The 56484-nt window shown below is 68.3% G+C and carries 53 protein-coding genes and 7 pseudogenes (2 of these 60 running past the window's edge); 20 read left to right on the top strand and 40 right to left on the bottom strand.

What is annotated here, in order from left to right:
• The 4 genes from ACIRA5_RS46620 to ACIRA5_RS46605 form a co-directional block, all read right to left on the bottom strand.
• Window positions 1-362, bottom strand: partial view of a nitroreductase family protein gene (locus ACIRA5_RS46620; protein ID WP_403702562.1) — the 5' portion only. Its footprint begins 286 nt before the window's first position; the window shows 362 of its 648 coding nt (coding positions 1-362); the start codon lies at window positions 360-362; its stop codon lies off the left edge, out of view.
• A 60-nt stretch (window positions 363-422) separates the two neighbouring features.
• Window positions 423-1247 (bottom strand): isocitrate lyase/phosphoenolpyruvate mutase family protein, encoded by an 825-nt coding sequence (locus ACIRA5_RS46615; RefSeq protein WP_403702559.1) that lies wholly within the window; start codon window positions 1245-1247, stop codon window positions 423-425.
• 141 nt (window positions 1248-1388) lie between these two features.
• The gene (locus tag ACIRA5_RS46610; RefSeq protein ID WP_403702557.1) at window positions 1389-1541 is read right to left on the bottom strand and encodes a hypothetical protein; all 153 of its coding nucleotides are present in this window, start codon (window positions 1539-1541) and stop codon (window positions 1389-1391) included.
• 243 nt (window positions 1542-1784) lie between these two features.
• On the bottom strand, window positions 1785-2243 hold the full coding sequence (locus ACIRA5_RS46605) for a carboxymuconolactone decarboxylase family protein (protein ID WP_403702554.1): 459 nt from the start codon (window positions 2241-2243) through the stop codon (window positions 1785-1787).
• A gap of 672 nt (window positions 2244-2915) precedes the next feature.
• Here ACIRA5_RS46605 and ACIRA5_RS46600 point away from each other — a divergent pair.
• The 3 genes from ACIRA5_RS46600 to ACIRA5_RS46590 all read left to right on the top strand — a co-directional run bounded on the left by ACIRA5_RS46600 (window position 2916) and on the right by ACIRA5_RS46590 (window position 4202).
• The gene (locus ACIRA5_RS46600) at window positions 2916-3287 is read left to right on the top strand and encodes a Rid family hydrolase (RefSeq protein WP_403702552.1); all 372 of its coding nucleotides are present in this window, start codon (window positions 2916-2918) and stop codon (window positions 3285-3287) included.
• 32 nt (window positions 3288-3319) lie between these two features.
• Window positions 3320-3937 (top strand): TetR/AcrR family transcriptional regulator, encoded by a 618-nt coding sequence (locus ACIRA5_RS46595; protein ID WP_403702549.1) that lies wholly within the window; start codon window positions 3320-3322, stop codon window positions 3935-3937.
• Between the two features lie 112 nt (window positions 3938-4049).
• Complete coding sequence (locus ACIRA5_RS46590; RefSeq protein WP_403702546.1) at window positions 4050-4202, top strand: Ada metal-binding domain-containing protein; 153 nt, start codon at window positions 4050-4052, stop codon at window positions 4200-4202.
• A 486-nt stretch (window positions 4203-4688) separates the two neighbouring features.
• On the opposite strand, the gene ACIRA5_RS46585 is transcribed toward ACIRA5_RS46590, so the two are convergent.
• The 7 genes and pseudogenes from ACIRA5_RS46585 to ACIRA5_RS46555 form a co-directional block, all read right to left on the bottom strand.
• Window positions 4689-5246, bottom strand: coding sequence for an MmcQ/YjbR family DNA-binding protein (locus ACIRA5_RS46585; protein ID WP_403702543.1), 558 nt, complete (start codon window positions 5244-5246; stop codon window positions 4689-4691).
• Window positions 5247-5254: 8 nt separating this feature from the next.
• Window positions 5255-5638 (bottom strand): MmcQ/YjbR family DNA-binding protein, encoded by a 384-nt coding sequence (locus ACIRA5_RS46580; protein WP_266639843.1) that lies wholly within the window; start codon window positions 5636-5638, stop codon window positions 5255-5257.
• 737 nt (window positions 5639-6375) lie between these two features.
• Window positions 6376-7089, bottom strand: coding sequence for a sigma-70 family RNA polymerase sigma factor (locus ACIRA5_RS46575; protein ID WP_403702541.1), 714 nt, complete (start codon window positions 7087-7089; stop codon window positions 6376-6378).
• A gap of 248 nt (window positions 7090-7337) precedes the next feature.
• Window positions 7338-7661: a sigma factor-like helix-turn-helix DNA-binding protein gene (locus ACIRA5_RS46570; protein ID WP_403702539.1), complete on the bottom strand. Its 324-nt coding sequence runs from the start codon at window positions 7659-7661 to the stop codon at window positions 7338-7340.
• A 56-nt stretch (window positions 7662-7717) separates the two neighbouring features.
• Window positions 7718-8692 carry an NB-ARC domain-containing protein gene (locus ACIRA5_RS46565; protein WP_403702536.1) on the bottom strand — a complete coding sequence of 325 codons (975 nt, stop codon included), beginning with the start codon at window positions 8690-8692 and terminating at the stop codon, window positions 7718-7720.
• A gap of 200 nt (window positions 8693-8892) precedes the next feature.
• Window positions 8893-9567 (bottom strand): annotated as a pseudogene (locus ACIRA5_RS46560) (BTAD domain-containing putative transcriptional regulator); the annotation flags it as partial.
• A 334-nt stretch (window positions 9568-9901) separates the two neighbouring features.
• Entirely contained in the window at window positions 9902-10597 is a 696-nt protein-coding gene (locus tag ACIRA5_RS46555; protein WP_403702533.1) for a TetR/AcrR family transcriptional regulator, read from the bottom strand.
• Window positions 10598-10781: 184 nt separating this feature from the next.
• Here ACIRA5_RS46555 and ACIRA5_RS46550 point away from each other — a divergent pair.
• Both ACIRA5_RS46550 and ACIRA5_RS46545 read left to right on the top strand, forming a co-directional pair.
• Window positions 10782-10994 (top strand): annotated as a pseudogene (locus ACIRA5_RS46550) (hypothetical protein); the annotation flags it as partial.
• A gap of 65 nt (window positions 10995-11059) precedes the next feature.
• Window positions 11060-11779: an IS6 family transposase gene (locus tag ACIRA5_RS46545; RefSeq protein WP_403702530.1), complete on the top strand. Its 720-nt coding sequence runs from the start codon at window positions 11060-11062 to the stop codon at window positions 11777-11779.
• Between the two features lie 42 nt (window positions 11780-11821).
• Here ACIRA5_RS46545 and ACIRA5_RS46540 read toward each other — a convergent pair whose 3' ends face one another.
• Window positions 11822-12664: a serine/threonine-protein kinase gene (locus tag ACIRA5_RS46540; protein WP_403702528.1), complete on the bottom strand. Its 843-nt coding sequence runs from the start codon at window positions 12662-12664 to the stop codon at window positions 11822-11824.
• Window positions 12665-12803: 139 nt separating this feature from the next.
• Entirely contained in the window at window positions 12804-13331 is a 528-nt protein-coding gene (locus ACIRA5_RS46535; RefSeq protein WP_403702525.1) for a hypothetical protein, read from the bottom strand.
• A gap of 181 nt (window positions 13332-13512) precedes the next feature.
• Between ACIRA5_RS46535 and ACIRA5_RS46530 the strand changes: the two genes are divergently transcribed.
• From ACIRA5_RS46530 to ACIRA5_RS46520, 3 genes are all read left to right on the top strand, one after another.
• Window positions 13513-14073 carry a winged helix-turn-helix domain-containing protein gene (locus ACIRA5_RS46530; RefSeq protein WP_403702625.1) on the top strand — a complete coding sequence of 187 codons (561 nt, stop codon included), beginning with the start codon at window positions 13513-13515 and terminating at the stop codon, window positions 14071-14073.
• 8 nt (window positions 14074-14081) lie between these two features.
• Entirely contained in the window at window positions 14082-14387 is a 306-nt protein-coding gene (locus ACIRA5_RS46525; RefSeq protein ID WP_403702522.1) for a transposase, read from the top strand.
• 77 nt (window positions 14388-14464) lie between these two features.
• The gene (locus ACIRA5_RS46520) at window positions 14465-15100 is read left to right on the top strand and encodes an SMI1/KNR4 family protein (RefSeq protein WP_403702519.1); all 636 of its coding nucleotides are present in this window, start codon (window positions 14465-14467) and stop codon (window positions 15098-15100) included.
• Window positions 15101-15428: 328 nt separating this feature from the next.
• Here the strand turns inward: ACIRA5_RS46520 and ACIRA5_RS46515 are convergent, their stop codons facing one another.
• From ACIRA5_RS46515 to ACIRA5_RS46420, 20 genes are all read right to left on the bottom strand, one after another.
• Window positions 15429-15941 carry an SRPBCC family protein gene (locus tag ACIRA5_RS46515; protein WP_403702516.1) on the bottom strand — a complete coding sequence of 171 codons (513 nt, stop codon included), beginning with the start codon at window positions 15939-15941 and terminating at the stop codon, window positions 15429-15431.
• Between the two features lie 89 nt (window positions 15942-16030).
• Window positions 16031-16693 (bottom strand): 4'-phosphopantetheinyl transferase, encoded by a 663-nt coding sequence (locus ACIRA5_RS46510; RefSeq protein WP_403702513.1) that lies wholly within the window; start codon window positions 16691-16693, stop codon window positions 16031-16033.
• An 88-nt stretch (window positions 16694-16781) separates the two neighbouring features.
• Window positions 16782-18554 (bottom strand): biotin carboxylase N-terminal domain-containing protein, encoded by a 1773-nt coding sequence (locus ACIRA5_RS46505; RefSeq protein WP_403702623.1) that lies wholly within the window; start codon window positions 18552-18554, stop codon window positions 16782-16784.
• Window positions 18555-18767: 213 nt separating this feature from the next.
• Entirely contained in the window at window positions 18768-18998 is a 231-nt protein-coding gene (locus ACIRA5_RS46500; RefSeq protein WP_403702510.1) for an acyl-CoA carboxylase subunit epsilon, read from the bottom strand.
• A 30-nt stretch (window positions 18999-19028) separates the two neighbouring features.
• On the bottom strand, window positions 19029-20573 hold the full coding sequence (locus ACIRA5_RS46495; protein ID WP_403702507.1) for an acyl-CoA carboxylase subunit beta: 1545 nt from the start codon (window positions 20571-20573) through the stop codon (window positions 19029-19031).
• Between the two features lie 84 nt (window positions 20574-20657).
• Entirely contained in the window at window positions 20658-21623 is a 966-nt protein-coding gene (locus ACIRA5_RS46490) for an ACP S-malonyltransferase (protein ID WP_403702504.1), read from the bottom strand.
• Window positions 21624-21689: 66 nt separating this feature from the next.
• Window positions 21690-22256: a 3-hydroxyacyl-ACP dehydratase FabZ family protein gene (locus ACIRA5_RS46485; RefSeq protein WP_403702501.1), complete on the bottom strand. Its 567-nt coding sequence runs from the start codon at window positions 22254-22256 to the stop codon at window positions 21690-21692.
• Window positions 22253-22657 carry a hypothetical protein gene (locus ACIRA5_RS46480; protein WP_266651358.1) on the bottom strand — a complete coding sequence of 135 codons (405 nt, stop codon included), beginning with the start codon at window positions 22655-22657 and terminating at the stop codon, window positions 22253-22255. Before ACIRA5_RS46480 ends, ACIRA5_RS46485 begins: the two co-directional genes overlap by 4 nt.
• A 3-nt stretch (window positions 22658-22660) precedes the next feature.
• Window positions 22661-23371, bottom strand: coding sequence for an SDR family oxidoreductase (locus tag ACIRA5_RS46475; protein ID WP_403702498.1), 711 nt, complete (start codon window positions 23369-23371; stop codon window positions 22661-22663).
• Entirely contained in the window at window positions 23368-24060 is a 693-nt protein-coding gene (locus ACIRA5_RS46470; RefSeq protein ID WP_403702495.1) for an HAD-IA family hydrolase, read from the bottom strand. The genes ACIRA5_RS46475 and ACIRA5_RS46470 overlap by 4 nt, the downstream gene beginning before the upstream one ends.
• A complete protein-coding gene (locus ACIRA5_RS46465; protein WP_403702492.1) occupies window positions 24057-25004 on the bottom strand; it encodes an AfsA-related hotdog domain-containing protein in 948 nt (315 codons plus the stop codon). The genes ACIRA5_RS46470 and ACIRA5_RS46465 overlap by 4 nt, the downstream gene beginning before the upstream one ends.
• Window positions 25001-26101, bottom strand: coding sequence for a beta-ketoacyl synthase N-terminal-like domain-containing protein (locus ACIRA5_RS46460; RefSeq protein ID WP_403702489.1), 1101 nt, complete (start codon window positions 26099-26101; stop codon window positions 25001-25003). Before ACIRA5_RS46460 ends, ACIRA5_RS46465 begins: the two co-directional genes overlap by 4 nt.
• Window positions 26098-27351 (bottom strand): beta-ketoacyl-[acyl-carrier-protein] synthase family protein, encoded by a 1254-nt coding sequence (locus tag ACIRA5_RS46455; protein WP_403702486.1) that lies wholly within the window; start codon window positions 27349-27351, stop codon window positions 26098-26100. The genes ACIRA5_RS46460 and ACIRA5_RS46455 overlap by 4 nt, the downstream gene beginning before the upstream one ends.
• Window positions 27348-27626 carry an acyl carrier protein gene (locus tag ACIRA5_RS46450; RefSeq protein ID WP_266651362.1) on the bottom strand — a complete coding sequence of 93 codons (279 nt, stop codon included), beginning with the start codon at window positions 27624-27626 and terminating at the stop codon, window positions 27348-27350. The genes ACIRA5_RS46455 and ACIRA5_RS46450 overlap by 4 nt, the downstream gene beginning before the upstream one ends.
• 68 nt (window positions 27627-27694) lie before the next feature.
• On the bottom strand, window positions 27695-28888 hold the full coding sequence (locus ACIRA5_RS46445; protein WP_403702483.1) for an FAD-dependent monooxygenase: 1194 nt from the start codon (window positions 28886-28888) through the stop codon (window positions 27695-27697).
• Complete coding sequence (locus tag ACIRA5_RS46440) at window positions 28882-29919, bottom strand: ketoacyl-ACP synthase III family protein (protein ID WP_403702480.1); 1038 nt, start codon at window positions 29917-29919, stop codon at window positions 28882-28884. Before ACIRA5_RS46440 ends, ACIRA5_RS46445 begins: the two co-directional genes overlap by 7 nt.
• Window positions 29920-29935: 16 nt before the next feature.
• Window positions 29936-31360 carry an MFS transporter gene (locus ACIRA5_RS46435; RefSeq protein WP_266651364.1) on the bottom strand — a complete coding sequence of 475 codons (1425 nt, stop codon included), beginning with the start codon at window positions 31358-31360 and terminating at the stop codon, window positions 29936-29938.
• Window positions 31361-31473: 113 nt separating this feature from the next.
• Window positions 31474-32679: a serine hydrolase domain-containing protein gene (locus ACIRA5_RS46430; RefSeq protein WP_099923619.1), complete on the bottom strand. Its 1206-nt coding sequence runs from the start codon at window positions 32677-32679 to the stop codon at window positions 31474-31476.
• 53 nt (window positions 32680-32732) lie between these two features.
• The gene (locus tag ACIRA5_RS46425; RefSeq protein ID WP_403702476.1) at window positions 32733-33191 is read right to left on the bottom strand and encodes an acyl-CoA thioesterase; all 459 of its coding nucleotides are present in this window, start codon (window positions 33189-33191) and stop codon (window positions 32733-32735) included.
• 464 nt (window positions 33192-33655) lie between these two features.
• Window positions 33656-34348, bottom strand: a complete 693-nt coding sequence (locus ACIRA5_RS46420) for a ScbR family autoregulator-binding transcription factor (protein ID WP_403702473.1) — start codon at window positions 34346-34348, stop codon at window positions 33656-33658.
• A gap of 153 nt (window positions 34349-34501) precedes the next feature.
• Here ACIRA5_RS46420 and ACIRA5_RS46415 point away from each other — a divergent pair, with 153 nt between their 5' ends.
• Entirely contained in the window at window positions 34502-35512 is a 1011-nt protein-coding gene (locus tag ACIRA5_RS46415; RefSeq protein WP_403702470.1) for a ScbA/BarX family gamma-butyrolactone biosynthesis protein, read from the top strand.
• A 256-nt stretch (window positions 35513-35768) separates the two neighbouring features.
• On the opposite strand, the gene ACIRA5_RS46410 is transcribed toward ACIRA5_RS46415, so the two are convergent.
• Window positions 35769-36419 carry a ScbR family autoregulator-binding transcription factor gene (locus ACIRA5_RS46410; RefSeq protein WP_403702466.1) on the bottom strand — a complete coding sequence of 217 codons (651 nt, stop codon included), beginning with the start codon at window positions 36417-36419 and terminating at the stop codon, window positions 35769-35771.
• 372 nt (window positions 36420-36791) lie between these two features.
• Here ACIRA5_RS46410 and ACIRA5_RS46405 point away from each other — a divergent pair, with 372 nt between their 5' ends.
• Entirely contained in the window at window positions 36792-37565 is a 774-nt protein-coding gene (locus ACIRA5_RS46405; protein WP_403702463.1) for an AfsA-related hotdog domain-containing protein, read from the top strand.
• A gap of 11 nt (window positions 37566-37576) precedes the next feature.
• Here the strand turns inward: ACIRA5_RS46405 and ACIRA5_RS46400 are convergent, their stop codons facing one another.
• Window positions 37577-38167: a TetR/AcrR family transcriptional regulator gene (locus tag ACIRA5_RS46400; protein WP_266651367.1), complete on the bottom strand. Its 591-nt coding sequence runs from the start codon at window positions 38165-38167 to the stop codon at window positions 37577-37579.
• A 140-nt stretch (window positions 38168-38307) separates the two neighbouring features.
• Between ACIRA5_RS46400 and ACIRA5_RS46395 the strand changes: the two genes are divergently transcribed.
• Together ACIRA5_RS46395 and ACIRA5_RS46390 are read left to right on the top strand one after the other, a co-directional pair.
• Window positions 38308-39399 carry an acyl-CoA dehydrogenase family protein gene (locus tag ACIRA5_RS46395; RefSeq protein WP_403702460.1) on the top strand — a complete coding sequence of 364 codons (1092 nt, stop codon included), beginning with the start codon at window positions 38308-38310 and terminating at the stop codon, window positions 39397-39399.
• A complete protein-coding gene (locus ACIRA5_RS46390) occupies window positions 39396-40154 on the top strand; it encodes an HAD-IB family hydrolase (RefSeq protein WP_403702457.1) in 759 nt (252 codons plus the stop codon). The genes ACIRA5_RS46395 and ACIRA5_RS46390 overlap by 4 nt, the downstream gene beginning before the upstream one ends.
• A gap of 312 nt (window positions 40155-40466) precedes the next feature.
• Here the strand turns inward: ACIRA5_RS46390 and ACIRA5_RS46385 are convergent, their stop codons facing one another.
• Window positions 40467-41702 carry an IS701 family transposase gene (locus ACIRA5_RS46385; RefSeq protein ID WP_403702620.1) on the bottom strand — a complete coding sequence of 412 codons (1236 nt, stop codon included), beginning with the start codon at window positions 41700-41702 and terminating at the stop codon, window positions 40467-40469.
• Window positions 41703-41997: 295 nt separating this feature from the next.
• Between ACIRA5_RS46385 and ACIRA5_RS46380 the strand changes: the two genes are divergently transcribed.
• The 4 genes and pseudogenes from ACIRA5_RS46380 to ACIRA5_RS46365 form a co-directional block, all read left to right on the top strand.
• Window positions 41998-42528: a hypothetical protein gene (locus ACIRA5_RS46380; protein WP_403702455.1), complete on the top strand. Its 531-nt coding sequence runs from the start codon at window positions 41998-42000 to the stop codon at window positions 42526-42528.
• A 262-nt stretch (window positions 42529-42790) separates the two neighbouring features.
• On the top strand, window positions 42791-44029 hold the full coding sequence (locus ACIRA5_RS46375; RefSeq protein WP_403702617.1) for an IS701 family transposase: 1239 nt from the start codon (window positions 42791-42793) through the stop codon (window positions 44027-44029).
• A 247-nt stretch (window positions 44030-44276) separates the two neighbouring features.
• A complete protein-coding gene (locus ACIRA5_RS46370; RefSeq protein WP_403702452.1) occupies window positions 44277-45368 on the top strand; it encodes an integrase core domain-containing protein in 1092 nt (363 codons plus the stop codon).
• 29 nt (window positions 45369-45397) lie between these two features.
• Window positions 45398-47276 (top strand): annotated as a pseudogene (locus tag ACIRA5_RS46365) (Tn3 family transposase); the annotation flags it as partial.
• A 66-nt stretch (window positions 47277-47342) separates the two neighbouring features.
• Here the strand turns inward: ACIRA5_RS46365 and ACIRA5_RS46360 are convergent.
• A complete protein-coding gene (locus tag ACIRA5_RS46360) occupies window positions 47343-47771 on the bottom strand; it encodes an Lrp/AsnC family transcriptional regulator (RefSeq protein WP_403702449.1) in 429 nt (142 codons plus the stop codon).
• A gap of 68 nt (window positions 47772-47839) precedes the next feature.
• On the opposite strand from ACIRA5_RS46360, the gene ACIRA5_RS46355 reads away from it, so the two are divergent.
• From ACIRA5_RS46355 to ACIRA5_RS46345, 3 genes are all read left to right on the top strand, one after another.
• Entirely contained in the window at window positions 47840-48457 is a 618-nt protein-coding gene (locus ACIRA5_RS46355; RefSeq protein WP_403702446.1) for a LysE family transporter, read from the top strand.
• Window positions 48458-48882: 425 nt separating this feature from the next.
• On the top strand, window positions 48883-49704 hold the full coding sequence (locus ACIRA5_RS46350) for a recombinase family protein (RefSeq protein ID WP_403702443.1): 822 nt from the start codon (window positions 48883-48885) through the stop codon (window positions 49702-49704).
• A 347-nt stretch (window positions 49705-50051) separates the two neighbouring features.
• The gene (locus tag ACIRA5_RS46345; protein WP_403702614.1) at window positions 50052-54122 is read left to right on the top strand and encodes a beta-galactosidase; all 4071 of its coding nucleotides are present in this window, start codon (window positions 50052-50054) and stop codon (window positions 54120-54122) included.
• An 84-nt stretch (window positions 54123-54206) separates the two neighbouring features.
• Here the strand turns inward: ACIRA5_RS46345 and ACIRA5_RS46340 are convergent.
• The 3 pseudogenes from ACIRA5_RS46340 to ACIRA5_RS46330 form a co-directional block, all read right to left on the bottom strand.
• Window positions 54207-54688, bottom strand: a pseudogene (locus tag ACIRA5_RS46340) (Sir2 family NAD-dependent protein deacetylase); the annotation flags it as partial.
• Between the two features lie 74 nt (window positions 54689-54762).
• Window positions 54763-55958 (bottom strand): annotated as a pseudogene (locus tag ACIRA5_RS46335) (RNA-guided endonuclease InsQ/TnpB family protein).
• Between the two features lie 223 nt (window positions 55959-56181).
• Window positions 56182-56391, bottom strand: a pseudogene (locus ACIRA5_RS46330) (hypothetical protein); the annotation flags it as partial.
• Window positions 56392-56439: 48 nt separating this feature from the next.
• Here ACIRA5_RS46330 and ACIRA5_RS46325 point away from each other — a divergent pair.
• Window positions 56440-56484, top strand: a pseudogene (locus ACIRA5_RS46325) (helix-turn-helix domain-containing protein) (its annotated part continues 246 nt past the right edge of the window); the annotation flags it as partial.

Raw genomic sequence — 56484 nt, 5'->3', positions numbered from 1 at the left:
CGAGTCATGAACTCCCACAGCTCGTGCTTTGCCCGGTCGGCGAACCGCCCGTCGGCCCTCTCCTTGGTGAACACCGCATCGAAGTGGCTGTCGGGAAGATCCGCCCTGGTGGTGAGGATGACGGTGTGTGAGGCGTTCAGGATCTTCTCGCTGTTGTCCTGGAATCGTTCGCCCAGGTTGGCCGCCAGCCGCTCCTTGCCTTCGGGCGTGGCGAGGACGTAGAAGTGGTTGGGCTGTACGTTCGTCGACGACGGTGTCGAGCGCAGGAACCTCAGCAGCTGCTGAAGTGTCTCCTCCGGGATGGTCTTGCTGGCGTCGAAGTACCTGGTGAGGTGCTTGTTCATGAGCTTGTCGAGGTCCATGTCAACCTGCCTTCTTCTTGTAATCATTGGGTGCGGAGCCAGTGATTCGTAGGGTTTGGGTTAGTTCCTGCCGCGGGCAAGCAGTTCGTTGACGCGCGCGAAGCTCATACCTGTCGTTGCCGAGGCGAGGTCGCCTGCGAGGAGCGCCTTCGTGGCCTGTTCGAGTGCGCCCATCGCGTTGGTGTAGAGCAACGGACCCAAGCTGATGCGCTTGACCCCGGCTTGCTGCAGTTCAGCGACGGTCAGCACCTTGTCCGACGGAGACACCAGGACGTTGACCGGTGTCGGGGCGACCGCGGTGACGATCGCGACGAGTGCGTCGAGGTCGGGTGGGAACGGCGCGTAGACCACATCCGCGCCGACCTCAGCGAAGGCCGTCAGACGCCGAATGGTGTCGTCAAGGTCGGGCCGTCCCTGGATGAAGTTGTCGGTGCGGCCGGTAACGACGATGCGCCCCTTGGAAGCGTCGACGGCGCTACGTACGCGATTGACTGCTTCGTCGAAGTCGCGGATCGGTTGATCGGGATTGCCCGAGGTGTCCTCTATCCCGATACCGGCCAGGCCAGACTCCACGGCGGCCTCAACGGTCGCGGCGACTTCTTCAGGCGTGTCGCCGTAACCGTCCTCGAAGTCTCCGTTGACGGGCAGCCCGGTGAGGCGGCCGAGCAGCCGCGCATGCTCAAGGTGCTCTTCGCGGGTGACTTCGTGACGCCCGTCGAGGCGGCCGAGCGTGGCGGCGATCGCCGCAGACGATGTCGCGATCGCCTCGAAGCCGGCATCGGCCAGCATCAGCGCCGAGAGGCCGTCCCATGCGTTCGGCATGACGAGGCCACCGTCGCGGGTGTGCAGCGCCATGAATTTCTCATAGAGTTCGGAGCCCGGCATGTCGAGCCTTTCCTGAATGATCGTTGAGTCAGTGAGGGGTCTGCCGACTAGGTGCGCGGGCCGCGTCGAGGGTTCCGGCGATCAACCGGTGGGTGGGGTGTTGTTGGCGGCGGCGTGGAGCTTCTTAAAGCCGCCCCAGCCTCAACAGACGAGATGACGCGCGATGAGTCCGTCGACGATGTCCGTGGACTCGACGAGGCGGGTCTGTTCGCCCGTCGGTGTCTGGCGTGGGTACTCCCAGGTCAACTGATGCCTGTCGTTGAGGTAGGTCCCGGTACGCCACCCAGTTCTCAAAGGCTCCTTCGCGGCGACGGGCGGCGAAGAAGACACGGATCGACTCGCGGCCCTGGACCACGGCAGAGCCCATGTCTCCCGACGGAAGCACGGCGGTGGGTGTTTCGATGACCCCGTCTGAGGCGTAGAGGTTGGCGATCTTGTCCGCCTAATGGGCCAGCACGACTTCGTGCCGAGCGCGGAACCCATGCTCGGTCGCGCTCTCGCGCGCCGCGTCGGGCGCCGTCGGCTCCGGGTGCGGGTTCACTGGGCCACGGTCGTATCGACCGAGCCGACGGTGGGAATGTCGAGGTCGGTCTGGTTGACGTTGTTGATGAAGTTGGTGAGCAGGAATTGCACTGCCACCGCGACGATCGCCAGGATCTGCGGGTCGGTGTACCCGGCGCCTCGCACACCCGCGAGCTCGGCGTCGCTGACCTGGCCGCGGCTGTCGACCACCCGTTGCGCGAAGCGAGCGGCCGCGGCGCGTTTGGGATCGACCGAGCTCCCGACGCTGCCGAGCTCGATGTCGTCGGCTGACATGCCGCCGAATTCGGTCGCGACGTAGGTGTGGATCGCCAGGCAGTAACTGCAGCCGTTGGCTTGCGACACGGCCAGCGCGATGCCGTGCCGGGTCTTCGCATCCAGAACCCGGCTCAAGGTGCCTTGCAGAGTCGTGACGACCTCGAGAACGGTCGGGTTCGACGCGATGGTCTTGAACATGTTCGGGACGAAGCCGAGCTGCGCACCAACGTTGTCGAGTATTCGCTGCGTGCCGGCGGGTACATCCTCTAGAGGGGGAACGTTCAGTCGTGACACAGCCAATCGACCTCCGGTCGGGTGTGAGTGGTTGTCGTCGAGCCCAAGTCGGGCTCGTGGTGCTTCAGAGCTCCGCCGCAGGCCTTACCTGCGCTGGCCGCAACCTGGCCGGTGGCGTCGGTTGCACCGGGCGCCTGGTGACATGCATTGCGAGGGCCGACTCCGTCGGCGCCGAGTTCCGGATCTCTTCGCAACCCGGACACCGTGCAAGAAGGACTATACAGACCACAATCTTCTACGCAACCCCTCCCCCGGGCGGGCCGAGTCGGCCACGCTGGATGCAAGCGGGTCAATGCCGCATCGGATCGGTAAATCTGCAGTTCAAGGCCCTATCAAGGCTACGCCGTGAGCCATTCGACCGGTCGGAACGAGCGAGTTCAAGCCGCCTTGAGCCAGGCCAGTCCAGCGTGATCGATTGATTTTTGATGGACGATTTGGTCCACTCTTACGTGAGGATGGAGGATGGACTGAAACGAACGCAAGATCTCTCGGATCTGCCTGCGCCTCCGCCTCGCGTCGATCTACGAGGAGGTTTTCGCTGATACGACCGCCGCAACACAGTTCATCGACGCCAGGGTGTCGCGCCACATCGGCACCTACTCCGATGCGGTCGCGATCCCGGTCGGCGCCACGCAGGTCGTCCTGCCCGGCACCCTGGGGTTGCGGCCGGACGGAACCCGGCCGGAAGATTCCGCCGAGGAGGCCCGGCAAGCCTCGGACAACGTGTGCGAGGCGCTGCGGTGCGCGGGCGCCGAACTGGGCGACGTCGTTCAGGTCCGGTCCTGGCTCACAGACCCCGCCGACATCGGTGCGTACGTGAAGGTTCGCAAGGACGTCATCTCTCACCGACCGGCCTATATGCTCGCAGTGGTGCGACAACTGATCCGGCCCAGTCTCCGCCTGGAGATCGAGGGCACCGCGGTTGTGACGCACTCGGCGGCCGAGTAGCACGAGTGAGTAACATGCCCGAGGGAGACACCGTGCCCGGAACCAGTGGTACACGCCGCACGCCACGCGGCCTGGAGACCCGTTCACGGATCGTTGATTCGGCAGCCAAGCTGTTCTATGTCAAGGGCGTCAACGCCACCACCCTCGATGACGTCCGGCTGGCCAGCAGCACCAGTAAGTCCCAGTTGTACAACCACTTCGAGGACAAACACGCGCTGATCCACGCCGTGATCGACGTGCAGTCGCAGTTCGTCCTCGCCCGCGAGGAACAGCGCCTGCGGGGCGTGAAGACCCTCACCGGTCTGCGCCGCTGGCGTGACGCCCTGGTCCAGGCCAACTCACTGCAGGACGGCTCGTACGGGTGCGCGCTGGGCGCGATGTCGATTGAGCTGTCCGACAACGATGAGCAGTCCCGCCAAGCGCTCAACGCATCATTCGATGCCTGGCGGCGGATACTCGTCGAAACGCTGACCCGGCTCCGCGTCCTCGGCGTACTCGCCGAGGACGCGGACCCACAACGCTTGGGTACTGGTCTGCTGGCTGCTCTGCAGGGTGGTTACGTGCTTGCACAAAACGCTCACAGCTCCGAGCCGATGGCCATCGCGCTGGACATGGCCCTGGACCACATCGAATCCCTCGCTCGCAGCTGAGCCCACGTTCGCAGCTCCACGAGCGCGTTCGTTCCACGACACACTTCTCAGGCGGCCGCTGCCTTTTGAGGCCAGTTGGGCATGCCTGCTCGACCCAAGAACACGGCGGACCATGCACACCGTCTTCGGCACCTGCTATCAGGCGGTCACAGACAAGGACCGACGCTCCGACGGCCAGTTCGTCACCGCGGTTCACACCACTGGCATCTATTGCCGGCCTTCCTTCCCGGCCCGGCTGCCACATGCCGAAAACGTGTCCTTCTGAACCGCCCGGGACACCAACTACAACCCCCCGAAACGACAACGCTGGCATCAAGCAGTTCACGCGGGGACAGCGCAACCAGCATCTGGAGGGGCACCTCGACGGCCCCTTCCGCGTCACCGATCAGCACACCGCTCTCCGGTGCGATCAGCTCGTAGCCGAGATGCGGTATTCGGGGCGTCCTGCTTGAGACCAAGCTTCTCCTGGTGCCAGCGGCCGCCCCAGGACGGGGTGTTGAAGGTGGGCCGGGTACGGAACGGCTGGGCCGCCAGGTTCCGGCGAAGCACTGGTCCGGACAGCCCCGCGGGTGCAGCGAGGTCCTGGCAATCGATCCAGCAGTCGATGCGGTTGGCCAAGGAGTCGAGGTTGCCCGCGGTTCCAGCGGCGACCGCAGCCTCCGCGCACCGCTTGGGTGTGTCCATGTACCAGAGCACGTCGTGGGGGGCCAGGGCGGCGCCGGGCCCGAAAACGAGGGCCACTGCGTCGGACCTATGTTCCGGCACAGGCAGCTCGTCGAAGAGGTCGGCAAGGGTGTCTTCGGCGAACCGGTCGAAGCCGGGTCGTCGGCGAGCTCGGTGGACCCTGTGGCTCGAGGATCCGCGGCCACGGGGCGAGGTGGGCCCGGAGATCGGTTGCCGAGGCGGCGAGGCCGCGCGCCTCCAGCGCCGAGTTCAGCAACTTGACGGCCGCAGACCAATCCAGGGCGGCAGGTCCGTCGATGGCGAGGGTGATCGGCCTATCGGAAAGCATGGCGACCAGGGCGCTCCACCCCGGGGTGGCTACTCCGCCAAGTGCTGGGTAACGAAGGTTTGGTTGGTAGGCCCGGGTGATCGATGGGTGTTCGTGCTGCAGCAGCCGCCCGTACTCCGGTTCTGTCTTGAGGGTGACGATGCGTTCGTCCGGGTCGTCCGTGACAATCAGGAAGACCTTGCCCGCCACCTTGTAGACGTCCAGCTGCTCGGTGAACGGGCGCCCGTGGCTGACCCCGGGCAGCGCCAGTACTGTGTCGCGCGCTCTGTTCTGGAGCTTCTCGCCACTGATGGGCATGACGAAGGTCAGGCGCGGCGGCCGTAGGTGTGCGGATCCACGGGCTGCTCGGACTTGGGAAGCCCGCCGACCACGAGACGGTAGGAGTCGATCACGAGCTCCTTCACCAGCTTCTCGTCGATGGTGCCCCCGCCTTCCACCGTGATCCAGTGCCTCTTGTTCATGTGATAGCCGGGGGTAATGTCTGCGTGTTGCTCACGCAGGGCTGCGGCGTCGTCCGGATCAGCTTTCAGGATCACGACGGGGCGCCCCGGCATGTCGGTCATGAGCATGAAGACCTTGCCGCGCACCTTGTAGACCTCCCAGTCAGGGCCGAAACGACGCTCCAGGTCGGCGCCGGGGAGTTCCACAGTGCAGTCGCCCGCGATCTTCTGCAGCTCCTGTCCGTCCAAGGTGATCAACTCCTCTATCGATCCGAGTGCCCTGACCGCCCGGCCAAGGCACAAATTGGCGTCTCCCGCATGGCCGCCACGACCGGCGGCGCCCGCACGCCGGCAACAGTGACGGAAGTCGACCGGGGTACAGAGACAGTTACGCGGGCGGCGTGACGCAGGCGGCCAAATCCGCGCTGGCCATGACCGGAGCGTATGCGCGCGTCCACCCACACGTGTGGACCATTTTCTGAGCAAAGGACGGGCCACTTCGCGTCGAACGGCCAGACGGGCCCCTGGGCGCCGGCTGTCAGACATGTCGAGCCTTTCCTGAATGATCGTTGGGTTGCTGAGGGGTTTACCGGGCTGGGTGCGCGGACCGCGTCGAGGGTTTCGGCGATCAAGCGATCGGCGGTTCACTGGGCCACGGCCGTATCGACGGCGGGGATGTCGATGTCGGCCTGGATAACGTTGTTGATGAAGTTGGTGAGCAGGAACTGCACCGCCACCGCGACGATCGCCAGGATCGGTGTTCCCGGCGCCCCGCACACCCGCGAGCTCGGCGTCGCTGACCCGCCCGCGGCTGGTGAGCGCCCGGGGGCGATTTCTTACCTCCGGCCCTTCGGGAAGGAGAGGTCCTGGCGGCGCAGTCTTTCTCGTCCGCCCCGGGAAGACGACTGTCAGGCGCCCGGGACGTGTGCGGCTGCGGTGCGAGCCCTTCGGTCAGCGCTGCCTGGGCCGACGTCGCCGCCGCTGCATCAGCCCGCGGCGCTGAGATGTCCGCTGGCGATGAGCTGAGCTCGCAGTTTCTTACGGGCGTCGAACATCGTCTTGTAGAGCGCGTTGCGGTTCGTCTCCAGCTCACTGGCAAGCGTTTCCAGGGGGACCCCGTTGACGACGGCGGTGAAGACCTGCCGCTGGCGGGCGCTCAGTGCTGTCTCGACTGCGTTGCGCGCGGCTTCGAGCAGCTCTCGTGCCTGCCAGCGGCTGACGGGGTCGATACCGGAGCGGTCGGGCACTTGCGCCCATTCGTCAAAGTCGAACCGGGTATTTGAAACACGCCAGAAATGGCGGCCCAGCTTGCTGGACACTTCAAGTACGACAAATCTGAACGCCCATGTGGTGAACCTGGCGTCGCCTCGAAATTCCTGGATTTTGTGCGTGATCCTCATCAGTGCGTCGGCGGCCGCCTGGTGGGCGAGATCGTTCAGCTCGGGCCCGGTAATTCGGTAGCGAGGACCCCGGCGGAACACTTCGTCCATGGCAATCCGCACCAGCAGTTCGTGCAGCCGCGTGCAGGCCTGCTCGTACTGCAGCCCACGGCCGCCCTCGAGCGCGTCCACCCAGGCGGCGGACGCCGGGTCGAGTTGCCCTCGGCCCTTGGCGGGCCCTGCTGCCAGGGCGCTGCCGCTGGTTCCGGCATGTCCATCCGGAGCCGAGCGGCACGTATTTCCAACATCCGCATAGTGCATGGTTCTCAATCCCCAGGTCATCTTGTGCGGACAAGCCAAGCACGAGACCATCTACAGGCCGTCTACGCGAAGTCGCTGTTTTTTCTTTCCGCCGTGCGCGCATCCCGGGATTTCACGGACGGGGTTTCCGGCGTATTTCGACGAGCGACTCGTGCGCGGCGTGGGGCGCGCTTTCCCGTACTGTCGCGACTGGCTGGTGAGCAGGCCGGCCGCGGAGGCCCGCGACGCTCCACGCCGGTGGCGGGCGGTCACGCTGTGTGCAGCCCGGGCGTGTACTGCGGCAGCAGCCAACGGAGCTGCCGGCGCCCTCTGTGGATGCGCGACATCACGGTGCCCACACGGGTGCCCATCGTTTCCGCTATCTCGCGGTAGGAGAGGCCCTCGACGTCTGCGAGGTACACAGCGAGGCGGCGCGGAGGGGGATCTGACAGAAGGCTGCTTTGAGGTCGGGATGCACGATGCGTTCCAGAGCGTCTGCCGCGGCCGACTTCGACACTCCGGAAGCGTAGGCGCCAAGACGCGCCAGCTGCTGGTCTCCGACCTCGGAGGAAAAGCGCAGGGGCGGTCTCCACGGCTGTCTGCGACGGGGAGACATGTACTGATGGATGCTGGCCCCTGCTCGCTCGCCCTACCAACGGGCCGGCTTGCCCTGGTCGAGGAACCCCTGCCCCGCCTGCTCCACTGCGTACGCGGCCACAAGCCGGTTCCAGCTGTACCGACCCGGGCCGATCTCCGAGACGAGGTGCACTCGGGTGAGGCGCGACAAGACCTTGCGGACTCGGCGTTCGGGCCGTCCGGCCAGCTCCGCGACCTGCGATGCCGCGAACATGGGGTCTGGGCAGGCGCTCAGGTCGCGGAAGAGCGCGGCTGTTTCCGTGTCGAGCAGGCGGTACGAGCGGGTGATGGACTCGCGGACATCGAGCGCCTGGTCCTCCTCGCTCGCGAAGGCGTCCAGGGTGCTGTGCTCCGGCGCCTCGTACTCGTCGGCCAGGCTCGCCAGGCGCAGCTGCGGTCGATAGGCAGCGCGGGCGGCGACGTTGGCCAGGGCCAAGGGGAGCTGCCCGGCCAGCCGGATGATGCGGTCGACGGCCTCTGGTTCGGCTGCTGTCCTCGCTGCGCCGAGTCGGCGCGCGAGGAGGCTGCGTGCGTCCGTCTGGCTCAGGGGCATGAGTGTCAGGGGAAGTGCCTGGTAGGCAGCGACGAGCGCGTGCAGTTGCATGCGGCTGGTGACAAGGGCCATGGAGCCGGGGCCTCCGGGGAGGAGATGCTTTAGCTGGTCCGTGTTCCATGCGTTGTCGAGCACGACGAGCACTCGGCGGTTGGCCAGCAAGCCGCGGAACATGAGCCCCCGTGCCTGCGCGGTCTCGGGTATGTCCTCGAGGCGGGCCCCCAAGGACTGCAGGAAGTCCTCCAGCACCTGCGCGGGGTCCCGCGGCTCGGCCTCCGGTCCGGCTCCCTGTAGGTCTGCAAAGAGCTGGCCGTCGGGGAATCGGTCAGCCAGACGGTGGGCGACGGTGGTGGCGAAAGCTGTCTTGCCGACGCCGGCCAGTCCGCCGACCGTGCAGATGGCCACAGAGGACGACGCCTCTGCATCGGCGACCAAGCGCTCGACCTGCTCCTGTTCTCTCTCGCGGCCGACGAGGCTCGGCAGGGCGGCTGGGAGCTGAGCCGGGGCGTGAGGCGGGGCGTCTGTGGCGCGTCCTTCGGGCGGTCGGCGCTTTGCGGGAGCTGGAATCGCCCGGAGAGGATGCGCTCGTGGACTTGTTGCAGTTCCGGCGACGGGCTGACGCCGAGGCGTTGACGCAGCAGGTGACTGATCGTGTGGTAGATCGTCAGGGCCTCGGACTGCCGCCCGGCACCGTAGAGCGCAGTCATGAGGAGGCCGCATATGCGCTCTCGAAGCGGGTCCTCGACAAGCAGGGCGGACAGTTCTGCGGCGGCCTCGGTGTAGCGCCCTCTCTCCACTTCGCAGGCGAGCTGCTCCTCCGCACAGGCGAGGCGCAGCTCGCCAAGGACGCTGCGCTGCTGGCCCGCGAACGGCCCCGGGACCCCGGCGAGGGCCACTCCTTTCCACATCTCGAGGCCCTCGGTCAGCAGGCTTGCCGCGGACGTCAGGTCGCCGGTGCTGCGGGCCTCCCTCGCCCTTGCCGTCGTCTCCTTGAACCTGTTCAGGTCCAGAGCGTCCGGTTGGATGTGCAGCAGGTAGCCCCCGTCGACCAGGTTCACGGAGCTGTCACTCTGCTCCCCCAGAGCCTGCCTGAGCCTGTAGACGTACGTGCGCACGGATCCTACGGCCGACGGTGGGGCGTCGTCGCCCCACACGTCCTCCACCAGCTTCGAGAGGCTCACAGGCTTGCCCGCCCTGAGCAACAGCGAAGCGAGCACGGCGCACTGCCTCGGCTGACCGGCTCCGGCCGCGACCCCTTGTTTGTGTAGTCGGACTGGGCCGAGCACCGAGAACTCGACGCCTGCATGCATAGTGCCTACCGCCCTGGAGATCCTTGTGAGGCTTGGCTGTCCGCAGGGGACCGCTCTCCCCAAACGTACCGCAGATCGGCCAATTTTCAGGACCAAATAGTCCTCTCTTGCAGGAGTCCGGCCTTTCTGCAGGGGGCCGCCGCTTTTGGTTGGCAGCTGGGGCCACATGCGGGCACAGAGCGTGCAGACGAACGCGCCCTCCCGCCGTCACGCCCCCGCCGGGCCGCCTCCGCCCGCTGGGAGGACGGTGAAGTCCAGTCCGGCACGGAGACCGCGACGCAACCGCCTGTGGCGCCGCACCGGGACCTCTCGGCGCCGAATCGCCCCAGACGGCTTAGCGCCCTCCCGCGCCCCGCTCCGGCGGATTGACGTCCTCGGCGAGCACGGCATAGGCCTTGACGTGGCCGATCGCCATGTCTAGGGCGATCCTCATGGGTTTGACGTCCCGGGCCGTCTGCGCAAGGAGGTAGCCGCCTTGAAGGGCGGCCATGAGGCCGGTGGCGAGCTCTCCGGCGTCCGCGTCGACACGGAGGACTCCTGAGTCCTTCATCCGCTCGAGCCCGGCATCGAGCAGTCCCTCCCAGGTGTCGAAGTGCCGGGCGATCGCCTTGCGCGCCTCTTCGTCCTGATCGGCCAGCTCGCTTGCAAGGGAGCCGAGCGGGCAGCCGTACGCTCCGTTTCGGAGCGCGTTGTGTTCGATCAGTGCGTCCCGCCAGCGCTCCAGCCCGCGGAGGGAGTTGAGCCGCTTCAGTAGCTGGTGCTGACGTTCGAGCAATTCTGCAGCCTGCAACGCGACAACGTCCCGCACCAGCGCATCCTTGTCGGGGTAGTGGCGGTAGAGCTGGGATTTGCTCGTTCCGCTGGCCGCCCTGACCTCGTCGAGGGTCGTGGAAGACACGCCCTTGACATACATCATGTCGACGGCGGCCCTCAATATGCGCTCTCGAGTCGCCCGCCCGCGCTCAGTCAGCCGGGAGTCGATTTTGTCGCGCGCCTGTTCCGCCACATTGGCCAGATTACCGGTGCGCACGTTAGCAGGATCCAGAAGGGACCTCAAGGTCCTTTTCCGATACCGCGCCCTCCGGCACTCGGCCCATCCGATCCGGAGCCATCGTCCCGGGCCTCCCGAGGCGGTGCCGGCCTGCCGGAGCCGCGCACTCGTTTGACCCTCTGGGTCTTGTCCGTCACGACATGCCCACATGGGGATGGCTGTGGCACGCAAGCCGGCGGAGTGGGGGCTGGAGGAGCTTGCCGTCACCACTGAGCTGATCCTCAGCGAACTGATCACCGATGCCATCCGCTACACCGAGGGTCCGACCCATCTCCGTCTGGTGCGCGACCGCGGCCTGACCTGCGAGGTTGCTGACCGCAGCCGTACCTTTCCGCACATGTGGCAGGCGGCCATGACCGACGAGGGCGGGCGGGGGCACTGTCACGTTGGCTGACAGGGTGGGATGATCTTCTGGTTGATCATGCTGGAGGGGGATGGCCCGTGGGGAACGTATCGCCGTCGCACAAGGGGCACCGGTACCCGGTCGAGGTCATCTCCCACGGTGTGTGGCTGTATCACCGCTTTCCGCTCAGCTTCCGTGAGGTGGAGGAGCTGATGCTCGAGCGCGGTGTGATCGTCTCCTACGAGACGGTCCGCCGCTGGTGTGTGAAGTTCGGGCAGCAGTACGCCAACGCACTGCGCCGCCGACAGCCCCGGCCCGGCGACAAGTGGCACCTGGACGAAGTCTTCATCAAGGTCAACGGCAAGCAGAAGTACCTGTGGCGGGCCGTCGACCAGGACGGCTACGTGCTTGACGTCCTTGTGCAGAACCGGCGCGACAAGGCCGCAGCCAGGCGCTTCTTCCGTCGCCTGATGAAGAAGACGGGTGCGGTGCCGCGGGTGGTCGTCACCGACAGGCTCCGCTCCTACGGCGCCGCCCGCCGCGAGGTCATGCCCTACGTCCAGCACCGGCAGTCGAAGTACCTCAACAATCGGGCGGAGAACAGCCACCAGCCGACGAGGCAGCGCGAACGCGCGATGAAGGGCTTCCGTTCCGTCGGTGGGGCGCAGCGGTTTCTGTCCGCCTTCAGCGGCATCTCACCCCACTTCCGGCCCCGCCGCCACCAGATGACCGCACACAACTACCGAGCCGAGATGACCATCCGCTTCGCGATCTGGGAACAGATCACCGGCGCCGTCGGCCTGGCCACGACGATCTGAGCACAGGCCCCGAACCGGGCCCAACCACTCCCCGACGCACCGTCAGACACCCACGCGCCCAACAACGTGACAGCGCCCCTTGAGGACCTCCCAGACCTTTCTGGCGGAGGCTGGCCGCTGAGCCGGATCCTTGGACAGGATCTGGGCGACAAACCGCTCCAGCTCCACGGGCGCGTCCCGGCGCAGGGTGCGCAGCGGCGCGGGCTGCTCCTTGAGGTGCTGGTTGACCAGGTGCCAGGAGGTGCCGGTGAAGGGCCGGCGGCCGGTGACCATCTCGTAGAGCACGCAGCCGAGCGAGTACAGGTCGGAGCGGTGGTCGAAGGTGCCGGCGAGTGCTTCGGGTGCCATGTAGGCCGGGGTACCGATCAGGACGCCGGTGGTGGTGATGTCGTGCCGTTCGTCGCTGCCCTTGGTGATGCCGAAGTCGACGACCGTTGCCTTGCCGCTGGCCCTGATGATGATGTTGGAGGGCTTGATGTCCCGGTGCGTCAGGTCCGCGGCGTGGGCGGCTTTCAGGGCGTCCGCGACGCAGGCCGCGACGGACAGGGCCTTGGGCAGGGGCAGTCTCCCGGCTTCCAGGGCGGCGCTGAGCGGTTTGCCGGGCAGGAGCTCCATCACCAGGTAGGCGCAGGGCTGCCCGTTGTGTGTCGTGGAGCCGAAGTCGTGGACGGTGACAATGTTCGGGTGGGCGAGGCCGCCGGCGACTGCGGCCTCGCGGGCGAACCGGGCCACCTGCCGGCTGCTGCCCGCGTCACCGGTGAGCACCTTGGCCGCGACCAGGCGGTCGATCTTGGGATCGTGTGCTGCCCAGACCTGTCCGAACCCGCCTGCACCGATCGCCTCGATCAGCTGGTAGCGCCCGTCCAGCACGGTCCCTTCCTGCACGACTCCCCCTTCCCGCACTCACCGCGACGCACGCCTTACCAGGCGTGTTCCCGTCACGCTACGCCGGGACGACCACCAGTAACAGGGAAGTGCTGATCACAGGCAGGGGACAGCGAAGAAGGACAGTCCGCTGCCCTGGTCAGATGTTGTTCCATCTCTCCTGGGCGGTGATCCACTCCCGGCGGGCGTAGACGCGGACGGCGTCCCGCTCGGCATCGGTACAGCCGTCCTCTAAAGCTGACGGGATGTCACCGGTGGTGCTGGTCCCATGCCGGTGGTCGTAGCTAACCAGTTCGCCGGCGACGTCGGAGGCGTCGGTGCGCAGCTCGACATCCTTCGGCACCGGACTACGGGAGTCTTCCTGATAGGGGCGCGGAAGGTAGCTGCCGTGTCCGTGGCACAGGGCGAGCGCGTCCAGGACGGCAGCGAGCTCGAGCAGGTCGTCCCGGCACTCCCGGGCCAGGCTGCTGACCTGGAAGTCGACGTGGCCCTGGTCACCGGCGGTGTGCGCGGCTGCCAGCTGCTGGCGTTCCATGGCACTGGAGTACAGCAGCACCGGGATGAGTTCGCCGATGCGGACCAGGTGCTTGCCGTACGCGGCATGAGCCGCCCGGCTGGTCGACCAGCCGGGCCACGGTTCATCCGGGGAAGCTCGGTGTGCGCTCATATCGCGGAAAGTTACCCACTCTCAGCAGCAGCGGGGCCGGAACGGATCATCCCGGCCGCGACCGGCATCGCGTTCCGGCCTACTGACTTCGGCTCGTCAGGGTGAACTTTCGTGAAGTCCCTGATGGGCCCGGTGCGGTGGCTGTATTCCGTGGTGTGTGAGGTATGCGGATGGGGGCGGGCTGACCGCTGCGGGCCGGCGGCGCCGGGAGACGGTACGGCTGCAGGCGGCCACGTTGTTCGAGCAGAAGATCAAGCCGTCGGCGGTGGCACGGCGTCTGCGGGTGAGCTCGAAGTCGGCTTATCAATGGCATCAGTTGTGGCGGGACGGCGGTGCTCAGGCTTTGGTCTCCCGTGGCCCGAGCGGATCCCGATGTCGTCTGTCCCCGCGCTGTCTGGAGAAGCTGGCTGCGTACCTCGAGCAGGGCCCGGCCGCGCACGGCTGGGTGGAGGACCAGGTGTGGACCGCAGCAAGGGTGGCCACCTTGATCGGCAGGAAGTTCCACGTCTCCTACAGCGTCTCCGGGGCGACGAGGCTGATGCACCGGCTCGGCTTCAGCCCGCAGGTCCCCGCGCGGCGGGTCGCTGAACGTGACGAGCAGGCTGTCACCACGTGGAAGGAGGCGACTTGGGAAGAGGTAAAAGAGCCCGGGCGGCCTGTGGGGGCTACATCTGTTTCGAAGACGAGGCAGGTTTCACCCGCCGGCCGCCCAAAGGGCGTACCTGGGGCCGACGCGGAGTGACTCCGCAGGTGACCGTGAGCGGACGACGTTCGGGACGGCTGTCCGTGGCCGGGCTGATCGCCATGCGGCCCGGCTCCCGGACCCGACTGTGCCACCGCCTGCGCACCCACCCCTCGGGCAAAGGCAAGCGTCGCAGCATGGCAGAGCGCGACTTCATCGCGCACGTCAAACGCAGCCTGGTCAACCTCGCCGTCGTCGCCCTCGACCGCCTCGAAGCCCTCGTCCGCAACCGGCTCAAACGACGTCAGTACCGGCCCGACACCCTCGACGGCTTCATAGCTGGAACCGGCCTGACCCTCGGCAATCCAACGTAACCCTGACGGGCGGAAGTCAGTCCGCAGGCGTCATCAGTGCATGGCGGTGCCACCACTGTGACTCGTAGCGTTGTCATATGACCGACGACCTTCATGTTGTCCTTGCCCGCCTCGACGTGTGGCTGGAGGCCAACGCGCCCGCGGACCACGCCGCCCTGAACCCACCCGCCGCGCAGGACGACATCGACGCCATCGCCGACCGCCGGTTCCCCCTGCACCCCGACCTGGTGACGTGGCTGGGACATCACGCCGGGACCGCCACGAAGGGCCATGGCGGTCCCGGCGTGATCCTCCCTGGAGGGTTCATCCTGCACGGCGCCGAGGGAATGCGTGCCGGTCAACGAACGATGGAAGAAGCGATCGCCGAATGGGTCGAGGAAAACGAGTCGGAGGACCCCGACCTGCGGGACATCTACGACGGGGTGTACGGGTACGCGTTCTATGTCCGATGGGTCCCGCTCGCTACGGACATCACCGGGGGCAAGCTCATCCTCGACCACCGTGGTGGAGACCGGTTCGGAAACGTGCTCTACGGTCTACACGCCGGGGACACGGAGGGTCCGGTGAAGGTGTGGGACAGCCTGTCGCACATGTTCCAAGACCTCCTCGTCGCCCTGAGCGAGGGGACGGAGATTCGCCTGCCCGGCTATGCAGATCCGGTGACACCACACCTGTCGGGCACCGGCAACGATGCCTTCGTGAGTTGGGAGTAGGACAGGGCTGCGTCCGAAGCATGACGCGTCGGACGCAGTCTTGACGAGCAGATCAGAAATTACACCGTCAGCAGGAAGTCACCATCAGGAAGTCCAGCGAAAGTCACCCTAACGAGCCGAAGTCAGTAACGCCCTCTCAGGACGTCCCGTTGCGGCATTCACCAGGGCTTGACCTGCGACTCAACACTCAAACACAACGGTGTTGGCGGCAAGGCGGTCACCCGATCATGAATTCTGGCTCGCACGCGAGGAGGAAGGCCGCGACTCGGCCGTGGTGCCGCGTGCATGACGAGCGCGACGCCACGGCCGGTCGGGCCCCATGCGTCGGTTACGCCTCAGCCTCCGCCTTCACGCCGGCCAGCGTCGTCTCGATGCCGGTGCGCAGTCGGGCCAGTCGGCCGTCGATGATCTGTTCCTCCTGCTCCGGGTACTTCTCGACGAAGTCCTGCAGCGGGCCGCGGGCGGTGCCGAGCCGCATGCCGTGCTGCAGGCGCGTACCGGTCCCGTCCGCGACCGGCTCCAGCGTGTATGCCCAGAAGGCCAGCGGTTCGCCGTGGCTGCGGTCGTTGTAGTAGACAACCTCCCACCGGAAGGTGCGCTGCTCCTCCAGTGCTGCGACGCGGCTGACGGTGTGCCACTCCCCGAGCCCGGCGTTGCGGTTGCGGCCGGAGAAGCACGCGCCGACGGCCGGTCCCTCGACCCCGTCCAGCCACTCCACTTCCTGCAGTTCGGGGCTGTGCCGGGCCGAGGTGGCGATGTCCGACACCAGCCCCCACACCCGCTCCGGTGGAGCGGCGATCTCGATCTCGCACTCCACGTGGGGACCATCGGCAAGACGCATTGCTTCAACCTTCCGAGACAGGACCGTTCCGTTTGCGGCTTCGGCCAGAGTTGTTGATGTTGTTCCGAGAGCCGGCGTCACTGTGGTGATCACGCCGTCGCGTCCACCGTGACCGCGGTCGCGACGACTCCCCGGGCGATACGCCACCGTCCCGACACCGCCGTGAACGGCCCGGGCCGCGACACGGCAGCACTGAAACCCCCGGCGCGGTCGTGGTCCGCCCACAACTCCACTTCGGCCTCGAGGAAGCCTAGTTCGCAGCGGGCCAGCGGATACCACGCCTTGAAGACCGCCTCCTTCGCGGAGAACAACAGGCACCCCCAGGACACCTCCGGCCATCGCTCCGAGAGCAGCTTCAAGTGGTCGTGCTCACTGGGGCCCGCCACCATCTCCAGTACCTCCGCCGACAGCCGGGCATGCGGCTCGGCGTCGATCCCCACCGCGGCCACGCCCGCTTCCGCGCGGGCAGCCGCCGCCGCCCGGTATCCAGTGCAGTGCGTCATCGCCCCTACGACGCCCGGCGGCCACCCCGGTTCACCCCGAGCACCCGGCACCAAGGGCACCGGCGACACCCCCAGGACTCGCAATGACCGCCGGGCAAGCACCCTTACACCCGCGAACTCCCGCCGACGCTTGTCCATCGCCTTGTCCACGACCCGCGCCTCGACGGGAAACAGCGCCCTTCTCCAGTCCCCCTCCCACTCCCCGAACGACTCCATGGCCACCACCTGCGGCGGGAGCAGGGACGCCATCAACCCGGTTCCAGGGGGCGCAGGAGACACAGGGGACACGGGAAACACAGGTGCTCGGTCGGGTTCGTGCCGGTGGATGTTCAACGCTTCATCCCCTGATGGCGCAGATTGCCGCGTTCGCGGTGAGACTCGCGCCGACCCGGGCTTCCAGGCCGACGATCGTGCCGGCCTTGTGGGCGTTGATGGGCTGCTCCATCTTCATCGCCTCCAGCACGACGACGAGGTCGCCCACCGCGACCGTCGCCCCCTCTTCGGCCGCGACCTTGGTGATCGTGCCCTGCATCGGCGACGCCAAGGTGTCGCCGGAGACGGCGGACTGGGCCTTGCGGGTGCCGGAGCGGCGTTTGATCTGGCGCGTTCCGCCCGCCGCCGTGCGCGCGCGGGACAGGCCCAACGACGCCGGGACGGAGACCTCGATGCGCCGGCCGCCGACCTCGACCACCGCGGTCTCGCGGCCGGCCGGCTCCTCGTCTCCGCCCGCCGCGGCGTCGAACGCGGGGATGGTGTTGTGGAACTCGGTCTCGATCCATCGGGTGTGCACCATGAACGGCATGGCGGAGCCGGTCAGTTCGGGGGCGAACGCCGGCTCCTCGACCACCGCCCGGTGGAAGGGGATCGCGGTCGCCATGCCCTCGACCTCGAACTCGGCGAGCGCGCGGCGGGCCCGTTCGAGGGCCTGCTCGCGGGTGGCGCCGGTGACGATCAGCTTGGCGAGCAGGGAGTCCCAGGCCGGGCCGATCACGCTGCCGGACTCCACGCCGGCGTCCAGGCGCACGCCCGGCCCGGTCGGAGGGTGCCACCGGGTGACGGTCCCGGGGGCGGGCAGGAAGCCCCGGCCCGGGTCCTCGCCGTTGATGCGGAACTCGAAGGAGTGGCCGCGCAGTTCGGGGTCGCCGTAGCCGAGTTCCTCGCCGTCGGCGATGCGGAACATCTCACGGACCAGGTCGATGCCGGCGACCTCCTCGGTGACCGGATGTTCCACCTGGAGGCGGGTGTTGACCTCCAGGAAGGAGATCGTGCCGTCCTGGCCGACGAGGAACTCGCAGGTGCCGGCGCCGACGTACCCGGCCTCGCGCAGAATCGCCGTGGAGGCGGAGTACAGCTCGGCGACCTGCTCGTCGGAGAGGAAGGGCGCCGGGGCCTCCTCGACCAGCTTCTGGTGCCGGCGCTGCAACGAGCAGTCACGGGTCGACACGACGACGACGTTGCCGTGCTGGTCGGCCAGGCACTGGGTCTCCACGTGCCGCGGCTTGTCCAGATAGCGCTCCACGAAGCACTCGCCGCGTCCGAAGGCGGCGACGGCCTCGCGTACGGCGGAGTCGTAGAGTTCGGGGATTTCCTCCAGGGTACGGGCTACCTTGAGGCCCCGGCCGCCGCCGCCGAAGGCGGCCTTGATCGCGATCGGCAGCCCGTGCTCCTCGGCGAACGCGACGACCTCGTCCGCGCCGGAGACCGGGTCCGGCGTGCCCGCGACCAGCGGGGCGCCGGCGCGCTGGGCGATGTGCCGGGCGGCGACCTTGTCACCCAGGTCACGGATGGCCTGCGGCGGCGGGCCGATCCAGACCAGGCCCGCGTCGAGCACGGCCTGCGCGAAGTCGGCGTTCTCCGACAGGAAGCCGTAGCCCGGATGGATCGCGTCCGCTCCGGACTCGCGGGCCGCGGCCAGGACCTTGTTCTGGTCGAGATAGCTGGTGGCGGGGGTGTCGCCGCCCAGGGCGTACGCCTCATCGGCGGCCCGGACGTGAACGGCGTCCCGGTCGGGGTCGGCGTACACCGCCACGCTGTTGATCCTGGCGTCCCGGCAGGCCCGGGCGACCCGGACCGCGATCTCCCCGCGGTTGGCGATCAACACCTTGCGCATGACGCTCATCCGGCCCTTCCCCTCCCACCGCTCAGTCGATCCCTCGGTGGATATGCGGCTCATCGCCCCGCTCCTCCTCCCCTGCCAGCAGCACACGCGTCGGCCAGGGCCGCTCAGAGGACGCCGCCTCCACCCGTGACTGTGTCGATTCGGAGCTGTGCATGCCGTCCATGTCCCTCTCCGTCTCCTCGTCCCCTCCTCGTCCCCTCCCTGTCAGCCTCTGGTCCCCGGGCTGCGGCGCCAGCTGCCGGGGAAGCGGTAGGGGGCGTGCCGCTCGGGGCGGTCCCACCGGGGGGCGCCCTGGGTGGCGGGGGCGTCGGCGTCCTGCGCGGTCGCCCGGGAGAGCAGCACCACGGTGAGCGCGGCGAGTTCGTCGTCGGTGACGTGGCCGCGTTCGACGCGGACCAGGGGGGACGGGGCGGCAGGGTCGATGACGATGGTCATGGGGTCAACTCCGTTCAGGTCGGGGCGAGTTCACTGGGGCGGGTTGCCGTGCTTGCGGGACGGCAGTTCGGCGTGCTTGGTGCGCAGCATGGCCAGGGACCTGATCAGGATCCGGCGGGTCTCGGCGGGGTCGATCACGTCGTCGACCAGGCCCCGTTCGGCCGCGTAGTACGGGTGCATCAGCTCGGCCTTGTACTCCTTGACCATGCGGGCCCGCATCGCGTCGGGGTCCTCGGCCGCGGCGATCTGGCGGCGGAAGATGACGTTGGCCGCGCCCTCGGCGCCCATCACCGCGATCTCGTTGGTGGGCCAGGCGTAGGACAGGTCGGCGCCCACGGAGCGGGAGTCCATGACGATGTAGGCGCCGCCGTAGGCCTTGCGCAGGATCAGCTGGATGCGGGGGACGGTGGCGTTGCAGTACGCGTACAGCAGCTTCGCGCCGTGCCGGATGATGCCGCCGTGCTCCTGGTCGACACCGGGGAGGAAGCCGGGGACGTCGAGCAGTGTCACCAGGGGAATGTTGAAGGCGTCGCACATCTGGACGAAGCGGGCCGCCTTCTCGGAGGCCTCGATGTCCAGGACGCCCGCGAGCGACTGCGGCTGGTTGGCCACGATGCCCACGACCTGGCCGTCCATGCGGGCCAGGGTGACGATGACGTTGGTGGCCCAGCGCTCGTGGACCTCCAGGTGTTCGCCGTCGTCGACGATCGACCTGATCACCGCGCGCATGTCGTACGGGCGGTTGCCGTCGGCGGGGACCAGGTCGAGGAGTTCCTCGCAGCGGCGGTCGGCCGGGTCCCCGGTCGCCTCTGCCGGGGGCGTCTCGCGGTTGTTCTGCGGAAGGAGGGAGATGAGGTAGCGGACCTCCGCGATGCAGGTCTCCTCGTCGTCGTAGGCGAAGTGGCACACGCCCGACGTCTCCGCGTGGACGTCGGCGCCGCCCAGGCCGTTCTGGCTGATCTCCTCGCCGGTCACCGCCTTGACCACGTCAGGACCCGTGATGAACATCTGCGACGTCTCGCGGACCATGAAGACGAAGTCGGTGAGGGCGGGCGAGTACGCGGCGCCGCCCGCGCACGGACCGAGCATCACGCTGATCTGCGGGATGACACCGGACGCCTTGGTGTTGCGGGTGAAGATGCCGCCGTAGCCGGCCAGGGCGGTGACGCCCTCCTGGATGCGGGCGCCCGCGCCGTCGTTCAGCGACACCAGCGGCGCACCGGCCGCGATGGCCATGTCCATGATCTTGTGGATCTTCTCGGCGTGCGCCTCGCCCAGCGCGCCGCCGAAGATGCGGAAGTCGTGCGCGTAGACGAAGACCGTGCGGCCGTCCACCGTGCCCCAGCCGGTGACCACCCCGTCGGTGTGGGGTTTGCGGCGTTCCAGGCCGAACCCGGTCGCGCGGTGCCGGCGCAGCGGCTCGACCTCCTGGAAGGAGCCCGGGTCGAGCAGCTGGTCGATGCGCTCCCGCACGGTCAGCTTGCCCTTGTCGCGCTGCCGTTGGGTGGCGGCGGCATCCGCTCCCTCGGCGATCACGTGCTTGAGGGCCACCAACTCCTCGACGCCGCTAAGCATTTCGTCCCCCTCTTGTCTCCTCGGGCGTGATCCTGGCGGCCCCGGCAGGCCCCGCGCGGCCGGGACCTACGGGGGCGGTCGCCGTCATCGGGCGACCGCCAACCGGCTCTCCACCGCGGGCCGCCCGCTCGCCGCGGCCTCGGCGACCACACGGTCGATGTCCTCCGGGGTGGCCACCGCGACGGCGCGCGCGCCCGGGTGGGAACGCTGCAGGAGCCGGGTGAGCGGCCCCGCCGGAGCCAACTCGATGTGCAGGGCGTCCGGCGCGTGGCGGGCGATCGCCGCCACGCAGAGGTCCCACCGGACCGGCGAGGTGATCTGGGTGATCAGCCGACGCCGCAGGTCGTCCGGGCCGGCCAGTGGCGCGCCGTCCTCGTTGCCCACCATCGCCGAGGCAGGCTCGGTGATGGTGACCGCCTGTACCGCGCGGGCGAACGGTTCCACCGCCGGCGCCATGGCCTCGGTGTGGAAGGCGCCCGCGACGGGCAGCCGGGCGACCCGTACCCCCGGCGGCGGCGCATCGGCGAGGGCCTCGATACGGTCCAACGGCCCCGCCGCCACGAACTGGTGGCTGCCGTTGAAGTTGGCCACGGCCAGGCCGGCCGCGGTGACCGCGGTGCCGATGTCCTCGTCCGGCGCGCCGTCCCGCCTGGTCGGCATCACCGCCGCCATGCCGGTCCGCGCCACCGCGCACGCCGCGGACATCGCCGCGCCCCGCACCCGGGCCAGGGCGACCGCGGCCTCGGGACTGAGGTAGCCGGCGCCGGCCGCGGCGGCCAGTTCACCGACCGAGTGCCCCGCGAACAGCACGTCGCCGGCGGCCGGCCCGAGCCTGCTGCGCAACAGGCGTTGCGCGAGCACGGACACGGCGACGATCAGCGGCTGTGCGAAGGCGGTGTCCGCCAGCAGCGTCTCGTCACGACTGGCCTCGACCAGGTCGAAGCCGACGGCCTGCGACCAGTCGTCGACCAGTCCGGGTGCCCCGGGAACCCCGTCCAGCCAGGGGTCGAGCATCCCCGGCCGCTGGACTCCCTGTCCCGGGGCAGTCACGACGTAGTGGTACCCCACCGAATCCCCCATCTTGGATATCTCCGAATCTTGGGTGTCTCCGACATGTCAGTCCCCGCACTGCGGGCCCACGAGCGAGTCGGCGGGGCGCAGCAGGGTGATGGCTCGCTCCACCTCCAGGACGACGCGGCCGTCCCCGGCACGCGCCACGCCGTTGAACGTGGCCGTCTCCTCGTCCCGGTCGATCAACTCGACGGAGTGCTCCAGGAGTTCGCCCGCGTACACCGCGCCGGTCACCCGCACTCCGCGCGCCGACCCGAAGATCAGCAGCTGGCGGTCGGCCCCGTCGGATTCGAGGACGATGAGCAGCCCGCATGCCTGCAGGAACGACTCCAGCAGAAGACTGGCGGGGAACTCGCCCGGCCTGGAGCGCCCCAAGTGGCTGTCCAGCTCGTGATAGGTCACGGCCTTCGTGGCCATGAGCGCACCCGGCGTGTGCCGGACGATCCGGTCGATCTGGAGCGCGGGGTAGCCGTAGGGCAGCAGGTCACCGGGGTCGGGGTGGTCCGTGGCCGGCACGGCCGACGGCGTCGTCCTGTCCGGCACGGTTGAGGGTGCGGTCTTGTCCGGCACAGCCGACGGTGTCGTCGTGTCCGGCACGGTTGATGTCGTCATGTCCGGCACCTCCACGTCGCGGTGATGCGGGCGCAGCGCTGCCCGTCGATGCTGCAGGTCGTCCTGGTGACCAGAGATGCGCGGTCACCGCTGACCGCCGTCTCGAAGACCAACTCGTCGCCGGCGAGGGCCGGTCGGCTGAAGCGAACCGAGCCGAGCTCTACCAGTTCGATGCCGCCGAGGGCCCCGTCGATGTGCAGCTCGAGCATCTGCTGCAGGCTCTCGACCAGGAACACCCCGGGGTACACCGTCAGGTCGGGGAAGTGGCCGGCCAGATAGGGGTCGTCGGCGACGATCCTCTTGCGGCCGACGAAGCCCCCGTCGCTCTCCCGGACGTCGTCCACAGCCACCAGCGGCAGCCGTCGAGCGGCATCGGAGAGGGGATGGCGTACGGCAGTCATGGGTCACACGCCCATGCCGACGCCGCCGCCGATCGGGATGGACGAGCCGGTGATGAAGCCGGCCTCGTCGGACACCAGGAAGGCGACCAGCGCGGCCACCTCCTCCGGCCGGCCGACCCGGCGCAGTGCCGTCTGGGAGAGGATCTCCTCGCGCCGCCGCTTCGACAGGTCGGCGATCATGTCGGTCTCGATCAGGCCCGGCAGCACCACGTTGGACGTGATCCCGGCGCGCCCGAGCTCCCAAGCCAGCGAGCGGGCAAGGCCGATCAGGCCGCTCTTCGAGGCCGCGTAGTTGACCTGGCCGGGCGAGCCCCACAGCGCCACGATCGAGGAGACGAAGACCAGGCGCCCCCACTTGTTCGCCATCATGTCCGACACGGTCTCCCGGGCCACGTTGATGGAGCCGCTGAGGTTTGTGTCGAGCACGTCCTGGACGCCCTCGTGGGTCTGGGTGAGCAGCGGCCCGTCGTTCATGATCCCGGCGCAGTTGACGACGATGTCGATCTCGCCGAGGATCTCCCGCGCCTGCTCGACCGCCGTGCTCACCGACTGCGGATCGCGCACGTCGCACTCGACGAAGGAGACCCCCTCGACCTCCGGCTTCGTGGTGCGGGCGGTCCCCACCACGCGATAGCCCTGCTTGTTCAACTCACTCGCGATCGCCGCCCCGATGCCGCGGCTGGCTCCGGTGACGAACACCGATCGACTGGTCATCGTTCTGCTCCTTGGTGAGGTGCGCCGACGCGCATGACGTGGTGTGGTGCGCCGACGCGCACGATCGAATCGATCCGCTCGACGGCGGCCCAGGTGGAATCGCCGCCGCCGACCACCCCGACCCAGCCCGCCCGCCGCGCGCCGGCGACGTTGTCGTCCAGGTCGTCGACGAGGACGTTGGACTCGGGCGGAAGGCCGGACCGGGTCTCGGCCAGGCGGAACATCGCGGCGTCGGGCTTGCGGGCGCCGATGTCGCAGGACAGCAGGACCTCGTCGAACAGGTCGTCCCAGGACCGGAAGTCTGCGAAGTACTCCCGCCAGTCCGGGGGAAGGTTGGAGATCATCCCGACGAAGGCGCCCGCCTCCCGCCAAGTCCGCAGCGCGGCAAGCCACTTGGTGTCGATCCTGCGGTCGCTCCACCACTCGGGGCCGAGGCCGGACAGGTCGGCGTCGAGCCCGAACCGGGCGGACAGCTCCCGCTCGATCTCCGCCGTCCACTCCCGCTCGGTGAGGACCCCGGAGTCCAGCACGGCCATCCCGTCCGGGCGGCCGTGCCGGTCGGCGATCGCCCGCAGGCACCGGCCGAGCTGCTCGGGCGTGAACTCCTTGCCCTCGCAGTAGGTGCGCAGCCCCTCCCGCAGCGGCGGGGTGAGCACGCCCCGGAAGTCGGTCCAGATCGCGTGCCTCACGGCACCTCCCCGGCGTCCGGGCCGGCCGGGGCCAGCCCGAACGACATCCGGGTCACGACCAGACCGTCCTGCGCGCACTCCACGTCGACCCAGCGCTCGTCGTGGCTCGCCACGATCCGGGTCTCCCGGTCGAGTTCGGCGAAGTGCTCGAACGTCGCGCGCACCGCGGTCACGACGTGCTCGACGGGCCGCCGGCTGCCGGCCAGCGCCAGCTGGCGGCCGGCCTCGATGAGCACCATCGCCGGGTAGTGGTCGTAGTCGTGGTCGAACAGGCTCGCGTTCGCGAAGTCGGGGGCCAGGGCCGCGCTGACGCCGTCCGCTCCGGCCCGCAGCCGGGCGAGCGCCACATTGGCGGTCTGCGTCCGGGCCACGCTCTGCGGTGTGCTCAGCCCGGCCCGCCGGCCGGCCTCGGGCCGCAGACCCGCCGTGGTCGGCGGGACCGAGCCGTCGCGCTGATACGCCCGCAGCTCCTGGTAGCGGCCCTTGGGCACGCCCTGCACCGCCATCGACGTACGCACCACCGTCCGGCCCGAGCCGTCGGTGCCGCGCTGCGTGTACGCGATCTGTTTCGGCGTCCCGTCGCTGCGCAGCCTGAGCTGCTCGAACGCCGTCACGATCGTCAACTCGCCGTCCACGCCCGCCAGTGCGGCGGGATCGGTGATCTCCATGTCGATCGAGTTGAAGAAGAAGGCGATGTCGCGCGAGAGGCCCGCGAACTCGTGCGCCGCGCTGAGCGCCGCCTGCCGGCAGGCCTCGATCAGCAGCAGCGCGTCCAGCCAGTGCGAACCGGGGTGGTCGCGGTAGTACGGGCTGATGCCGGTGGTGACCGTGGTGCTGCCGTACTCGCCCCCGCCCTGTCGCCAGGGCGGGGAGACGAGAACTTCCTGGTCGTTGGCGCGGTGGACCAGGTCCCGGCGCACTCGGGCGTCCGTCGTGGCGCTCATGACCGCCCGCCGATGGTGAGCACCGCCGCCGCCACGGCTCCGGAGTCGTCGATCCCGGTGATCAGTATGCCGGTGCCCGGCCGCCCCAGCGCGACCGCGGCGGCCAGTTGCATGGCACCCAGGGCGCCGCCGCACTCACCGACCGCCGTCCGTACGTCCACCCGCTCGACGTCGAACTGCTCGAGAGCCGACTCCTCGCTCTGCTCGAGGACCGTTCCGACGGCCCCGGGCAGGATCAGCCGTACGTCGACACCGGCGGCCGCGCAGGGCTCCAGCGCGCGGGCGACCGCGCGGCGCAGCGCCTCGGCGTACCCGGCCTGCGTGCGCTGCGGCGCGAACATCACCTCGCAGGCCGTCACCGTGGCCAGGGCGGGCGGTGCGTCCGGTCCCGCGGGCTCGAGCGCGACCATCGCCGCGCCCTCCCCGATGACGACGGACTCCTGTACGTCCTTCTTCAGCCGGGTCCCCCATGCCGTGTGGGGCGACAGCTCTTCCACGCCGCCCACGAGCATCCGCCGGGCGTGACCGCAGCGGATGAGCCGGGCGGCATAGCGCAGTGCGGACAGCGCGCTGACGGTTCCGTTGGCCAGGGTGGAGTTCGGTCCGCGCAGCCGGTGCCAGATCGCGATCTGACTGGCGCAGCAGTTCATCGTGGTGTTGGGGAAGACCGCGGGGTTGATCAGGTCGATCCCCTTGCCCTCGATGATGTCGACGTCCAGGTCGACGCTGCTGCGCAGGCTGCCGACGACGGTGCCCATGGCGATCCCGGTGGACTCCCAGGACGCGTCGGAGATGTCCGCCCGCGCGCTCAGGTCGCGCTTGAGCAGCGTGCTGGCCGCCAGGCCCAGCGCCGTCGTGCGGTCGAGGTTCTTCGTTCCCTTCCGGGGGACGTAGTCGGTGATCTTGAAGTCCGGCACGGCCGCCACCCGGCCGGGCAGGCCCACGTAGTGGTCGGCGTCGGCGGCCGACGGCTCGCCGCCCGGTGCCGTCCCGGCCGCGGCCGGCTCACGCAGCCGCTCGCGCAGGGCGTCCAGGCCGACGCCGGCCGCGGACAGCACGGACACATCAGAGATCTGGAGTTCCTCGGACGAGGTCATCGCCGCTCCCCTCCCGCGCCGACCGGCTCACGGTCGGAATAGGCGCCGAATATGGTGATGGCGTTGTTGCCGCCGAACGCGAAGCCGTGGTTCTGCGCCACCCGTACCTCGGTGGTACGGGCGCCCGAGCCGACGAAGTCGATGCCGTCCCCGAACGCCGGGTCCACGGTGCGCAGGTTGATGGTGGGCGGCAGGAAGGACTCCTCGATCGCCTTGCAGCACGCGATCGCTCCGAACCCGCTGGCCGCGCCCATCGTGTGGCCCAGCATCGACTTGATGGAGCTCATCGGCGGATGCTCGTCGCCGAACACCAGCCGGGTGGCGGTGACTTCGGTGATGTCGTTGGTCGGCGTGCCCGTGCCGTGGGCGCAGACGTAGTCGACCTCGCCGGCGTCGATGCCCGAGTTGGCGTGTGCCTTGCGGATGCACTCGGCGATGCTCTCCGCGTCCGGGTGCACGATGTGGTGGGCGTCGCAGCTGAGCCCGTAGCCGAGCAGCTCGGCGTAGATGTGCGCGCCGCGCCGCCGGGCGTGCTCGAGTTCCTCCAGGACCAGGACCGCGCCGCCCTCGGCGGTGACGATGCCCGTGCGGTCCCGGTCGAACGGCCGGGGAACCCCGTCGGCCACCGCGCCGAGGCTGAGGAACCCGGCGTGCGTGAACCTGTTCACGCTGTCGGCGCCGCCGGCCACCATCACGTCGGACTCACCGGCAATGATCTTGTCGGCCGCGCTGCCGATGGCGTAGTTGGCGGCGGAGCAGGCCGTCGGGATGACCACGGTCTCGCCGTGCAGGTCCAGCTCCACCGACACGGCCGCGGCGATGTTTCCCGCGGGGATCTTGCGGACCACGTCGGCGGAGATCGTGCTGGGGCCGCCGTCCAGCCACTGCTGGGTCAGGGTGTCGACCGAGGGTGCCTCACCGTTGGTGGTGCCGATGATCGCCCCCGTCGCCGCGCGGGTGGCCTCGTCGAACTCGATCCCGGCGTCCTCCACCGCCAGGCGGGCCGCGGCGGCCGCGAAGTGGGCCGTGCGTCCCCAGTCGGCCACGTCGATGACGCGGACGATCGAGGCGGGGTCGAAGTCCTGGACCTCGCCGCCCAGATGGGCCGGAAAGTCGCTGCTGTCGAAGGCCTTGACCTCCGAGACACCGCTGCGGCCGGCCTTGACGCCCTCGGTGAAGTCCTCGACCCCGGTGCCGATACTGCTCACACATCCCATGCCGGTCACCACGACCCGGCGGGCGCGGGTCACTGGCCGCCGTCCTTGGCGTCGCGTATCCGGACGATCTGCTGGACCAGGAGGTCCACGGTGCGCAGGTCGACGGCGAGTTCACGGGGGACCCGGATCGACAGCTGCTTGTTCACCCGGGCCAGCACCTGGATCAGACCGAGGGAGTCGGCACCGTAGACGTCGATCAGGTCGGCGTGCACATCGACCTCGTCCGGCTCGATGTCCAGCTCGAGCTCGTCGACGATGATGTCCAGCGTGGCGTTGCGGACAACGTCATCAGTAATTACAGCAGTCATGCCCTCATCCGTTTCAGTGGATTTCTTCGAAAACTGGCCCGACTCGGGAAAGTCGAATTCCGTGGGGCTCAGAAGGGAATGTGCTCGGCACCGGTACGTGCCGGATCGAGATTCAGCTGGCTCAGCCTGGCCACTCGATCCACATGCAGTGCGGAGTCGGTCCACATGTCGCGGTACCGTCGATCCCGCTCGGTGATTTCAGAATCCGAGCGCAGTCCGCCGTCACGGGCGTGCTCAATGGCAGTCGCCATGATCTTCCTGATCACGCCCTGGCGCTCTGCATCGTAATCCGGAAGCATATTCTCCGGCAGTTTGTTTTCCGCCGCGCCATTCCGGTGTGATTCCATAATACGCCAGGAAAGTGCGGCGGCGTCAAGGATTCCTGAATTCATTCCCTGGCCGCCGGCCGGTGCCATTACGTGCGCGGCATCGCCGGCCAGAAAGCTGCGGCCGACGCCGAAACGCTCCGCAATGGCGAATCGCGCCTGGAAGTCCGCGGTGGATATCAGTTCCTGCACGACCCCGCGGTGTGCCTGCGGACCGCGCTCGGTCAGCAACCGCTGGAAGGACTCCGGCGACGGGTCCGGGGCGCCCGGGGTGAGCCGGTGCGCGAGACGGTACGCGTGCCGATCGTGCGGTCCGATGGCCATGCCGCCGCCGGGCGTCCAGCAGTAGCTGGCCTGGTCCTCGGGCAGCCCGCTGATCACGGCGTCGGCGATCCTGAAGGAGACCCTCGGGCCCACGTCGTTCATCGCGATGCCGAGCAGCTCACGAACCGCACTGTTCGCTCCGTCGGCGCCGATCAGCAGGCGGGCCGACACGGTCGAGTCGTGCCCGCCCGAGCGGATGTGGACGGACACCTGCCGGGCGTCCTGTTCCAGTCCGACGACTTCCGCGTCGCCGATGTCGCCGCCGGCCGCCAGGAAGGCCTCCTCCAGCACGGCCTCGGTCTCGTGCTGCGAGATGCCGAGCGCGTAACCGAACCTGGTGTCCGTCAGGCGATCGATCTCGAAGCGGCCGATGGAGCTGCCCGACGAGTAGTAGCCGACTCGGGTGACACGGCTGCCGATCGATTCGAGAATTTCGGTGACGCCGAACGAATCCAGGATTTCCAGGGCCCTCGGCCAGATCACCGAAGCCCGCGAATGGCCCGTGAACGGAGGATGCTTTCGCACGATGCGGACCGAGAGGCCTCGCCGGGCAAGAATGCACCCGGCCGTCAGCCCCGTCGGTCCCGCACCGACGATCAATACGTCTAGCACACCAGCTCCAACACCAGGCAGGACCAGGTGTATCCGCCGCCGGCATTGACGATCACACACACGTCGCCGGGCCGCAGATCCTGCTCTTCGTAGATGTCCGCGATGTTCGCGCCCACATCGGCGACCCCGAGATGGGCGGTCCGTCCGCCGTGCCACAGCAGTTTCTCGGCGCCGAAGAACGGCGCGAGTTGCGGACGATAGACGGTCTCGAAGATCTTTCCACTGAGCCGCGGGACGGCAACCGCCCGAATGCGCCCCTCGCTTCCCGACAGGCCCGCGTCGTCAAGGGCCTGTCGGACGCAGCCCGTCAGGGATTCCCGCGAACGCTGCGCGAAGCGCTCGATGCCGTATTCCGTCAGGTACGCCTTCTTGGCGGCCTTCAGGTCGACCTTGCCGCCCTCCCGCAGCGCGGGGCCGGGCGTCGGGTCGTATCCGAAGCGATTCATCTCCTCGAGTTCCGGAGCTGCGCTGCTCGCCAGGGAAATGATCCTGAAGGAGTTGCTCGCGGCCGGCTCACGCGTGACGAGCATCGCGGTCCCCGCATCGCCGTGGACGCAGCCGTAGTTGAGGTTCCAGCGGTCGACCTGCGGTGCCAGCATCGCGTCCGAGACCGTCACGGCGGCCGCCGTGATCGATGCGTCGGACAACATGGACCGGCCGACGAGTTCGAGCGCCGCGATCGGAGCGTTGCATCCCTGCGAGATGTTGACGGGCAAGGAGCCGAGGGCACCGGTCTGGTGCGCGACGTAGTGCGCCGCGCTCCAGATGTCGAAGCCCTGGTGCCACCAACTGCAGTGGAGCAGGAGGCCCACGTCCGACGCGTCCGTCTCGGCCGACTTCAGGGCTCCTCGCAGCGCGTCGACCGCCAGGTCGGCGACCGGCTGTCGGCTGTCGAAGACCGGTACGTCGGGGTTTCCTATGGTCTCGTCGAAGTCGCGCACCAGTCCTTGCGACAGGGCGTCGGAGACCGGGATCCGCTTGTCGGGATACGAGACCGTGCAGCCGTTCAGGTAAAGGCTGTTGATCAGCATGTGTGCCGCCCTCCGTTCACTGGGTGCTCTTCTCCTGCATGAACTTGCCGAACAGCGCGAACATGGCCGCCACGGCCAGGAAGACCGCCGCTACGACGATGAAGCCGAGGCGCATGTGGCTGTGGCCGGAGACCCCGACGAAGACCGCGCCCAGCAGTGCGACGCCGAGTGCGAGCGTGGTCTGCTGAGTCGTCGTCACGATGCCGCTGCCGGCGCCGATCTGGTTCGGCGGAATCGAGGACAGCACGGTGCGGTAGACCGTCGGGACGAACAGCCCGTTGCCGGCACCGATCAGGAACATGCCGACCATGAGGTGGTAGAAGTGCAGGTGCGGCCACCACAGCAGGGCAGGCACGATCAGGCCGACCAGACCGGCCGCCTGCAGGACACCACCGATCTGGAGGGTGCGCACCCCGACGTTGCCGATCAGCTTCGGCGCCCGCAGGGCCGCGAGGAACTGACCGACCGCCATCGGTGCCATGGACAGGCCGGATTCGAAGGCGCTCATCCCGTTGCCGCCCTGGACGGCCAGCGCGAAGACGAAGATGAAGCCGCCGAAGGCGAGGAAGCCGCTGCCCAGTACGAGCAGACCGCGCTGCATGATGCCCTTCGTGAGCAACGAGGGAGCGATCAGCGGGACGACACCCGAGGTCTCCACCTTGCGCTCGTAGCGCCACAGCACGACGGCGACCACGGCGGAGACCACGAACAGCGCCCAGGTCCACAGCGGCCAGTGCGTCTGCCGTCCGACGCTCAGCGGAATCAGCAGGGCGAGGACGGCGGTGCCGAACAGCGCGGTGCCGCCGAGGTCCGCTCCCTGCGGCTGGGTCGCCTTGGTCTCGGGCACCCAGAGCCGCGTGCCGATCATGGCCAGAAGGCCCAGCGGTACGTTCACCAGGAAGATCGGCCGCCATCCGAGGTCGGCGATGTTCGCCCACACGAACATGCCGCCGAGGAGCTGTCCGACTGCCGCCGACAGCCCGCCGATCGCGCCGTAGTAGCTGATGGCACGCGTCTTGGCAGGCTCCTCCAAGGCGGCCTGGATCGTGGACAGCACCTGTGGCAGCAGCAGCGCCGCGGCCGCTCCCTGCAGGACGCGAGCAGCGACCAGCATCTCGATGTTCGGCGCGAATCCGCAGATCAGCGAGGCGATCGTGAATCCGGCGATGCCGATCTGGATGAGCCGGCGGCGCCCGAATCGGTCACCGAACCTGCCGCCCAGCACCAGCAGGACGGCGTAGGTGATGCCGTAGCAGCTCACCACGAACTGCGACGTCGACGCGGAGACGCCGAAGGAATCCTGGATCGAGGGCAGGGCCACGTTGACGATGAAGGCGTCGACCGTCGTCAACGCCGCGGCGATCAGCAATGTCGCCTGTCCGAGCGAGCTGAATGCCGAGCGCACGGGGCTCGGCGGCGCTTTGGTGGCTACATTCGACAAGGGAATTTCCCCAGCCTTTCTTGATTGCGGTTACTGAGGGGGGATTGGGGTTACTTGGGGGGATTGCGGTTTCTCAGGGGCTCCGCTGCCGGGCGGCAGCGGCTTTCGGACCGTCACCGGTACGACTGGTAAACAAATTGGCGCAGCCGGTTCATGATGGGGAGGGTGCGCGACGGGAAGAGCTGCGGGACGATGAGCGCGGCCACGCCCGACGACGGGTCGACAAAGAAGTTGGTGCTGCTTGCCGACAGCCACGCATACTCGCCCGCGCGCGTCAGAATGTGGCTGTCTCCGGGCGACAGCATGGTCATGAAGCCGAGCCCGAAGCCGACGGACTTCATCACCTCGTTGATGGCGGGCACGGGCCAGTGGCCGTAACCCGATCCCAGCGTGACGTTGCCCGGCAGGTGATTGCTGCGCATCGACTCGACGGTCATGGGCGAGATCACGAATTCGGACGTGGACCCGATTCGGCCGCCGTTCACGAGCATGCCGAGGAACTTGATGTAATCCTCTGCCGAGGTGTAGATGCCGCCCCCGCCCGAGAGGAAGACCGGGACCTCGGTGTCGACGGGAAGTCCGAGCGGGTTCAGTCCGCCGCTCTCGCCCGCGGGGGTGTAGATCTCCGCATAGCGGTGCGCTTGGTTCGGATCCACATGGAACGCGGTGTCCTTTAGATCCAGCGGCTCGAAGAGGGACTCCCTCATATAGGCGTCGAGGCGCTTCCCCGAGATCACCTCGATGATCCGTCCCAGGACGTCCGTGCTGACCCCGTAGTTCCAGGCCGAACCCGGCTGGAACCGCAGGGGGAACGACCCCCAGGCCTCCGTTGCCCCGGCGAGGCCGACACCGGCCGGGACGCCCAGCGCGTAGCCGGCGCCCGAATACATCGTGTCCACCGCATGGGACTGGTGGGAGCCGTATCCCAGACCCGAGGTGTGGGTCAGCAGATGCCAGATCCGCATGGGCTCCAACAGGCCCTCGGTGATGGGGGCTTCGGCCATTCCGGAGCGGTAGACGCGCAGGTCCGCGTAGGACGGGAGGTAGTCGGAGACCGGGTCGTTCAGCCCGACCAGGCCCTTCTCGACGAGCGTCATGAAGGCCACCGAGGTCATCGCCTTGCTCAGCGACCACGCCCGGAAGACGCTGTCCGTCTTCATCGGGCTGCTGTCGGCGATGTTGGCCATGCCGCCGGCCGCCGCGTACCTGACCTCCCCGTGCTGGGAGACCAGGCACGACCAACCCGGCATCTTCCCGTCGTCGACCTGCCGGTCGAAGTACTCACCGAGGGCGGACAGTCGATCCGCGTCGAGCTGCATTGAAAACTCCTGTCGTAATGAATTGGCCTACGGGTTCCTGGAGGCGAGCAGGGTTACAGGCGATCCCCGCAGAAATCGTCGAGATGCTTTCGCAGAGGTGGGCGGATGAGGTAGCTCTCCTGTTTGGTGAGGTCGAACATCACCATCCGGCTCACCGCCTTGACGCTCACCTGTTTCAAGTCGTCGAGTATTCGGAAGTTGAACTCGAAACTGGACCGTCTGATATTCGATGTCCACACCTCGACGCTGACCGGGTCCAGCGAGTACTCGAGCGGTCGCAGATATCCGATCTCGTGCGCGGCGACCACCGCGGTCTCACCGTCGAAGGCCCCGGTCGACATGAGCCATCTCATGCGTGCTTCTTCGATGATTCGCACGATCTCGCAGTTGTTCACGTGACCGTACGAATCCACGTCGCCCCACCTCAACGAGATCTCGACCGATGCCGGACCCGTGCGATTCTCCGTGGGGCCGGAATGCTGCGTCGTGACCTTCGGGCTGTCCAGTTTCACGGATTTCACGGATGAGTGACTGCTCATCGATAGACCTCGTCTCGGCATGGCCGTCTGCGCTCAGCAATCTGCCTGGTGCGCGAATTGCTGCAGGCGGTTCGTGGTCAGGAGGGTTCGAGATGGGTGGACTTTCGAATCGTCGAGGGGGTCCTGTTCGGTCGCTCTGCCGCGCCGTCTCCTCGTTGAGACGGGCCGAAGCGGATCGGCACACACCTCTGCACAGACCTCGGGTGGCTCTCAGGCTGGCCCCTGTCGAGCGCCTGGATTGATCCTGACACACGAAGCATACCTTTGAGAAGGTATTTTTCTGAGAGGAGGCCTGGCGCTGCGTCAAAAGTCGTCGAGTCACGGGTGGTTCACCTGGTTGCAGCGCTGCGGCGCCGAGGCGGGCGAGCGTCTCGGCAGGTATGCGGGCGGGCACCCCGGCCGGCGCGCCGCCCTCGGCGCGCCGGGTGTCCGGAGGGTCAGCGCTGGTCGGAGGCGGGCCGCGGCCGGGCGCGCAGCGCGGGGAACAGCAGGTCCCGCACCTCCCGCCAGCGTTCGGCGAAGTCGGCCCGCTCGTGGAGGTTGTTGGAGATGTGCTGGGCGCCGAAGAACGCCGCGACCGCCACCCGGGCGGCCACGTCAGGGTCCACGTGCTCCGCCAGCTGGCCCTGCTCCCGGGCTTCGCGCAGGAGCATCGAGATCAGGTTCGTCCAGTCCACGTAGGGCAGCGGCAGCTCGACGTCGATGACGTCCCGCTCGTTCTGCAGCCGGGTGCCGGCCTGCATGACCGGGTCGTTCAGGAACGCCGCCGTGGCCTCGTTGAACATCTCGATCACCGTGTCCAGCGGCGAGAGCCCCTTGGCCCTCACCGCCTCCAGTGCCAGAGGCCAGCTGGAGTACAGCGCCTCCACGACGGCAACGGCCAGGGACTGCTTGTTGGGGAAGTGGAAGTAGACCGCCCCCTTGGTCATCCCGACCTTCTCCGCCACGTCCTTGATGCCCGTCTGCTGGTAGCCGCGCTCCGCGAAGAGCTGCGCCGCGCAGCGCAGGATCTCCGCCCTGGTGCGCACCGCGCGCTCCTGCCGAGGGTCCGGCCCGAGGGTGACGGAGGAGCCTGCCGTCTTCGGCGCCGGCCACAGTGGCCCCCGGTTGCTGTCCTGCCTCTGGCTCACGGTCGCTTCCTTCACTCGTCGCTTGAAACCCCTAGCAATATACCTTCGCAGAGGTATATTTTCTCGGTCGTGATCAGCGGTCGCCCGGCCTGCCCCATGCGGCACGGGGTGACCGCGTCTTGGGGACATCACGCAAGGGGGAGTGGTTTTCGCATGTCCATCAGCGCATCGCCAAGGTACCTTCCGGCACGACGGACAACGCCGACGGGACCTGGCCGCAGACTCTCGTTCAGCCGTCAACTGCCGCCCGGCGCCGTCCACAAGGCCTCCGCGGCGGAGGTCTTCCTCACCGACGCCCGCCGGACGGAGGAAGACCTTTTCACGGTGGCCGCCCAGTGGCGCCGCGACGGGTTCCTCCATCACGACGGGAACAGCAGCCGGACCGATCCGCTGCTGCTGGTGGAGACGGTCCGCCAGGCGCTCATCCATGTCTCGCACCGCTTCTACGGCATACCGCAGGGGCATCCGTTCGTCCTCAACGAGCTCGAGTTCGATCTGCAGGGCAGTGGATCGACGGCCTGCCACGAGGGCCCGGTCCCTGTCGTCCTCGACGTCGCGTGCACGCGGACGGCAAGGACTCCGCGCCGCCTTGGCATGACCCTCGAAGCCGTGGCATCGGTCGACGGCGCCCGCATCGGCCGGGTCCGCATGCACTGGGAGGTGCTGGACTCCAGGCTCTACGCGATGGCCCGCAACCGCACGAGGCAACAGGCGGAAGCCCGGCCGGCCGAAGTGCTCCCCGAGGGGCTCCGGCGGCTCGACCCCCGTCAGGTGGGATACGGGCACGACGACCATGTGCTGCTCGCCCGGGACCCCGGGGGTCCCCGCGGCGCGTTCTGGCTGGACATGAACCTCGGTCATCCGGTGCTTTTCGACCACCCGTCCGACCACGTACCGGGCATGGTGCTCCTGGAGGCGTTCCGACAGGCCGTGGCCGCCTTGGGCGCTCCGTCACGGCCCACCCTCACGCGTGTCACCGCGGTCTTCAAGACGTTCGGGGAGCTGGACGCGCCGGTGCGCATCACCGTGCGGCCCGGGGCCGGCCGGGCGGCCGGACCGCGGAGTGCGGAGGTCACCGCCGTACAGGGAGACACCACCCTGGTCTCCGCACACATCGCGTACCACGTGCCGCAGGGCCTGACGCGCCGTGAGGCGGCGGCTTGAGAGACGTCACCGGACCGGCAGGCACCTTCTCCCTCCGCCCACCGCATCGGTGCCGGTAGGCGAGACGTGCCTATGGTGCGCCATGTTGTTCGCGGTGCACCGCGGGCTCGCCTCCCACCCTTCCGGACGAGGGCCGGCCGGCGAACGGTGCCGACCGAGAACTGGGCCCGGATCGCCGCTGCCCGTCCGCTGTCGGGGTCGCCGCGGGTGCTCGCGGAGCACCCGCGGCCCATGGCCAGGAGCAGTGCTCAAGTCGTCAGGAGCGGTGCCCGGGGAAGAGGCACTGCAGGGTTTCCTCGGCCCGCTCCACCAGATCCTTGCGGTCGTTGAGCACCCAGGACATGTGCTGTGCGCCGAAGAACGCGGACAGCAGCACCCGGGCCAGCACCTCGGGATCGGCACCCGGGCTCAGCTGGTCCTCCTCCTCGGCGCCGGTGAGAAACTCGGTGAGCGCCTCGAGCGCCCCCACGTAGGGCGTGGGCAGCGAGGAGTCGATGTAGCGACGCTCGATCTGCAGCCGCGCCCCGGCCTGGATGACCGGGTCGTCGCGGAAGAGTACGGCGTTGCGGCGCACGAACTCGATCGCCCGGTCCAGCGGCGTGCGGTTCTCGCGGCGCAGAGCCTCCGTCACCTCGCCGACCCGGCCGTAGAACTCCTGGGCGACCGCGACGGCGAGCGCGTCCTTGTTGGCGAAGTGGAAGTAGACCGCTCCCTTGGTCAGGCCGGCTCGTTCGGCGACGTCGAGGACGGTGACCTCCGGAAAGCCCTTTGCGGCAAAGGCCTCCGCAGCGGCTTCCAGGACGCTCTCCCTGGTGCGGGCCGCGCGGTCCTGCTTCAGCGGCTCGCCCTTGGCGTTGGTCGCGGCACGGCGCGTACGCACCGGGCGCGATTCGGTTTCCCTCGTCACCTTGGCCCTCCATGTCCTCTTCGCGTGGAAAGTCTCGTATGTGACCGTTCCCTGGAACCCCCTTTGCATCATACCTTCCAGGAGGTATATTTTTGCGCCAGCACCGCTTGCTCTCGAACACCGATTCGTAAGCCTGCGCGCTTGTCACCATAGGGGGAACCATGCAGATTCATGCTGCGCTGCCGACTCTCAAGCCCGAACTGACCTTCCTGCAACCCATTCCGCGCCATCTCGTCCACCGGGCGGCCATGGCGGAGGTCTTCGTGACCGATGCCCTGCCCGTCGGGGACGACCGCTTCCTGGTCGCCGCCCAGTGGCCGCGCAACCACTCGCTACCACCCGGACCGCCTCGGCTTCAGCGATCCGCTGCTGGTGGCCGAAACTCTGCGACAGGCCTCGCTCTACCTCGCGCACCGCTGGTACGGCGTCCCGCTCGGCCACCGCTTCATCGGCTTCGGCTTCTCCTTCGAGGTCACCGACCACACCGCGCTGCGCATCGGCCGCACCCCGCTGCCCGTCATCCTGGATGCCGCCTGGCACCGCTCGGAGGAGCGGCCCCGGCGGTCGGAGGTACGGCTGGACGTCGCCCTCAGCATCGAGGGCCGCGAGTTCGGCCGGGGCAGCCTCCGCTTCGCCGCCGTGGACGAGCGGCGCTACCAGTTGCTCCGCCACCGCGGTGCCCCCTCCGTGACCGCCCCGGAGGAAGCGGCCCGCCCGCTCGGCGAGCGGGTGCCGGCCCAGCGGGTGGGCCGGCTGCGCGCCAAGGACAGCGTCCTCGAACGCTCCTCCCGCGGCTGGCGGATGCGGGCCGGCCTCGACCACGCAGTCCTCTTCGACCACCCTGTCGACCACATGCCGCTGATGGCCCAGCTGGAGGGCGCCCGCCAACTAGGCCACATGCTCACCGCCGAGGACCGGCCCGGGAACGGCGGCGCACCGCGGGTTCTGACCGGGCTGCGGGCCGACTGCCTCGCCTTCGCCGAACTCGATCGGCCCATCGACCTGGTCGTCCGCGAGCAGCAGCCGCACGGAGCGGCCTCCCGGCTGCTCCTGGACATCGCCCAGGGCGGCACGGTCGTCACCACGGTCGCCATGACCTGGAGCGACCGGAGTGACCAACCGGACGGCCTTTCCCACGCCGCCTGACCGCCGGGGCCTCATCCCGCCCCTTTGGTGGCGAGCTTCGCCAGGACACTCCACATGTTCCGTACGCGCTGCGGAAGTTCCTCCCCGCTGAGCTCGCCCGACGCGTGGTAGGCACCGAAGAGCAGGGCCACCGTCAGGTCGGCGAACGCATCGAGGGGCAGCGCGACATCTAGCCGGCCTGCGGCCTTTGTCTCCCGGAGCAGCTTGCGGGACATCTCCTGGACGCTCGCCAGCAGCACCGAGGGCTTGCCGCCGGCCCGGAACTCCTCGTCGGCGAGGCGCAGTGCGGCCTGCAGGCGCACATCCGCCGAGATGCGTTCGGCCACGGAGCAGATGAACTCCCCGAGTTCGGCGAATCCCTGGCCCTGTCTTTGGCCGATATCGCCGAGCAACTCCTCGACCACCGCCTCCAGGTGGCGCCGCAGCGCCGCGGCGAGGTCCTGCTTCGACGAGAAGTGCCCGTAGAGGGCGCCCTTCGTCAGGCCGGTCCGCTCGACGACCTGACCCAGGCTGGCATCGGAGTAGCCGAAACGCACAAATTCCGCGGCCGCAGCGTCGAGCACCAGCTCATAGGTCCGGCGGGAACGCTCCTGCTTGGGCATGACGTAGCCCCTTTCTCCGACTGGCGCCCCCGATCAACAGCAAAAATACCTTCTTGCAGGAATTTTTGAAACCCGTCGATCGCCCTGCTAGTCCCCGATCTCCGTCCACTCTCCATCCACTCCATCCCAGGAGCCGAGCTGTGAACACGACCGCACCCGTCGCCCCCGCCTCCTCGTGGTCGGTACGCGACCACGCCGCCGAGGCCGACGAGAGCCGCCGCCTGCACCCGGAGACCGTGTCGGCCCTGACCGAAGCGGGTTTTCCCCGGCACTTCGTCCCCGCAGCCTGGGGCGGCCACGAGGGAACCTTCACCGAACTGCTGCTGAGAACCGCCGAACTCGCCGAGCAGTGTGCCTCCACCGCCTGGTGCGCAGGGCTGTGGGCCGCGCACGGACGGTTCGCCGCCTACCTGCCGCCCGAGGGGCGACGGGACCTGTGGGGAACGTCGCCCGATGTGCGCATCTCGGCAGCCGTGGTGCCCCCCTCCGGAGCGGCTGTGCCCACCCCCGACGGCTGGCTGCTGCAGGGTGAGTGGCGGTGCGTCAGTGGCGTGACAGACGCCGACTGGCTGCTGCTGGCCGTGCCCGAACCCGAGGGCGAGCCCGGGACCGGCCCTCTCGTCCTCGCCGTACCCGCGGAGGCGGTGACCGTGCTCGACACCTGGAACAGCACCGGCCTGCGCGGCACCGGCAGCCACTCGGTGACGGTGGCCCCACTGGAGGTCCCTCGCCACCGCGCCTTCCCGCTGACGGAGATGCTGCGCGGCACCCCCGGCCCGGGGCGGGCCCGTTGTCACACGGTCCCCGCCCACCTCGGCGGCCCCGTGATCCTCGCCGCGCCGGCGCTCGGCGCGGCCCGCCTCGCGCTGCGCGCCTGGACGGCCCGGGCGGCCGAGCGGCTCGAGGGGCCGGGGAGCTCGGCGCGGGAGGTGCTCGCCCGCTCCTCCGCCGAGATCGACGCCGCGGGGCTGCTGCTGGAACGGGCCGCGCACCGGGCGGACACCGAGCAGGGCGCCCTCGCCGTGGCGGAGAACCGCCGCGACGTGGCCTTCGTCGTCGACCTCCTGGCCGCCGCGGTGGAGCGGCTCTTCCGGAGCGGCGGCGCCCAGGCCCACGATGCCGTCGGCGAACTTCAGCGCTGCTGGCGCGATGTGCACACGGCCGCGGCACACGGGGCGCTGCGCCTGGAAGCGGCCGCGCACGAGTACGCCGAGACGGTGCTGGGCCGGTGAGCACTGCCGGTCGTGGCCTGCGGGGGCCGCACACCCTGGTCTTCAGCGACGTCGACGAGACGCTGATCACGTGCAAGAGCCTCTTCGATTTCCTCGTCTACTACCGGCAGCAGCGGTACGGCCCCACCGCGACCGCCGGTGCGACCGCGCTGCGCGCGGAGCTGGCGGCCCGAGCCGCCGCAGGCGAACCGCGGGAGCTGCTCAACCGGGCCTACTTCCGGGCCTGGCAGGGGGAGTTGGTGAGCGAGGTGACCGCCTGGGGTCGACGGTGGTTCGCCGAGCGCGCTCGGGAGGGCGGCTTCTTCCGCACCGAAACACTGGCGGCACTGCGCTGCCATCTCGCCGACGGCGCGGCGGTGGTTCTCGTCTCCGGCTCTCTGCCGGCCGTCCTGGAGCCGATCGCCGAGGCGATCGGCGCGGCCGAGGTCGTCTGCGCACGGCCGGCGGCGCACTGTGGCCGGTTCACGGGGGAGTTGCTGGGGCCGCCGATGATCGGAACGGCCAAGCGGGAGGCCGTACGGGCAGTGCTGGACAGGTACCCGCAGGTGGCCGTCGCCGACTGCTACGGCTACGGCGACCACGTCACCGACCTGCCCATGCTCACCGAGGTCGGACATCCGGTGGTCGTCGGCGGCTCGCCGGAGCTGCTACGCCTTCTGCCCCGCCGCTGCCGGGTGTCCCGTCTCTTGTGCCCTGAACATGAAAGGGAGTTGGTTGTAGGACAGCTTCCAGGAATGGTGTTGTACGGATGTTGACTTCTCCCCCAGCTGAAACAGGGGGATTCTCCCCTCGCGGGTTGAGCTTTCTGCTTCTCAGACAGCAGCTGCCCCGAACTAACGGCAAGGGACGTTGGTACGCCCAGCAGTCTTACGCCAGCTCCACAGACCTGACATCCCGCCAGCCCGGCGGTAGGCCCGGCCAGCTTGGTTATCACCGGCCGGACGGCCTACAAACTACCAGTCTCCTGCGGGTCGTTGGCGGTGGACGCCGATCCTGCGGGTGCCGATAATTCATCCGCCCAGGTCCCGGCCTTGATCGCCTAGTACTCCAGTTGTAGATCATGATCTTCATCGCTGAAGGGCGGCTTGCCGTTGATAGTGGCAGGCCCAGGACCGGGCTTGATGACGTCGTCGCCAGACGGACCAGCCGAGGTGATGTGCGGCTGGGCGGACGATGGTGGTCAGCGCGGCGAACAGATGCTGGATCTCGTTGCAGGTCAACGGAATCAGCTCGCCTGGGGCCGGGTGATGGTCGTGTTCGTTTGCGGTGGCTGCGGCCAGGAAGGCATGGGCGAGCATCGCGAGGGTGACCCAGCGGTGCCAGGAGGTCCAGCGTCTGACCTGGTGTTCGTCCAGCCCGGCCAGGCTCTTGGCGGCCTGGAACGTCTCCTCGACGGTCCACCTGCGTCCGGCGACCCGCACCAGCGTGGCCAGCGGCACCGGGGGGGCCGAGTAGCAGCGGTAGAAGGCGAGTTCGCCGCTGCTGCGGTTGCGGCGAACGAGTAGATGGCGGTGACCGGGCTGGTCGTCGGCAACGTCAGCCAGGACCCAGTCGTAGTAGCGGTACCCTTTGGCGCCGGCGCCGGCGGAGAGCTTCTGCCAGGCCCGTTTCGGCAGCTTCTTGGCCAGTGCATCGGCCCGCACCTTGCCCGCCCGGGTGGTGATCTGGTGATCGCAGGCGACCGCGAGGACGTAGCCGACCTGGCGGTATTCCAGCGCGCTGCGCAGTTGCGGATTGCCTCCGTAGACCTCGTCTGCGGTCACCCAGGCTGCACGGATCCCGGCATCCAGGGTCCGGTCGATCATGCGGAGGGCAAGCGCGGGCTTCGTGGCGAAGCCGACCTCCTCGGGAATCCCAGCCAACCGGCAGCGGGCCGCATCCGTGATCCACGAGCGCGGCACGTACAGTTCCCGGTCGATGGCCGCGTGCCCGCGCCGGCTGGAATAGGCGAGGTAGACGGCGACCTGGCTGTTCTCGATGCGCCCGGCAGTGCCGGTGTATTGGCGCTGCACGCCGACCGTGGCGGTGCCCTTCTTCAGGTCGCCGGTCTCATCGATCACCAGCACCGCGTCCTCATCATGCAGTTGCTCGATGGCGAAGCTGCGCAGATCGTCCCGGACCGCATCGGCATCCCATTTCGCCCTCGACAGCAGATGCTGCAGGCCGTATGGGGTGGCATCGCCTGCGTGCTCTGCCAGCGTCCAGCAATTCTTGCGTGGCAGGTCCGACAAGAGCCCGAGCACGAACTCCCGCGCCCGCCGCCGTGGTTCCACTCGGGTGAACCGTCCCGCGATGCGGCCCATCAGAGCCTCGAACATGTCCTGCCAGCGTGCTGGATCTATGCTGTGACCTGCGGCCACCGCCTGATCTTCTGTCTTCACACACCGATGATCATCGGTGACCGCATCCGTTTCGCATGCCGCCGAACGATGAGCAGAAGGCGCCGGGCATCGGTGCCGTGACCGGGCTGACTCAGCCAGGCCACTACAAGGCAACAACGAGCGCGCAACGGGTGGATGGCGACACTGCGGCCAGACGCCGCTCGCCCCTACCATCCCGGGCAGGGGGCCCCACGCGCACCCCGGGCAGGGGCTAAGCATGCGGTCGACCACTTCACGTCCAATGTTCCGGCGCTTCGTCGGCGCCGTCGTGGTCGGCGTGGCCCTGGCCGCAACCTCAGGATGCACCGTTCCCCCCGATGCCGTCGCCGGTCTCTCCGTGACCGCAGACGGGCATCTGCTCGGCGTCATGATGGTCTGCGGACATCACATCGACGGCGCGACCCTCTACGTGGACAGCGACGACGTCAACAAGGAGGTGACGGTCGGCTCATGGACCGCCGACCGCCCCCTCACGCCGGGCCTCGCCACCTGGACCCTCGATTCCCCTGCCGTCGGCTGGACCACAACCAGATCCCTCGCTCCACTCACGGCCAAGACCAGCTACGCGCTCTACGGCTGGACCAAGGACAACTCGTGGTCAGGAAGCAGCATCTCCTTCACCCTGGCCGACCGGGACCGACTCACCCCGGGAAAGGTCCGCTACGATGACATCTCGGGCAACGCCGACGAATCCGCAATCACCGTCTCCATAGCGGACTTCAAAGCCAAGGCATGCCAGAACATGTAACGCTACGGCGCCTCCGACCAGGTCGAGACGCGCACGTCGCCGGGAGGCACGCGCTCAATTGTCGCCGCCACAAGACACAAGATCGCGATCTACAACTGGAGTACTAGTACTCCAGCAGCACTTTGACGTTTTCCCTGTTCAGGGGCGGTCTGGGTGAGTGTAGGGGGTTGATGACCGGCCTGTGTTCTCTTTCCCGGGCCGCCCCTCGATCGTGTGCTGCCGCCGCTGATAGTGACAACGGTCCGGGCAGCCTCCCGGCGTGATCGACGAGCATGCAGTTGAGATCTGGAACGACGAACTCGAGGAACTGTTCCTGCGTACCGGCCACCGCTTCAGGCGCATCGAGCCGCGTCGCCGGATGCGTGACTACATCCGTGGACTACTGGGCCCGGTCGGCCGCAAAAACGGCTGGCAGCTGGCCGAATACGCCGGACACCGCACACCCGACCGCCTCCAGCGGCTCCTCAACGGCGCCCGCTGGGACGCCGATGAGCTCCGCGACGACCTCCAGCACTACGTAGCCGAACGACTCGGCGAGCCCGACGGGATCCTCATCCTCGACGACACCGGCTTCCTCAAGAAAGGCACCACCTCGGCCGGCGTGCAGCGCCAGTACTCCGGCACCGCCGGCCGCACCGAGAACTGCCAGATCGGCGTGTTCGCCGCCTACGCCACCACGCAAGGACGCGCCCTGGTGGACCGGGAGTTGTACCTGCCCAAGTCCTGGACCGACGACCGCGTCCGCTGCCGCGCCGCCCACATCCCAGACGAGTGGACCTTCGCTACCAAACCCGACCTGGCCAAGGCCATGGTGCTGCGGGCGATCGCCTCGCCGCTGCCGATCGCATGGGTGACCGCGGACTCGGCCTACGGCCAGGAATGGCGGCTGCGCCACATGCTGGAGGAGACCGGCCTGGGGTATGTCCTCGCGGCTCCCAAGTCCCAGCAGGTGCCCCACTTCGGACGCATCGACCACCTCTTCTCCCAAGCACCCGACGAAGCGTGGGAGAGACATTCGTGCGGTGACGGCGCCAAGGGCCCGCGCGTCTATCACTGGGCCGCCCTGCAGATCACGCCCATCGAGGACTTCGACGACGAGATGCCCACCCACCAGCGGTGGGCACTGGCCCGCCGCAGCATCAGCAAGCCCGAAGAGATCGCCTACTACCTCGCCTACGCACCGATCGGCACCACCATCGAGCACCTGGTCCGCGTCGCCGGGACGCGCTGGGCCATCGAGGAAGCCTTCCAGGCCGCGAAGAACGAATGCGGCCTCGACCAGTACGAAGTCCGCCGCTACACCGGCTGGATGCGGCACATCACCCTGGCCATGCCGGCGCATGCCTTCCTGGCCGTCATGGCCGTCGACGCCGCGGCAAAAGGGGCAGCAGAAACGGTTCCTGCCTCGCGCCCCTCACCGTGGCAGAAGTTCGGCGGCTCTTGGCAACTGGCCACTCACCCATCGCCGTTCACCAGCCCCTCATCAGCGCACACGCGCTGAGGTGGTCACACTGGCGCAGACGACGCCAAGCCGTCGCCCGCGGCTGCCACTATCAGCGGCGGCTGCACACGATCGAGGGGCGGCCCGGGAAAGAGAACACAGGCCGGTCATCAACCCCCTACACTCACCCAGACCGCCCCTGAACAGGGAAAACGTCAAAGTGCTGCTGGAGTACTAGCGGCTAGCCGCGCACGCCGACCTTTGATTGTCTGCCCGCGGACCAATGCGGACGGCATCATGATCTCTCGTGCTGCTGCGCATGGCCTACCTCGCCGCCACCAACGCCTTCGCCTTGCTACGTCTGCTGCCGATGGGCGACCGGGACAAGGACATCGAGATCCTCGCCCTGCGGCACCAGTTGCTAGTCCTGCAACGCCAGGTCGGCAAGCCGACGTTCACCGACACCGACCGGGTGATCCTGGCCGACCTGCTCCGACGCCTGCCGAGGGAGAAGCTGCGGCATCTCCTGCTGCTGGTCCGCCCGGAGACGATCTTGCGCTGGCACCGCGGCCTGCTCACGCGGAGCCATGCTGCGACCTGCGCGCCGAAGCGTCGCAGGCGCCCGCCGACCGTCCGCTCGATTCGCGCCCTGGTGCTCCGCCTGGCCCGGGAGAACAGCTCGTGGGGGTACCGCCGGATCCACGGTGAGCTTGCGGCGCTGGGCATCCAGGTCGCCGCCTCCACCGTCTGGGAGATCCTCAAGGAGCACGGCATCCCGCCCGCGCCCGAACGGCAGAGCACGACCTGGGCGGACTTTCTGCGTAGCCAGGCCGACGCACTGCTCGCCTGCGATCTCTTCGAGGTCCGCACCCTGGCCGGGGCGCGGCTGTACGTCTTCGCCGTCATCGAGCACACGACAAGGCGCATCCGGGTTCTGGGCGCCACCGCCCACCCGACCGCGCAGTGGATCGTGCAGCTCGGGCGTAACCTCCTCATGGACCTCGAGGACGCCGGCAGCAAAGCCAGATTCCTGATCCGCGACCGCGACTCGAAGTTCACGACCGCCTTCGACGCCCTTGCGGCCGACGCCTGCCTGAAGGTGATCACCACAGGCATCCAGATGCCCCGGATGAACTCCCTCATGGAGCGCTGGATACAGACCTGCCGACGCGAGCTCCTGGACCGTACCTTGATCTGGAACCAGAGCCACCTCCTCTACGCACTACGTGAGTTCGAGACCTATTACAACGAGCACCGACCGCACCGGACCCTCAAGCAAGCCGCACCACTCCGCCCGCTCCCCCAACCGGTCAACGGCCCACCACAGCTCGGGGACCTGGAGGTCCGCCGACGAGACCGACTCGGTGGAACCCTCCGCGAGTACCGACATGCCGCTTGACCAGGCCGGATGATTATTCGGCACCCGCAGACTCGAAGGCGCTGGACGCGGCGACCGGCGGCAAGCGCATCCTGACCGGTGTGAAGAGGCTGCCCGCTCTGTCGCGCCGCAGGGTGGAGGAGAAGCCGCTGCTGCCACGGGAGATCGACGACAAGCTGGTGCCGCCGCACTGGCGCAAGGCGGTGTACGCGAACGCCGAGCTGCCGCAGGGGGCGGTGGACCGCGACGCGTACGTTGTGCGTGCTGGAACAGCTCTTCCGCGCCCTCAAGCGCCGCGACATCTTCGCCAAGCGGTCGCACCGCTGGTCCGACCCGCGCGCCCGCCTCTTGCAGGGCAAGGGCTGGGAGGCGGTGCGCGAGGACGTCCTGGCGGGGCTGAGCCTGACCGAGGACGCCGAGCAGCACCTGGAGGAACTGATCGCGGTGCTGGACGCGACGTGGAAGCAGATGGCCGAGCGCCTGGAGGAGGCCGGCGCGGACGCGAAAATCAGCATCGAGGTGCAGTCGAACGGTCGGGCGAAGTTGAACGTGGAGAAGCTCCACGCGCTGGGCGAGCCGACGTCGCTGAAGTGGCTGCGTGAGCGGGTCGAGAAGATGCTCCCGAAGATCGACCTGCCGGACCTGCTGTTCGAGGTGCACGCCTGGACGGGGTTCCTGGACGCCTTCGTGCACCTGGGCGACGGCAAGACCCGCATGAACGACCTCACCACCTCGATGGTCGCGCTGCTGGTGAGTGAGGCGTGCAACATCGGCATGACCCCGGTCGTCAGCCCGAACTACGAGGCCCTCACCCGCTCCCGCCTCGTCCACGTCGACCAGTACTACCTGCGCGCGGACACCATCGCCGCGGCGAACGCCGCCCTGATCGAGGCCCAGGCGAAGGTGCCGATCGTCCAGTTCTGGGGCAAGGGACTGCTCGCCTCCGTCGACGGCCTGCGCTTCGTCGTCCCCATCCGCACCATCAACGCCGCCCCCTCGCCGAAGTACTTCGCGAAGAAGAAGGGCATCACGTGGCTCAACGCGATCAATGACCAGGTCATCGGCATCGGGCAGATGGTCGTCCCGGGTACCCTGCGCGACTCCCTGTTCATCCTGGACGCGCTGCTGAACCTGGACGGCGGGGTGAAGCCGGAGATGGTCGCCACCGACAACGCCTCCTACTCCGACATGGTCTTCGGCATCTTCAAGATGCTCGGTTACCGCTTCTCCCCGCGCTTCAAGGACCTCAACGATCAGCGGTTCTGGAAGGCCCAGATGCCCGGCGCCGAGGCGATGGGCGGATACGGGCCGCTGGAGGAGATCGCCCGAAACAAGGTCAACGTGAAGAAGGTGATCACGCACTGGCCGGACATGCTCCGTGTGGCCGGCTCCCTGGTCACCAACCAGGTCCGCGCCTACGACCTGCTGCGGATGTTCGGCAGCGAGGACCGCCCGAACCCGCTGGGCGCCGCGTTCGTCGAGTACGGGGGGATCGCCAAGACTCTCCATCTGCTGGCCGTCGTCGACCCCATGGACGACACCTACCGGCGCCAGATGCACAAGCAGCTCACCGTCCAGGAGTCCCGCCACAAGCCTGCCCGCGACATCTGCCACGGCAAGAAGGGCACCATCCACCAGGCGTACCGGGACGGGATGGAGGACCAGCTCGGCGCGCTCGGCCTGGTCCTGAACGCCGTGGTGCTCTGGACGACGCGGTACATCGACGCCGCCGTCGCCCAGCTGCGGGCCGAGGGCCACGACATCAGGGACGAGGACGTCGCCCGGCTCTCCCCGCTCAAGCACAAGAACCTCAACTGCCTGGGCCGCTACAACTTCCGGGCCTCCACCCCGTCGGCCGGGGCGCTTCGGCCGCTGCGCGACGCGGACGCTCCCGACCTCGACGACGATGACGACGGCGCGGAGGACTGAAGCGGGCCCTGGTCCGCCGGCGAGCACCAGCGCGGTGTCGTACTGAGCGACAGCCGGCGAGTGGTGTCACTCCAGGACGATCCGCAGTGCGAGCCGGGTATTGGTGTGTGCCACGCCGGCCTGCCGCTTGAGGCTTCGGACCAGTGCGTCCAGTCCCGTCGCATCACTCACCCGAGCCCGCAGCAAGTAGTCGTACTCACCGGTGACGTGGATCACCTCGGTGATGCCGGGCAGCCGGACGACATCCTTCTCGAACTGCTCGTCGGTGGTATCCGGCCGCAGCCGGGCGTCGATGAAGATCACGAGGCCCGAGCTGCCCTGCGCCGCTTGGTCGACCAGGGTGGTGAATCCCCGGATGATTCCGCTGCGGCGCATCTTGCGGACCCGGTCAGCTGCCGCGTTTGCGCTCAGCCCGACCCGGCGCCCCAGATCCCTGTAGGAGATCCGCGCATCCTCCTGCAAGGTGCTGAGGATCTCGCGGTCGATGGTGTCCATCCAGTGATTATCGCTGCCCGTGCCGGTTGCAGCCCGCTGCTTCCTCCGACCGTTCCCACACTGTCAGCATGAACGAAACATGGATGACCGGTGTCGGGGCTGGCCTGGGCGTCGCGCTGCCGCTCGGCGCGATCGGCCTGCTGCTGGTCCAGCACAGCATGCGGGACTGGCGTTCCGGCGCTGCGGCAGCCTGCGCTATTGCCCTCGTCGACCTGGCCTACGCCGCAGTGGCCGTGACCGTCGGATCGACGGTTCAAGGACTCCTCACCGCCACCGCCCAGACGTGGGTGCGTCTTGCCTCGGCGGCCATCCTCATGGTGATCGCCATCCGCGGCTTGCTCGCTCTGCGGCACGCGGCCTTTACCCCGGTGTCCGCCCCGGCCGCAGCCGCCCCTGACCTGCGGCGGTCCTTTGTCCGATTTGCGGCTCTTACCGCGATCAACCCGCTGACGGCTCTCTACTTCACCGCTCTGGCCGCCGCTCGGCCCCATACCCCCGGCGCCGCAGCCGGCCAGGGTGCCTTCCTCGGCGGCGTCTTCACCGGCTCCCTGCTGTGGCAGCTCATACTCGTCGCACTGGGCGCTCTCGTGGGCGCACGCCTGTCGCACCGGGCCCGGATGTGGACCCATATCCTCGGCCACGGCATGATCGGGGTCTTTGCGTTGCACCTCGCCTGGCCCGGATGACGCACGGGAGTAAAACCCAGCCTCTTGCAGGGGGGCAGCTGGAGCAGGGCCTTCTTTGGTTCCCGCCCGCCCCGGGGCCCGGTTCTGGGCGCTCCGGGGCGGGCTTCGGTCGGCCGGAGAGACAGCCCCGCCACCACGGGGCTGGGTGGCTCCGGTACAGGTAGTAGCGCCGAGAAAGATCATGGTCCACTCGTTGTCCGTGCGTGCGGGTGGCGAGCATTCGAGCAGGAGCTCCGTATAAATGGTCATCTCTGCGAGTTATGCGAGACCCCTCGGAGCGATCACGTTTCCGCAGGTCGCCGTTCGCAGAAGTCCTCTCAGAACTCAGGCGTTCTGCGAGACACTTCTGACACACTGATCGCGTGGATCTGACGCCCGATCAAGCCGCAGATGCGGTAGAACGCAACGACTGCCCGAAGTGTGAAGTGCCCGCCGGGAGCGCGTGCCGCACGCGTGGCGGGAAGACCGCGACGAAGTACCACACCCCGCGCTTCGTCCTCATCGCCGCGCTGCGCGAGGAACTCGAAGTCCTCGTCCCCGTCGGCCGGGGACCGGGGCGGCCGTGGAAGCAGGGACCGGTGCCCGCGGCGGTGCCCGCGCAGCGCGACGGGAAGCCGATCCGGATCGGGTACGCGAGGACGTCCACCGCCCGGCAGGAGCTGGCGAGCCAGCTCGAAGCCCTCGCCGCAGCCGACTGCCACAAGGTGTTCTCCGAACAGATCAGCACCCGCATCAAGGTGCGGCCCGAGCTGGAGGCCGCCCTCAAGCTGGCCCACCAGTTCAAGGAGGCCGCCCCGGAGGCGACGGTCATCTTCACCGTCCACGAGCTCAAGCGCCTGGCGCGCAACGCGGCCGAGCTGATGACACTGTCCGGCGAGCTCCAGTCCGGCGGCATCCAGCTCGAACTCCTCACCGGCCCGCTCACCGGGATCCACGACCCCAACGGCATGGGCGCCATGTTCTTCGCCGTGCTCGCCGTCGCCGGGCAGATCGAGCGCAACTACATCCGCGAGAAGACCCTGGAGGGCCAGGTCAGCGCCGCGAAGAAGGGCAACCACGGAGGACGGCCCAAGGTCATCGACGACGACATGCTCACCTTCGCCCTCGCCCTGAAGGACAAGGGCGTCCCCGTCCCCGAGATCGCGAAGAAACTCACCATCAAGACCGGCAAGAACAAGGACAAGCACCCCTCCGTCGCCTCGCTGTACCGGGCGTTCGCCGAGGCCGAGCCAGCCGAGTCCGCGTGACCGTGCCCGCAGCGGCCGGATAGCCGGTGCGCTAACCGACCATGATCGTTCTCACCGATACCGACTGTTCCGTTGGCCCCCAACGCCGGATTCGTCAGCAGGCGGCCGTGTACACGGCTTTCACACCGCCTCAGCCGTCTCGACCGTGTTCTGCCGACCCATTGTGGTGAGCCTTGCGCACCCTTACTGTTCGACTTTGCCTGAGTCTGTTTGATGCTGATTGCTCAGGCGGTATGGAGGCCGCGGTGCGGAGGAATCGGATGGGTTCAGAGGCTGCGAGACCCGGTCGGCGTCGGTGGTGGAGGGCGGTGCTCTCGACGGCCGCGACCCTCGCGCTGGCCGCGGGCATGACCGCGCCCGCCGTGGCGCGGGACGCAGGAGGGCCGGCACCGGTGGCCGCGCCTGCCGCGAGCGGGCAGACGCACACGGTGAGTCTCGACGGGTACTCGTTCCTCGTCGATGGCAAGCGCACGTACTTGTGGTCCGGCGAGTTCCACTACTTCCGGCTTCCCAGCCCGGACCTGTGGCGCGACATCTTCCAGAAGATGAAGGCCGCCGGCTTCAACTCCACCTCCCTGTATTTCGACTGGGGATATCACTCACCCAAGCCGGGTGTGTACGACTTCAGCGGAGTGCGTGACGTCGACAAGCTGCTCGACATGGCCCAGGAGGCCGGGCTGTACGTGATCGCGCGCCCGGCGCCGTACATCAACGCGGAGGTCGACGGCGGCGGTCTGCCCGGCTGGATGACCACCAAGGCCGGACACAACCGCAGCGACGATCCGCAGTTCCTGAAGTACGCGGACGAGTGGCTGACCCAGATCGACAGGATCATCACCCGGCATCAACTGACCAACGGCACCGGGTCGGTCATCGCCTACCAGGTCGAGAACGAGTACTACAACGGGTCCGCCGCCGGCCGCTCCTACATGCGGCACCTGGAGGACAAGGCCCGCGCCGACGGCATCACCGTCCCGCTGACCGGCAACAACAACGGCACCTTCAACTCCGGTACCGGCGCCCTGGACGTCGACGGACCCGACTCCTACCCGCAGGGCTTCAACTGCTCGAACCCCTCGAAGTGGAACGGCGTCCCCGACATCAGCTACGACCACCCGGCCGGAAAACCCCTGTACTCGCCGGAGTTCCAGGGCGGCGCCTTCGACCCGTGGGGCGGGCCGGGCTACGACAAGTGCGCCCAGCTGATCAACGACCAGTTCGCCAACGTGTTCTACAAGCAGAACATAGCCGTCGGCGCGACCGCGCAGAGCTTCTACATGACCTACGGCGGCACCAACTGGGGCTGGCTGGGCATGCCGGAGAACTACACGTCGTACGACTACGGGGCGGCGATCCGCGAGAACCGGCAGCTCGATCCGAAGTACGACGAGGACAAGCTGATCGGGTACTTCACGCAGGCGGTCGCCCCGTTGACGAAGACGGAGGCGATCAGGGCCTCACCGCCGGACGACTCCGCGATCGTCGACACCGCCCGGATGAACCCCGACACCAAGACGCAGTTTCACGTCCTGCGGCACGGGAACTCCACGTCCACGGCGGTCGACAAGACCCACATCTCGCTGGACTTCATCGCCCAGCCGACCGCGGACACCACCTACACCTGGGACGACCCCGACTCCGCGCTCCAGTACACCGGTTCGTGGTCGCACGTGGCCGACCAGAGCTACACCGGCGGCGACTACAAGCACACCGAGTCGTTCTCCAACAAGGCCGGCGACTCGCTCACCGTTCCCTTCGACGGCACCGCCATCCGTTGGATCGGCTCGAAGACGAACAACCACGGCTACGCCGACGTCTATCTCGACGGCACCAAGGTGGCGACGGTCGACGACTCCGGCGGAGAGAACCAGGCCGTCATCTTCCAGCAGAGCGGCCTGACGCCCGGGGCACACACACTGAAGATCGTCGTCGACGGCAGCCACAGCTCGTCGTCCACGGACAACTACGTGGCCATCGACGCCATCGACGTACGGACGGCGGCTGCCGCGACCCCGACCTACCCGGTCGTGCCCCAGCAGCCGGGCACAGCGATCACGCTCGACGGACGCGACTCCCACGTGATCGTGGCCAACTACCGCCTCGGCGAAGCGCAGTTGCAGTACTCGACGTCGGAGATCATGACCCACGCGACGATCGGGAACCGGGACGTCGCCGTGCTCTACGGCGACGCGGGCAGCGACGGCGAGACCGTACTGCGCTACGCCTCCAGGCCCACCGTGACCAGCAGCGGCGGCACGGTCACGACCACCTGGGACGCGGCCACCGGTGACCTTCGGCTCAACTACGCGCACAACGGATTGATCCGCATCGACATCAGCGGCGGCGGCCAGCGCCCCCTGCTGCTGCTCGCCGGCGACAAGGCCACGGCGAAGACCTTCTGGCGTCAGGACACGGCGACCGGCCCGCTCCTCGTACGCGGCACGCACCTGCTGCGTACGGCGACCAGCCTGGCCGGCGGCCGTACCGTGGCGCTCACCGGCGACAACGCCGACGACAAGAACATCGAGGTGTTCACCTCCGCCGGCCATGTCACCTGGAACGGCGGGACGTTGAAGAGCCGGGCCACCGACACGGACAGCCTCACCGGGACGATCCCGACGGCCGCCCCGGTCCACCTGCCGACCCTGACGAACTGGAAGCACGCCGACGAGTCCCCCGAAGCGGCCCCCGCCTTCGACGACTCGAGCTGGCAGGTGGCCGACAAGACCAGCACCAACAGTGTCTCCGGCATCAACTCGCTGCCCGTGCTCTATGCGGACGACTACGGCTTCCACACCGGCAACACCTGGTACCGTGGCCGCTTCCGTGCCACCGGCAAGGAGACTGGCATCCACCTGGTCTCGGACTCGGGCGGAGACGCGCAGGCCTTCTCCGCCTGGCTCAACGGCACCTTCCTGGGCAGCTCCACCACCGGCAGCACCGACTTCGTCTTCCCGGCCGGTGCGGTGAAACCGAAGGGCGACAACGTCATCTCCGTGCTCACCGTGAACATGGGGCACGAGGAGGATTACAACTCCACCAACGGCAACAAGACCGCACGCGGTCTGACCAGCGCCTCCCTCGTCGGAGCGCCGCTGACCTCCGTCACCTGGCGGCTGCAGGGCGTACGCGGCGGCGAAGACCCGCAGGACACCGTGCGCGGCCCGCTCTCGACCGGCGGCCTGTACGGCGAGCGGGCCGGCTGGTCCCTGCCGGGCTACCCGGACGGCAAGTGGAGCCGGGTGTCCCTGCCGACGACCGCCACCCGTCCCGGGGTCTCGTGGTACCGGACCGATGTCGGTCTGGGCCTGCCGCACGGCCAGGACACCTCGCTCGGGCTGACGTTCACCGACGACCCGTCACGCAAGTACCGTGCGACGATCTTCGTGAACGGCTGGCAGGTCGGCAACTACGTCAACTACCTGGGCCCGCAGCACACTTTCCCGGTCCCCGACGGGATCCTGAACCCGAACGGCCGCAACAGCATCGCCATCGCCGTGTGGAACCTGGACGGCAGCACGGGCGGGCTGGGCAAGGTCTCGCTCACCAACTACGGCAGCTACGCCTCGTCCCTGCGCGTCGCACAGAACGACAGCCCCCGCTACGACCAACGCACGTACGCGATGCCGAAGCGTCCCGGAGCGGATGTCACCCTGAACGTGCCCGACACCGCTCAGCCGGCCCAGGCCTTCACGGCCGAGACGACGGTGCGGGTGCCGAAGGACCGACCGTTCGCGTCCCGGCTGACGGCCTCGCTCTCCGCGCCCGACGGCTGGAGCGTCGGCCCCACCGGCCCCATGTCCGTCAAGCGCGTACAACCCGGCGGATCGGCCACCTTCACCTGGAAGGTCCAGCCGCCGACCGGGACACTGCCATCCGCCTCGGCGATCACCGCGACGGTGCGCTACCGGCAGAACGGACGACAGGCCACCGGCGATGACAAGCGCGTCATCGGCGGAATCCCGCCCGCCCCACCCGCCGGCAAGAGCGCGGTGAGCGACCTGCCGTTCTTGTCGTCCACCAACGGGTGGGGACCGGTGGAGCGCGACAGCAGCGTCGGCGAGCAGGCGGCCGGGGACGGCCGTCCGATCAGTGTCGCCGGGGTCAGCCATGCCAAGGGTCTGGGCACCAACTCGGTCAGTGACGTCGAGCTCTATCTCGCCGGAAGCTGCTCTCGGTTGACGGCGGACGTGGGTGTCGACGACGAGACAGGTGGTGCGGGTACGGTGACCTTCTCCGTCATCGCCGACGGCAGGACCTTGGTGACCACGCCGCCGATCCACGGCAAACAGGCAGCGGTGCCGATCGACGTCGACGTCAGCGGCGCCCAGGTGGTCGACCTCAGGGTCGGTGACGCCGGTGACGGAAACGGCAACGACCACGGCGACTGGGCGATGCCGACACTGACCTGCGGCTAGTATCGGGCCGCTTCCCGGGCGAGTGCCCGGGAAGCGGCCCCGCTGATCCGCGCCCTGGGGTGGGCGGTCGTCGCCACCAGAACCTCAGACCGCAGGCGCCGTCTCGTCGTCCAGGGAGACACCGAGCCGGTCGGCCACCGCGGTGAGCGCCGTTCCCAGCGGGAGTTCGATCCGAGCGACGGCGTGCCGGTCCCCACGGGTCACGTCCCGGTTGACGATCAGCACGGGCTTGTCCGCCTGCGCGGCCTGACGCACGAACCGCGGCCCCGACACCACCGTCAGCGAGGAACCGAGGACGAGCAACGAGTCCGCCGCGCCGACCAGCTCCCGGCACTGCTCGACCCGATGCGGCGCCACCGCCTCACCGAAGATCACCACGTCCCGTTTGAGGATGCCGCCGCACGGTGCCCCGCGTTGGCGCGGGCGCGGCCGAAGGCACGCCAGCCCAGGTGACTGCGCGCCCAGTACCGGCGCCGCGCCTGAGCGCTGCCAGTGAAGTCCTGGTAGAGCATCGGCGTGTGCCGGCTCAGGCTTCCGCCCTGACCTCGGTAGTCGGGGATTCCGGATCCGCAAGGCATCGGTGGATGTAACACGGTGAACCTGCGCTTGACATCCTCCACCCCTTGAAAGGGGTGGATTCCTACGGCTCGCGCCGTGGGGTTTTCTGCTTCGTCGCCGACTGCCCGCCCGGAGTTCTCCGTTGAGGTCTTACACCAGCTCCACAGACAGACACGGCCAGCCCGGCCGCCAGAAGATTCTTCGCCGCGTTCACGTCCCGGTCATGGGTCGCGCCGCAGCTCCCGCATGTCCAGGCACGGACGTTCAGCGGCATCCCCTTGGCGAGGGTGCCGCAGTGCGAGCACAGCCTGGAGGAGGGGAAGAAGCGATCGACGGCGATCACTTCGCGCCCGTACCACTGGGCCTTGTACTCCAGCATGCTCCGGAACTCCGACCACGCGGCATCACTGATGGCGCGGGCCAGGCTCCGGTTCTTGACCATGTTGCGCACGGTCAGGTCCTCGATCACGAGCGTTTGGTTGTCACGCACGAGGTGCGAGGTGAGTTTGTGCAGGTGGTCCCTGCGCCGGTCGGCGATCCGGGCGTGGATCTTCGCGACCTTGCGGCGGGCCTTGTCCCGGTTGGCCGAGCCCTTCTCCTTGCGGGACTGCTCTCGCTGGGCCCTGGCCAGCCGCTTCCTGTCCATGCGTTCGTGCCGGGGATTGGCGATCTTCTCCCCGGTCGAGAGGGTCAGCAGGTGGGTGAGCCCCACGTCGATGCCGACCGCCGTATCTGTGGCGGGCAGCGGCCGCACGGCGGGGTCCTCGCACAGCAGGGACACGAACCAGCGGCCCGCCGCGTCCTGCGAGACCGTCACGGTGGACGGCGAGGACCCTTCGGGCAGCGGCCTGGACCACACGATGTCCAGCGGCTCGGACATCTTCGCCAGCGTCAGCTTCCCGTCCCGGTACCGGAAGCCCGAGGTGGTGTACTCGGCGGACTTCCGGGACTTCTTCCGCGACTTGAAGCGCGGGTACTTGGCCCGCTTGCCGAAGAAGCTGGTGAACGCCACCTGCAAGTGCCGCAGCGTCTGCTGAAGCGGAACCGACGACACCTCGCCCAGGTAGGCCAGCTCCTCGGTCTTCTTCCACGCCGTCAGCATCGCGGAGGTGGCGTTGTAGTTCACCCGCTCCTGACGGGTCACCCACGCCTCCGTGCGCGTGGCAAGCGCCATGTTGTAGACTTCCGCACGCACCCGAACGTGCGCGACAGCTCCGCTGCCTGCGCATCAGTCGGATAGAAGCGGTACCTGAACGCCCGCTTCACGTGAGTGGTCACAGCTCACAAACTATCGCATCAACTTGCGACTGCCTGCGGATAGTTGGCCGCGAACGACGATCCGTCCTGGCGGCGAATCGTCTTTCCCTGTCCTGCTCCGCAGGAGTCCGATTCCTCTCCGCCCTGAAGGGCGGAGTATCCACGGAGAAATCAGATGACCGCTCTGACCGCTGCGGTCCTCGTTGCCCACACAAACCAAGATCGACAATCCGGAGCGGGTGTTTCAATTTGACACCTGATCTTGGTTGTTGAGGTGCCAGTTGTTGCTCGGGGTCAGGCGGCCCTCGAAAGCAATCTGGAACGCGTTGAGGGGTGCTTTCCAGCGCATGGTCCACCGCTTGCGGCCCTTGCCCGTCGGGTCCAGGCTCATCAGGGCCATGTGGATGCACTTCGAAGCGGCGGCCTCGTTGGGGAAGTGTCCGCGGGCGCGGACCTTGAATTCCATCGATGGTTGCGAACGCCCCCGAAAGAGATCGTTCGCATGCCTCGTGGAGGAGCTAACCGCAAGCCGACTGCTGCCAGGCAG

The organism is Streptomyces sp. NPDC096311 (assembly GCF_044763085.1).
GTDB lineage: Bacteria > Actinomycetota > Actinomycetes > Streptomycetales > Streptomycetaceae > Streptomyces.
This window is presented reverse-complemented; position numbering and strand designations above follow the sequence as displayed.

What these genes read in the sequence shown, in the direction of transcription:
- ACIRA5_RS46615 (WP_403702559.1), bottom strand. Translation starts at nt 1,247, where the DNA reads ATGCCGGGCTCCGAACTCTATGAGAAATTCATGGCGCTGCACACCCGC.
- ACIRA5_RS46605 (WP_403702554.1), bottom strand. Translation starts at nt 2,243, where the DNA reads ATGTTCAAGACCATCGCGTCGAACCCGACCGTTCTCGAGGTCGTCACG.
- ACIRA5_RS46590 (WP_403702546.1), top strand. Translation starts at nt 4,050, where the DNA reads ATGCACACCGTCTTCGGCACCTGCTATCAGGCGGTCACAGACAAGGAC.
- ACIRA5_RS46585 (WP_403702543.1), bottom strand. Translation starts at nt 5,246, where the DNA reads ATGCCCATCAGTGGCGAGAAGCTCCAGAACAGAGCGCGCGACACAGTA.
- ACIRA5_RS46575 (WP_403702541.1), bottom strand. Translation starts at nt 7,089, where the DNA reads ATGCACTATGCGGATGTTGGAAATACGTGCCGCTCGGCTCCGGATGGA.
- ACIRA5_RS46535 (WP_403702525.1), bottom strand. Translation starts at nt 13,331, where the DNA reads ATGAGCGCACACCGAGCTTCCCCGGATGAACCGTGGCCCGGCTGGTCG.
- ACIRA5_RS46520 (WP_403702519.1), top strand. Translation starts at nt 14,465, where the DNA reads ATGACCGACGACCTTCATGTTGTCCTTGCCCGCCTCGACGTGTGGCTG.
- ACIRA5_RS46515 (WP_403702516.1), bottom strand. Translation starts at nt 15,941, where the DNA reads ATGCGTCTTGCCGATGGTCCCCACGTGGAGTGCGAGATCGAGATCGCC.
- ACIRA5_RS46510 (WP_403702513.1), bottom strand. Translation starts at nt 16,693, where the DNA reads ATGGCGTCCCTGCTCCCGCCGCAGGTGGTGGCCATGGAGTCGTTCGGG.
- ACIRA5_RS46505 (WP_403702623.1), bottom strand. Translation starts at nt 18,554, where the DNA reads ATGCGCAAGGTGTTGATCGCCAACCGCGGGGAGATCGCGGTCCGGGTC.
- ACIRA5_RS46500 (WP_403702510.1), bottom strand. Translation starts at nt 18,998, where the DNA reads ATGACCATCGTCATCGACCCTGCCGCCCCGTCCCCCCTGGTCCGCGTC.
- ACIRA5_RS46495 (WP_403702507.1), bottom strand. Translation starts at nt 20,573, where the DNA reads ATGCTTAGCGGCGTCGAGGAGTTGGTGGCCCTCAAGCACGTGATCGCC.
- ACIRA5_RS46485 (WP_403702501.1), bottom strand. Translation starts at nt 22,256, where the DNA reads ATGACGACATCAACCGTGCCGGACACGACGACACCGTCGGCTGTGCCG.
- ACIRA5_RS46480 (WP_266651358.1), bottom strand. Translation starts at nt 22,657, where the DNA reads ATGACTGCCGTACGCCATCCCCTCTCCGATGCCGCTCGACGGCTGCCG.
- ACIRA5_RS46475 (WP_403702498.1), bottom strand. Translation starts at nt 23,371, where the DNA reads ATGACCAGTCGATCGGTGTTCGTCACCGGAGCCAGCCGCGGCATCGGG.
- ACIRA5_RS46465 (WP_403702492.1), bottom strand. Translation starts at nt 25,004, where the DNA reads ATGAGCGCCACGACGGACGCCCGAGTGCGCCGGGACCTGGTCCACCGC.
- ACIRA5_RS46460 (WP_403702489.1), bottom strand. Translation starts at nt 26,101, where the DNA reads ATGACCTCGTCCGAGGAACTCCAGATCTCTGATGTGTCCGTGCTGTCC.
- ACIRA5_RS46450 (WP_266651362.1), bottom strand. Translation starts at nt 27,626, where the DNA reads ATGACTGCTGTAATTACTGATGACGTTGTCCGCAACGCCACGCTGGAC.
- ACIRA5_RS46440 (WP_403702480.1), bottom strand. Translation starts at nt 29,919, where the DNA reads ATGCTGATCAACAGCCTTTACCTGAACGGCTGCACGGTCTCGTATCCC.
- ACIRA5_RS46430 (WP_099923619.1), bottom strand. Translation starts at nt 32,679, where the DNA reads ATGCAGCTCGACGCGGATCGACTGTCCGCCCTCGGTGAGTACTTCGAC.
- ACIRA5_RS46415 (WP_403702470.1), top strand. Translation starts at nt 34,502, where the DNA reads ATGTCCATCAGCGCATCGCCAAGGTACCTTCCGGCACGACGGACAACG.
- ACIRA5_RS46400 (WP_266651367.1), bottom strand. Translation starts at nt 38,167, where the DNA reads ATGCCCAAGCAGGAGCGTTCCCGCCGGACCTATGAGCTGGTGCTCGAC.
- ACIRA5_RS46385 (WP_403702620.1), bottom strand. Translation starts at nt 41,702, where the DNA reads ATGGGCCGCATCGCGGGACGGTTCACCCGAGTGGAACCACGGCGGCGG.
- ACIRA5_RS46380 (WP_403702455.1), top strand. Translation starts at nt 41,998, where the DNA reads ATGCGGTCGACCACTTCACGTCCAATGTTCCGGCGCTTCGTCGGCGCC.
- ACIRA5_RS46360 (WP_403702449.1), bottom strand. Translation starts at nt 47,771, where the DNA reads ATGGACACCATCGACCGCGAGATCCTCAGCACCTTGCAGGAGGATGCG.
- ACIRA5_RS46355 (WP_403702446.1), top strand. Translation starts at nt 47,840, where the DNA reads ATGAACGAAACATGGATGACCGGTGTCGGGGCTGGCCTGGGCGTCGCG.
- ACIRA5_RS46345 (WP_403702614.1), top strand. Translation starts at nt 50,052, where the DNA reads ATGACCGCGCCCGCCGTGGCGCGGGACGCAGGAGGGCCGGCACCGGTG.